The sequence below is a fragment of the Arthrobacter sp. 05T444 genome (assembly GCF_056395905.1).
In genome coordinates, this window is record NZ_JBFTKK010000002.1 from 112,663 (window position 1) to 168,686 (window position 56,024).

Below are 56,024 nucleotides of genomic sequence, written 5' to 3' on the forward strand. Positions count from 1 at the left end.
GGCCGCCTTGGTGCACGGAGTTCCCTGCGGCCGTGACAACATGGTCTGTTGTGAAAGACGACACCAGGGAAAGAAGCCGGCCGGCCAGCTATTTCCGGTTCGCCCTGGCCGCCTTCACCGCGTTCCTGGTCCTCAGCCTCGGATTTGCCCTGATTCCACGGGAAGCCCAGCGCCCGGCCGCACCCCCTTTTTCCGAGCAGGCACGGGCCTCCGCCCTGGCTGAAACCATGCGGTTGCGGGCAGTCAGCTTGCAGCTCGCGGTGGACGCTTCCGGCGCCCAGCGCCAGATTTATTCGCGGACTGTGACTTTGCTGACTACCCAGGCCCGCGCACTGATTCTGCCCTCCGACGAGGCCACCGCCGCCGCTTCCGCCGCGCCTTCGGCGTCTGGATCCGGAACTGCAGCTGCGGCTGCCGCGGCGCCCGCGACAGTCCCCGCACTGGTGGCCGGGCTCTCTGCCAGTGGGCGGAAGCGCCTCACCCATGCGGAAACGGCCGACGGCGGGATGGCCCGCCTTTTGTCCGCGGTCGGCACCGCACAGCTGCTCCAGGCGGCGGCTCTTGCCCAAGCCTCCGGAACGCCAGCGCCTGCACTTCCTGCCGCGCCCGCTCGGTTGGCCAATTCCACGGTCACGTGCCCGGGCCCAGGCCCAGGTGACAGTGCGCCGGGTTCGCCAGGTACGGCCTCTGCGGAATTGGGGACGGCCTCCGGGGCGCCGGCCGCCACCTCGGCGCCGGCCCCAGGCGCCGCACCAGTGTCCGGCCCCGCGACGGCGTCCGGCGCAGCGAGCCTGACGGCTGCGCTGCAAAGGACTGTCCGCACCGAGGTAGAGACCGTCTACGGCTACCAGGTTGCGCTCACTCGACTCGCTGGCCAGGCGACACAACGGGCCAAGGTCCTGTTGACCAGCCACGAGGCACGCGCGGACGAAGCAGAGACGCACAGCCGCCTGCACTGTGCCCAGATCCCGCCCCGGGAGCCGGGCTACACGCTCGATGCCTCCTTCCTGAAAAACCCCGCCGCCGGACTGGCCAGCCTGGAAGCGGGAACGCTCCCTGTCTACGGCGATCTCGTCGCACTGAGTGAAGGCCCCACCAGAAAATGGGCCATTGCCTCGCTCCTTGCGGCCACGCAGAGTTCCATCGGCTGGGGGTCCGATCCCGGCCCCGTACCCGGCCTCGTGCTGGACACCTCCCAGCTCCCCGTGCTGCCGGAAGCTGCGCCCTCGCCGCATGCGGACCTGTCCTCACCTCCTTAATATCCGGCTGGACTCTGGCAGCGGGGACGCCCTGGTGGTTTGCTGGAGAGATGGAGTCAGCGGACGTTGCAGGATTGCCCCACGACGGACACCACCAAAGCGAGCCCCACAACAACGACATTGTCCACCGGCTGAACTGGCTTCGCGCCGGTGTCCTCGGCGCGAACGACGGCATCGTGTCGGTCGCCGCGATTGTGGTGGGCGTAGCCGGTGCGACCAGCGAGCACGGCCCCATTCTTGCGGCCGGTGCCGCGGGGCTGGTGGGCGGCGCGGTGTCCATGGCGCTTGGCGAATACGTATCTGTCAGCAGCCAAAGCGACAGCCAGAAGGCGCTGATCGAAAAGGAGCGCCGGGAGCTTGCCGAAGAGCCCGAGGAAGAGCTGCTCGAACTGGCGGCCATCTACCGGAGCAAGGGCCTCAGTGAGGAAACGGCGCAGAACGTCGCCCGGGAGCTCACCGCACATGATGCGCTGGCAGCGCACCTGTCCGCGGAACTGAATATCGATGAACAGGACATTGTGAGCCCGTGGCACGCAGCGTTTGCCTCGGCCATAGCATTCACCCTGGGCGCGATCCTGCCGATGCTCGCCATCCTGCTGCCGCCCGAAAACATCCGCGTTGCCGTGACCTTCGGCGCCGTACTGGTGGCTCTGGCCCTGACCGGCGCCCTCGGAGCCTGGATCGGCGGCGGATCCAGGATGCGCGCCGCTGTGCGCGTGGTGGTGGGCGGCGGACTTGCCCTGGCGGCGACATTCGCCCTGGGCAACCTGCTCGGAGCCAGCGGGATCGTCTAGCGCAATTCCAGGGCTGCGACAGCCCGGTCAACTACGCTGGAACCGATGAGCCAGCCACCAGCCGTTCCCGTTCCGCCCGATTTGGCGCGCCGCTACTCCAGCAGCAGTGCCGGCCGGGCATGGCTTGCTTCCCTCCCCGACCTGATCCGCAGCCGCATGGAGCAGTGGGAGCTCGACCTTGACCTTATGCCGGGAACGTTCCCATGGAGCGGCCACGGCGGGATTGTGGTGCCGGTGCTTGCGGGCGGAACACGTGCAGCCCTGAAGGTTGCCTTCCCCCACGACGAGGCGGTCGTGGAACGGCATGCCCTGGCCCTGTGGAACGGGCGGGGGGCCGTCCGCCTGCTCGCTTCCGATGCAGGAACCTGCTCCATGCTGCTGGAGCGCCTGGACTCCGGCCGGTCGCTCCAGACCCAGCCCATGGACGTCGCCGCCGAGGTGTGGGGCGGGCTCATGCGGGAACTGAGCCTCGTTCCGGACGGTCAGCCGCAATGGCGGGAGTTTCTGCACGTGGCCGCCCGGGCCGAGCAATGGAGCGACGATCTGCCGGCCGAGTGGGAGCAGCTGGGAAAGCCTTTTCCCCGTTGGCTCCTTGAGGCTGCGCTGGAGGTGTGCCAGACCAGGGGTGCCGTGGGCCGCCGCTCAGGAGCCGACGTGCTGGTCAACACCGACTTCCACTTCCTCAACATCCTGGCCCGCCCCGGCGCCACGGAGAAGCCTGGACACCGTAATTTCGCGGCCATCGATCCGCAGCCGATGGTGGGCGAGGCTGAGTTCGCGGTGGCCCCCGTGCTGTGGAACCGGATGGCTGACCTGCCCGCCGCGGATCCCGCGGCAGGCCTGCGGGCACGATGCCGCGATTTCAGCAGGGCGGCCGGGCTTGACGACGAAGCAGCCCGGCAGTGGAGCCTCGCGCGGGAGGTCGACAACGCCCTCCACTACGCCTCGAAGCGGGACCACGGCGGAGATCTGGCCCGGTCGCTGTGGGTTGCCAGCACGCTGGCGGGACGCACCCTGGACGGGCTCCCGGACCCGCGAACGCTGCCTGAACCCGGGCGGGCAGCCGGGCGGACGACTCCGGCATAAGGGCCTTCGGCCTGGCGGTCAGCGGGCGCCGGTCCGGACGCCTTCGAGGGCAGTCCGGACCGCCTCGGCTGCCGTGGTAACGTCGGCGGCGTCGGTGGTCCAGTTACTGACGGAGATCCGCAGCACGTCCCTGCCGTGCCAGCGCGAACCGGACATCCACACCGTGCCGTCGGCTATGAGCCTCGCCGCCACCTCACGGGTGGTGGCGTCGTCACCGAAAGCGACGGAAATCTGCGTATAGCCGACGTCGTTCAGCACTTCCACGCCGTCAAGCACCGCAAGCTTTTCCGCGAGCCGGGCCGCGGAGGCCGCGAGGCGGCGGATCTGTTCGGCCACGCCATCCCGGCCGAGTGACTTCAGCGCGGCCCACACCGGCACACCCCTGGCCCTGCGCGAAAGCTCCGGAACCTTCTGGCTGGGATCACCCGCACCATCCGCATCCCGGATGAGGTAGCTCGCGTTCAGCCCCATGGCGCTGCGCAGGGCCTGCGCGTCCTTGACGACGGCGACGCCGCAGTCATAGGGGACATTGAGGCTCTTGTGGGCATCTGTGGCCCACGAGTCGGCCCGTCCGAGCCCTGCCGTCAGCCCGGCGAACTCGGGGACGGCTGCCGCCCAAAGTCCGAATGCCCCGTCCACGTGCACCCACGCGCGGTGTGCCTTGGACACTGCGATCGCCGCGGCGAAGGGGTCGAAGGCGCCCGAGTGCAGGTTGCCGGCCTGCAGGCACACCAGCACCGGAGCCGGGCCCGAGCTCAGCGCACGGTCAAGGGCACAGTCCAGCTCCGCGGCATCGATGCGCCCCTGGTCGTCGGACGCCACCACGGTGGGACTGCCCAGGCCCAGGTAGCGCAGGGCGAGGTCGATCGTCTCGTGCCGTTCCTCCCCCACGATGCAGTGGATCCGCGGCGCGCCGAAGAGCCCATCGCGGTCCAGGTTCCAGCCGGCGTCTTTGAGCAGCCGCCAGCGTGCGGCCGCCAGACCCGTGAAGTTGGCCATGGTGGCTCCGGTGACGAAGCCGACGTCGGAGTCCTCCGGCAGGCCCAGCAACTGCAGCAGCCAGCCGCCTGCTGCTTCCTCGATGGCCGCCATGGCGGGGGTGGCATAGCGGAGGACCGCGTTTTGGTCCCATGAGCTGACAAGCCAGTCCGCCGCCATGGCGGCCGGCAGGGTGCCACCGATGACCCAGCCGAAGAAGCGGCCCGACGGCATGGCCATGAGCCCGGGTTCCGCATGGCTGGCGAGGTAGTCCACGACGTCTGCCGGAGGCATGCCGGACTGCGGCAGCTCGCCGCCGAATGCTGCGGCCAACTCCCGGGCCGCCCGCCGCGGACCCACGGGGCGGGTCGGCTGGCTTGCGAGCCACTGGGTGGCATGGCGCACGGCCGCCGCAAGGGCTTCCTGGTAGGGCTCCGCACCCGCTGACATAGATGCATGCTACGCCGACCCCGGGGGTTGTTACGAGGGGGATCCCACCAGATTCTGTCGGGCCGGGAACTCCCGCTCAAGCGAAGGGTCAGGCAAAGTTTTCCTGCCACACGTCGAAGCCGAGTTTGATGATCAGGGCGCCCACCACCGCGAGGAAGACGAGGCGCACGAACCGGCTCCCTTGTTTCACCGCCGTGCGCGCCCCCAAATAGCCGCCGGCCATGTTTGCCAGACCCAGCACCAGGCCGACCCCCCAGAGCAGGGAGCCGTGCGGCAGGAAGAACAACAGCGCACCGGCGTTCGTGGCCATGTTGACGATCTTCGCCTTGGCGCTTGCCTCAAGGAACGCGTATCCCATCGCCGAGACCAGTGCGATCACCAGGAACGAGCCCGTGCCCGGGCCGATCAATCCGTCATAGAAGCCGATCACGGCACCGATGGTGCAGGCCACCACATAGTGGGTGCCGCCGTCGTGCCTGAGGACCGTCAGGTGCCCGGCGTCGGGTTTGAGGGCAGTGAAAAGCGCGACGGCAACCAGCGCCACCACGATGATCGGCTTGAACACCTCGGCCGGCAGCCGGGCAGCCAGCAAGGCCCCGCCGAAGCTGCCGGCCAGCGCAATGGCCGCCATGGGCAGCGCAGTCCTCAGGTCAGGCCGGACCCGGCCGTAGTAGGTGACGGCGCTGGTGCTGGTGCCGAAGATGGAACCCATCTTGTTGGTGGCGAGGGCCTGCACCGGGGTGATCCCCGGAACGAGCAGCAGCGCAGGAAGCTGCAGCAGCCCGCCGCCGCCCACCACCGCGTCCACCCAGCCGGCAGCGAAGCCGGCCACCACTATCAGGATCACAGTGGCGAGCTGGATCGATTCGAAACCCGAGACCACCTTGGCGGCTGCGGGCAGTCAGTTGTTGCGGACGGCGTTGACCACGAAGTCAACAGCCTTGTCCACTGCAACGTTTTCGGCCTCACCGCTGCGGCGGTCCTTGATCTCTACGACGCCGTCCACAAGTCCCTTGCCGACGGCGAGGATGGTGGGCACGCCAATGAGCTCAGCGTCGCCGAACTTGACGCCCGGGGAGACCTTGGGGCGGTCATCGTAAATAACCTCGAGGCCGGCGGCCTCGAGTTCCGAGGCGAGCTGCTCCGCCGCGGCGAAGATCTCCTCGCCGCGACCCACGGCCACGACATGGACGTCGGCCGGAGCCACTGCCCGCGGCCAGACCAGGCCCCGGGCATCATGGTTGGATTCCGCGAGGGCAGCCACGGCACGGGTCACGCCCACGCCGTAGGAACCCATGGTCACCACCACCTGCTTGCCATTCTGATCCAGGACCTTCAGCTCAAGCGCTTCCGCGTACTTGCGGCCGAGCTGGAAAATGTGCCCCATCTCGATGCCACGGGCGGTCTCAAGCGGGCCCGAGCCGTCCGGGGCTTCGTCGCCTGCGCGAACTTCGGTGCACTCAATCACACCGTCCCAGCCGAAGTCCCTGCCAGCCACGAGGCCGAACACGTGCTTGCCGGCCATGTTGGCACCGGTCACCCATGACGTGCCGCTGACGATGCGCGGGTCCACGAGGTAGAGGAGCCTGGATGCGCCCTCCGTGCCGAGCAGCGGCGTGTCCAGGGACATCCCCGGGCCAAGGTAGCCCCTGACGATGAGCGGGTTCTTGGCGAGGTCTTCTTCGCCCGCGGCCTCCACCGTAATTTCGCCGGCCACTGGCAGGAAAGCGCCGATGTTCGCCTCAACGCGCTTCAGGTCGACGCCACGGTCGCCGGGGACGCCGATGACCACGATCTGGCGCTCACCCGTCGGCAGCGTCACGGCGAGGACCACGTTCTTCAACGTGTCAGCGGCCGTCCAATCGCCGCCGTCGGCCTCGCTCCGGGGAGCGAGCTCGTTGGCAGCGGCCACGAGGGTGTCGATGGTCGGGGTATTCGGCGTGTCCCTTATGTCGGCCGCCGGAGCGTTGGTGAAGTCGATCTCGGCGGGAACCACGGTGGTCACGGCCTCCACGTTCGCCGCATAGCCGCCGGCGGAGCGCACGAACGTGTCTTCGCCGATCTCGGTGGGGTGCAGGAACTCCTCGCTCCGGGAACCGCCCATGGCACCTGCCGTGGCTGCCACCGGAACAACCTCGAGGCCAAGGCGCTCGAAGATCTTCAGGTAGGCGCCGCGGTGCGCGTTGTAGCTCGCGTCCAGGCCGGCGTCGTCGACGTCGAAGGAGTACGAATCCTTCATGATGAACTCGCGGCCGCGCAGCAGGCCGGCACGGGGACGTGCTTCGTCGCGGTACTTGTTCTGGATCTGGTAGATGCTCAGCGGAAGGTCCTTGTACGAGGAGTACAAATCCTTGACCAGCAGGGTGAACATCTCCTCATGGGTGGGAGCCAGCAGGTAGTCCCCGCCCTTGCGGTCCTTGAGCCGGAAGATGCCCTCGCCGTACTCGGTCCAGCGGTTCGTGGCCTCGTAGGGTTCCTTGGGGAGCAGGGCCGGGAAGTGGACTTCCTGGGCGCCGATGGCGGTCATCTCCTCGCGGATTACCTGTTCCACCCTGCGCAGCACGCTCAGCCCCAGGGGCAGCCACGTGTAGATACCCGGCGCGGCACGGCGGATGTATCCGGCGCGCACGAGCAGCCTGTGGCTGGCCACCTCGGCGTCGGCGGGATCTTCACGCAGCGTGCGCAGGAATAGCTTGGAGAGTCTAAGGACCACGGGTCAGTATCCGTTTCTGGGGGAAAGTGCTGATTGTCTGGGTACTAATCTACCGGCAAGGCGGCGCCGGGGCTTCCGCGCGCTCCGGCAACAGACGCTTCCCGGCGGGGGCTGCCGCAGAAGAGCCACGCCCCACAGCGGAAGCCCCTGGCCGTCTCCGGCTGGTCATCCCTGTGGCGGCGTGGCTCCGCGGCCGGTCATGCCGCCAATTCTCTGAGACCATCCGCGCCCGAAGGCACGGTCAGTTAGAACCTATGTGATGGCAGTCACCCATTTCAAGCCCGGTCTCAGAAAAAGCACCGGCCTCGGAAAAGCACCGGGCTCAGAAATGCACCGGCCTTAGAAAAGCACCGTGGCAAAAGTCCCGACCTGGCGGAAGCCTACTCGCTCGTAGGTGGCGCGGGCGCGGGAGTTGTAGTCGTTGACATAGAGGCTGGTGACCGGCGCCATTTTCTGGGCGAGCAGCACCACGGCAGCCATGTAGCCGGCGCTCAGGCCCAGTCCGCGGTAGCTGGGGTTCATCCACACGCCCTGCACCTGCGTCACTTCGGTGGTCACGGCGCCAAGCTCGGCTTTGAACACCACTTCGCCGTCGCTGAGGTGAACCAGGGAGTGCCCCTGTCGGATCAGTCCCGCGACCCGGCGGCTATAGAAGTCCCGGCCGCCCAGATACGGCGAATAGCCCACTTCCTCCTCGAACATCGCCGCGCAGGCCGGGAGAATGGTGTCGAAGTCAGCGTATTGGCCGAACCCCAGCTGCCAGTTGGGTTCTACGGCTGGCGGACCGGCAATGGTCATGAGGGGCTGGTCCGGGCGCACTTCGTGCGCCACATGTCCCAATTGCTCCAGGTGATTGTGCAAGGCAAGCACTGTGTGCGCCGGACCGAAGATGGACGCAAACCTCCGGCCGGAGCGGTGCGCCGCGGCAGCCACCGCCCCGGTGAGCGCGGGCGCGAGCTGGACCGGCACCAGGTTGGCGCCCGCCCAGCAGGCACCAACCAGCAAACCGTCGTCGAAAACGCCCAGAACACTGGCGCCCCCTGGAGTCGGGGCGGCCGTGCCCGTAGATTCCAGGTGCGCCAGGATGAAGACATTCGCCACGGGATCAGCAGCGGCCAACTCGCGCAGCCCGGCCGTATCCGCAGCACCCAGTGCCCGCACGGTCACACGGTCCGGAGCGGCTCCGTCTTTATGAGACGCTAACCACGGGGCCACCCTTGACAGCATCTTCGCCATCGGCCTCCCCCATCTCTTCCGCGATACGCATGGCCTCTTCGATCAGTGTCTCAACAATCTGGCTCTCAGGGACAGTCTTGATGACCTCACCCTTCACAAAAATCTGGCCCTTGCCGTTGCCGGACGCAACTCCCAGGTCAGCTTCGCGTGCTTCGCCCGGTCCGTTGACCACGCAGCCCATGACAGCTACGCGCAGCGGGATTTCCATGCCTTCAAGTCCGGCGGTCACCTGTTCGGCCAGGGTGTAGACGTCCACCTGGGCACGGCCGCAGGACGGGCATGACACAATTTCCAGCTTGCGCGGACGCAGGTTCAAGGACTGCAGAATCTGGTTGCCCACCTTGATCTCCTCGACCGGCGGGGCGGACAGGGAGACACGGATGGTGTCGCCGATGCCGCGCGAGAGCAGGGCCCCGAAGGCCGTGGCCGACTTGATGGTGCCCTGGAACGCGGGGCCCGCCTCGGTCACGCCAAGGTGCAGCGGCCAGTCCCCCTTCTCGGCGAGCATCTCGTACGCCGCCACCATGATGACCGGGTCGTTGTGCTTGACCGAGATCTTGAAGTCGTGGAAACCGTGCTCCTCGAACAGGGACGCTTCCCAGACCGCGGACTCAACCAGGGCTTCCGGGGTGGCTTTGCCGTACTTCTTCAGGATGCCCGGCTCCAGGGATCCGGCGTTGACACCGATGCGGATGGAAGTGCCGTGATCCTTGGCTGCCTTGGCGATTTCCTTGATCTGGTCATCGAACTTCCGGATGTTGCCGGGGTTGACGCGCACGGCGGCGCAGCCGGCTTCGATGGCCGCAAAGACGTACTTCGGCTGGAAGTGGATGTCGGCGATGACCGGTATCTGGGACTTCCTGGCGATGATCGGGAGGGCCTCGGCGTCATCCGCGGAGGGACAGGCGACCCGGACGATGTCGCAGCCGGACGCCGTCAGCTCGGCGATCTGCTGCAGGGTGGCGTTGATGTCCGTGGTGGGCGTGGTGGTCATCGACTGCACACTGACGGGCGAATCGGACCCGACGCCCACCGAGCCGACTTTGATCTGCCGTGTCTTGCGGCGGGGAGCAAGGACGGGGGGCGGTGCGGATGGCATTCCCAGGCTGACCGAGGTCACGTGGACTCCTTGTATCGAAGAAAATTAGCGGGAAGGGCTAGGCGTGGTCGGCCAGGAGGCCGGTCACCGGAGCCCATTCCGTGGTGCGTGTGCCGGAGATGACGCCGGCGGCGGCGAAGGGGTCCTGCTTGAGGATGTCGTTCAGCGCGTTCTCGTCGGCGGCTTTGAAGATGAGCAGGGCACCGGCGCCGTCACCGTAAGGGCCGCTCGCGAGGAGCACGCCCTCCTCGGCCAGCCCTGCGGTCCATTCGCGGTGCGACGGGCGGGTGGCGGCACGGACATCCGCGGACTCGGCATCGTATACGTACTCAACAGCGAAAACAGTCATACAGATACCCTATCCCGCGGCCGCCCTACCCGAGGAGCACCACCTTCGTAAAGGCCGCGACACCCGCTGCCCAGAGCATGGAGGTGAGGGTCCCGATGATGAAGCGCTCCGCGGCCACGGGGGTCTCCTTGAGTTCAGCGAAGCGCCCCAGGCCCTTGATGGCCACCACGTAGGCAATGGCCACGGGCTGACCCGTCAGGATGGCCAGGCAGACGGCCAGCCGCTCAAGCACTCCGATGATGGCTCCGCCGCGCAGGATCCGCGTTGCGGGCGGCTCCGGCGATGTTTCCCGGGTGACCGTAATGTCGCCGTCCACCGTGTTGCCGGCGCCCGTGCCTTTGGAATCTGCCGTGCTTTTGGAATCCGCCGTGCTTTTGGACTCCGCGGCGTCCTGGGGATCCCCGGTGGTCCCGGAGTCCACGGTGACATCGGCCGAAGGATCGTCGGCGTTCTCTGCCGTGCCGGCGGTGGCATCCGCCTTGTCGTCGATAGTCCGGGCGAGCCTGAACACCAGTGCCGTCACAGGCCAGCCCACGAACCCTGCCGCCACCAGGGCCAGTGTGATCCAGAGTGCGTTCACCGTTCTCCTCGGTTGGGTGCTTCCGGGCCGGACGCGTCAAGGATCAGCCCATGGGCGGTGGCCAGCAGCATTTCCACCGCCGGTCTCGCCGCCCATTCTTCCTGCCATCCGGACCTGATGATGGCCCGGCTCACCGACTGTTCGCTGATTCCCAGTTCCTGGGCAACCTGCTTTTGCTGTCCGTGGCGACCGGGATCGCGTCCGTTTCTGGCCCGGAGCGCGTCTACCACCCGCCACTGGGCCTCAGTCCGTTCCCTGATGAGCCTCCCCACGAGGCGCAAAACAGCTTCTGCATTGGCGCACGCCCTAACTCCGTCTTCCGCATCGCCCGCGGCCGCCGTACCGCGCCGGACACCGCCCGACACCACCGCCACCGGAACGTGGCTGGCGGCAGCCTTGGCACGGTCCACGGCCTGTCGTGCCGCCACGAAGGCGGCCCCCGATCCCTCCCGGGGACTGACCGGCTGCGGCTCATTCACTGGGCCGATGCCGATCCCCACATACCAGCGGCCGCTGCGGAGCGCGTGGATGGCCACCTCCACCACGTCGGCCGGCATGTCGAGGACGCCCTGGATCTCATCCCCCACTGAACGTTCAAAGCGGCCCCGGGAAAGCCGCCGCAGTCCGTCCAGCAGCTCGGGCACCCGGTCAATATCGGTGCGGCTGCCCCGCTGGTCGATTGTCATGACGTACATTGCTCAACCGTAAGCGGCATATCGCTCAATATCAATCACTTCAGACTGATTATGATAAATCATCCAAAATCGGCTGATTACTCGATATCAGCTGTTTGGGGTTATCCGAAGAGATTTACCGGTTTCACGATGTCCGCATAAATCAGCAGCGCACCCATCCCCATCAGCAGGGCTGCCACGACGTAGGTCACGGGAAGCAGCTTGGCAATGTCGAAGGCACCCGGGTCGGGCTTGCCGAAGAGCTTTGCAACGCGCCGCCGGGCCGCTTCATACAGAGCCCCAGCCACATGGCCGCCGTCGAGCGGCAGCAACGGCACCAAGTTGAACACCGCAAGCGCGAAGTTCAGGCCCGCCAGCAGGCCCACCAGGGCGGCGAGCCTGGACTGCACCGGCACGTCTTCCATTGCGGCAACTTCGCCGGCCACCCGGCCCACACCAACCACACTGATGGGACCGTTCGGGTCCCGCGGCTCTTCGCTGAAGGCGGCTTTCGCCACTCCGGCAACACGGGCAGGAAGATTGAGGATGACGCCGGCAACCTGCCGGATGTTCTCCCCCGCCATGGGCAGGACGGACGACGCCGGTTGGGCAACGAGCGCTGTCTGCGCACCAATGCCGAGGAAGCCGACGTCCTGGTACCGGAGTTTGCCCTGGGAGTCCTTCGCCTGCCGGCCGTCTTCGCCGATGACCGGCCGCGCCGACAGCACGGGCGTGACGGTCGTGGTCACCGGTGCGCCGTTCCGCTCCACGGTGATGCTGACTTTGCGTCCCGCGGACGCGCGGATCCAGCCGGTGAGCTCATCCCAGCCGGTGACGGCTTTGCCGTCAAAGGACGTGATGACGTCGTTCGGCTTGATACCGGCGGAGGCGGCAGGCGTCAGCTTGCAGGCGGCGGAGTTCGGATCGACGGTCTCCCCCGCCTTGACCTGGCACTTCGAGACGTCGGCGATGGTCGTCGTCGGCGTGGCGACACCAAACCCCATGAGCAGCACGGCGGTGAGCACGACGCCGATCAGCAGGTTCATCGCGGGTCCGCCCAGCATCACGATGATCTTTTTCCACACCGGAAGCCGGTAGAACACGCGGTTTTCGTCCCCGGGCCCCACCTCTTCGTGGGCCATGGACCGGGCTTCGGTGGCGAGCGTCTGGAACATCCCGGTGCTGGAGGGACGCACCGAGCCGTCGACCTTGTTGGGCGGGTACATGCCGATCATCGACACATAGCCGCCCAGCGGAAGGGCCTTGAAACCGTATTCCGTCTCGCCCTTTTTGGTGGACCAGACAGTGGGGCCAAAGCCGATCATGTACTTGGTGACGCGCACCTTGAACAGCTTGGCGGGAAGCAGGTGCCCCACCTCGTGCAGGGCAATGGACACCGCGATGCCGACGGCAACGAAGACGACACCGAGGATGAAGAGGATAACGGGACTCATGCTTTCGATCTGCTGCTTCCTAGAGACTGCTCACTGCTAAACGTTCGTGGGCGCGGGCTCGTGCCCACTTTTCAGCATCCAGCACGGACTCGACCGTTAACCGGGAGGAACCCGGGTGTTCGCTGAGGACCGCTTCGATGGTATCCACAATGTCCGTGAACCGGATGCGGCCCTCATGGAAGGCCACCACAGCCTCCTCGTTGGCTGCGTTGAATACAGCCGGATAAGTGCTCCCCTGCTTGGCGGCGTCCTTGGCAAGCCCGACGGCCGGGAAGGCGCTCACATCGAGCGGCTCGAAGGTCCAGCTGGTGGCCTGCGTCCAGTCGCAGGGCGTGGCCGCCTGCGGAACACGGTCAGGCCAACCCAGACCGAGCGCGATGGGCAGGCGCATGTCCGGCGGCGAGGCCTGGGCGATGATGGAGCCGTCCACGAACTGCACCATGGAATGGACCACTGACTGCGGGTGGACCACGACGTCGATCCGGTCCAGCGGGATGTCGAACAGCAGGTGCGCCTCGATCACTTCCAATCCCTTGTTGACCAGGCTGGCGGAGTTGGTGGTGACCATCAGGCCCATGTCCCAGGTGGGGTGGGCCAAAGCTTCTTCCGGGGTGACGTCCGCCAGCTGCTCACGGGTGCGGCCGCGGAACGGGCCGCCGGACGCCGTCAGGATGAGCTTGTCCACCTCGGCGGCAGAGCCGGAGCGCAGGCACTGGGCAATGGCGGAGTGTTCGGAGTCCACCGGCACGATCTGGCCCTCCCCGGCGGCGGCTTTGACGAGGGAGCCGCCCACAATCAGCGACTCCTTGTTGGCCAGCGCGAGTGTTGCTCCGGCCTCGAGGGCGGCAAGCGTGGGCGCCAGGCCGATGGAGCCGGTGATGCCGTTGAGCACCACATCCGCTTCCACGGCGGCGATCCTTGTGGAGGCGTCCGGGCCGGCGATGATCTCCGGACGGTACCGCGCGAGCCCGGCCGCCCGGGCGGCGTCATCGATCAGGTCCTGCAGGCGGCGGGGATCGCCGGAGGCGACGCCCACCGCGCGCGCCCTCGTATGCACGGCCTGCCGTGCGAGGAGTTCCAGGTTGCCGCCGCCGGCGCTGAGCGCCACGACCTCGAAAAGGTGCGGGGCGCCGTCGACGACGTCAATTGCCTGGGTGCCGATCGAACCGGTGGATCCGAGAAGGACGATTCTGCGCGGCTGGCCCGTTGCTGGTCGGCTGGCTGAACGGCTGGCGCCCGAAGTCTGCATGACTTAAGTATCCCGCACAGCGGACGCCTGCCGCATGCCGCGACGTGGCAGGAGGCTAGCCCAATGCCATCTCCACCACGCCCTTGGCCATCGTGGACACAGCTCCGGCGTAGGCGATCGCCACAACAATCCTGCGGACGACCCCGGGCCGGACTCTGCCGGAGAGGAGGTCGCCGGCCACGATCCCCAAGACCATTGCGGCCAGGATGCCCAGCCAGTGCCAGCCTTCCAGGGCCGGAAGGTGGCCCCCGGAAAACAGGTATTTGCTCAGCAGCGAGGACAGCCCGGTCGTCACAAAGTACGGCTGCAGGGTGGCTCCGAAGCTCTTCTGCTCCCAGCGCGTCACGATGGCGTAGGCCGTAATGGCCGGGCCTCCCACTCCCGCCGCCGCGTTCATGAGTCCGCTGGTAAATCCCAGCGAGACCATCGGAACCGGGCCCGAGACCCGCCAGTCGCTGCGGTTCAGCCGCTGAGAAGCCAACAGCCCCAGGATCAACAGGGCTCCGATGCAGACCTCCAGCGGCGCCTCCGGGGCGTGGCTGGCCAGCCAGGCGCCGGGCACTACGCCGGTCAGCGCCGAAGCCGCGAGGCCAAGGTAGCGCCGCCAGCTGACGTGCCGCCACACCCTGGACAGGATCAGCAGTGACGAGGCCGCGCCGCAGAGGTTGATGATCATCACGCCGTCGAACGGACCCAGGAGCACCACGAGGACCGGCGAGACCAGGAGCCCGAAGCCCAGGCCGGCAAGCCGTTGCGCCAAGGCCCCCGCAACGACCGCGATGAGCACCAGTGCAAACATGTTCCGATCCTAATGCCGCGACTGGTTGTCCCCGTCGGGCACTCCTCAACGATCGAGAGTGCCGCCGCCCGGAAGTGCCTTGACGCCCTCCGCGGCGGGCGTAACGTGGAAGGGTGGACTGGGCCTCCTGGTTCGACGCGCGGGACTTCGAATTCGCCCGGCAGGTGCTGCAGCGTGGCATCGCCGCGCTCTACTTCGTTGCGTTCCTTTCGTCCCTAAACCAGTTCCCTGCGTTGCTCGGCGAGCGCGGACTCCTGCCCGTACCCGACTATCTGGAGGGGTTCAGCAGGCTGCGGAGGCCCACGCTGTTCCGCTGGCGCTACTCCGACCGGCTGCTGCGTTCGGTGTGCTGCACGGGACTGGCCGTTGCAGCCACCCTGGTTGCCGGGCTTCCGCAGCTGGGGCCGCCGTGGCTGCCGCTGATCACCTTCCTTGCGCTGTGGCTGCTGTACATGTCGATCGTCAACGTGGGACAAACGTTTTACGGCTTCGGCTGGGAGATGCTGCTCCTTGAGGCCGGGTTCACGGTGGCCTTTCTCGGCTCCGACCAGACGGATCCGCCCCGGACCATCCTGATCCTCGTGGCCTGGCTGGTGTTCCGGCTGGAATTCGGCGCGGGCATGATCAAGATCCGCGGCGGCCGGGAGTGGCGCGACCTCACGGCGCTGTACTACCACCATGAGACGCAGCCCATGCCGGGACCGCTTAGCCGGCAGGCGCATCTCCTGCCCCGGCCGTTCCACCGGCTGGAGGTGGTGGGCAACCACTTCGCCCAGCTTGTGGTGCCTTTCTTCCTCTTCGCCCCGCAGCCGGTCGCGAGTATCGCGGCCGGCATCATCATCTTTACGCAGCTGTGGCTCGTGGCCAGCGGCAACTTCGCGTGGCTGAACTGGATCGCCATAGTGCTGGCCTTCGCGGCAGTCAGCGATCCCGTGGCGCATGCGGTGCTGCCGGTGATTCCGCTGGACCGGCACACGGCTGGTGACGGCCGGCAAACGCCGCTGTGGTGGCTCGTCATCACCCTCGCAGTGACACTATTGCTCGCGGCCCTCAGCTACTGGCCCGTCCGCAACCTGTTTTCGCGCCACCAGCTGATGAACGCCAGTTTCAACCGCTGGCAGCTGGTGAACACCTACGGCGCGTTCGGCACGGTGACGAAGCAACGGATTGAGGTGGCTGTCGAGGGCACCATGGAGGAGGAGCCCGACTCGGAGGACTGGCGGGAGTACGGCTTCAAGGGCAAACCCGGCGATGTCCGCAGGTTGCCGCGCCAGTGGGCCCCTTACCACCTGCGGCTCGACTGGCTCATGTGGTTCCTTCCCCTGCGCACCGTGCACGAGGAATGGTTCTACACCTTCCTGGCCAAGCTGCTGGAGGCCGACCATGCGGTGCTGCGCCTGCTGCGCAATGATCCGTTCGACGGCGAACGCCCGCGCTGGGTGCGCGCCCGCACCTACCTGTACCGCTTCTCCAACCGGGCCGAGTTCCGCGAGACCGGCCAGCGCTGGATCCGGACTCCGCTGTATGAAGCCATCCCGCCGCTCTCCCTAAGGCACGCTCCGGGACGGCGGCAGTAAGGAACGGCTCCTGCTGGGGCTCCCGCTAGGCAGAGACCCCGGCCCGCCGAATCGTGGACTGGGCGTGCTTGAGGATGGGCCCGTCGATCATCTTGCCCTTGAACTGGAACACCCCGGTTCCTGCCGTACGTGCAGCCTCCAGCAGCTCCCGGGCGGCGGCGACGTCCTCGTCGGCCGGTGCGTAGGCCGCGCGGACCGCAGCGACCTGGTTCGGATGGATGCAGGCCTTTGAGCTGAAGCCGGACGCCGCGGCGTCCCGGGCCTCCTCGGTCAGCCCCTCGAGATCCGGGATGTTGACGTAGACCGCGTCCACTGTTTCCTTGCCGAAGGCCCCTGCCGCGAGCAGCACCGATGACCGGGCATGCAGCGCAACGGCGCGGTAGCCGCCGTCGTCCTTCCTGCTGGACGTCCCGCCGAGGGACGCGAGGAGGTCCTCTGCCCCCCACATCAGCGCCACCACGTTGGGTGCGGCGGCAATGGCCGGCGCGTTCACGATCCCGGCGGCCGTTTCGCACAGCGCGATTACGTGGAAGCCCTCGAGGGCCCGCAGCTGCTCCGCGCTTTCGGTCTTGGCCAGCATCACCGTCCGGTATGGCGTGTGCGCCAGGCAATGGAGGTCCTTCTCGAAGTCCTCCGTGCCGGCCGGGTTGATCCGGATGATGGTCCGGCTGGGGTCGAGCTCCGGCCCTTCGCCGGAACTGCCGAGCTGGGCCAGGATCGCCCCCCGGGCCCGTTGCTTGTCCGGCGCCGCCACCGCGTCCTCGAGGTCAATGATGACGGCATCGGAGCGCTCGGCGGCCTTCTGGAAGCGTTCGGGGCGGTCAGCAGGGCAGAACAGCAGGGCGGGGCCCATCACGAAAGTCATACAGTCATTGTCCGATTATTTTTCCTTCTGCGCTTCCGTCTCCGCCTTCAGGTGTGCCTCCCGGGTCCACATCAGGCAGCTGCGTGTCGCCAAGGCAACCACCGCGCCGTCCTGGTTGCGGCCGGTGTGCTTCATGGTGACGATCCCCTGGCCCGGGCGCGATCCGGAGAGCCGCTTTCCGGTGATGACGGTCTCGGTGTACAAAGTGTCGCCGTGGTAGAGCGGGCCGGGGAAGGACACATCGGTCAGGCCAAGCTGCGCGATGATGGTCCCCTGCGTGAGTTGGGTGACGGACTGCCCAACGACGGTAGCCAGGGTGAACATCGAGTTCACCAGCCGCTGGCCGAACGGCTGCCCCGCGCTCCACGCCGCGTCAAGGTGCAGTCCCTGCGTGTTCATGGTCATGGTGGTGAACAGGACGTTGTCGGTCTCGGTGACCGTCCGGCCCGGCCGGTGGGCGTAGACCACTCCTTCTTCCAATTCGTCGAAGTAGAGGCCCCGCTGTTCAACAACGCGGGGGCTGACGCTGGTGGAGCCGGTCGAATCCCCGTCGGCCTTCTGTTCCTGGCGGCCCGCCGTCATACAGTCAGTTCCTGGTCTTCTTCGAACAGCTCGGCGCCGGTGGCCGCAGCCACATCGTCCACAGACACGTTGGGAGCCAGCTCGCGCAGGACCAGCCTGGATGACCTGCCGTCGGCGACCACGTCAATCACGGCGAGGTCCGTGATGATCCGGTCCACGCAGGCCTGGCCCGTGAGCGGCAGCGTGCACCGCTCCACGATCTTGGGTTTGCCGTTGCGGTCCAGGTGCTCCATCATCACGATCACCTTTTTGGCGCCGAAGACCAGGTCCATGGCGCCGCCCATGCCCTTGACCATCTTGCCCGGGATCATCCAGTTGGCCAGATCGCCGTTGGCGGCGACCTCCATGGCGCCGAGCACTGCCACGTCCACGTGCCCACCGCGGATCATGCCGAACGACAGCGAGGAGTCAAAGAAGGCTGCCCCCTTGTTGACGGTGACGGTTTCCTTGCCGGCATTGATCAGGTCGGGGTCGACCTCGTCCTCGCCTGGATAGGGGCCGACGCCCAGGATGCCGTTCTCCGAATGCAGGACCACCTCCACACCGGCGGGGATGTAGTTGGGGATCAGCGTGGGCATCCCGATGCCAAGGTTGACGTACTGCCCATTCGTGAGCTCCTGCGCCACCCGCGCAGCGAGCTCGTTCCGTGTCCAGCCCTTGCCTTCCGGGTGCGACGTTGCGGCACGCCGGTATTCGTGGCGGACGGCCTCGGGACGGGGCGGCGCCCCCTGTGAGCTGATCGACTCCATGGCTACGCTCCTGCCTGGTCGGTGGTACCGGCTGCGGAAGGTGCCGAGAGTGCCACCGTCCGCTTTTCGATGCGCTTTTCGCCCTGCGACGCCACGACGACCCGTTGGACGAAGATGCCGGGGAGGTGGACGTGTTCGGGGTCCAGCTCCCCCGGTTCCACCAGCTCTTCAACCTCGGCAATGGTGGTCCGGCCGGCCATGGCGCACAGCGGGTTGAAGTTCATGGCCGTGGCGTGGAAGACGAGATTCCCGTGCCGGTCGCCCTTCCAGGCGTGGACCAGGCCGAAGTCAGGGGCGAGGGACTCTTCCAGGACGTAGTCCACGCCGTTGAAGGTCCGCACCTCCTTCGGTTCGGAGGCGATCGCGATGCCGCCGTCGGCGTCGTACTTTTGTGGCAGCCCGCCTTCGGACACTTGGGTGCCCACGCCTGCTTTCGTGTAGAACGCGGGGATGCCGGCACCGCCGGCGCGCAGCTTCTCGGCGAGCGTGCCCTGCGGTGTCAGCACAACCTCAAGTTCCCCGGAAAGGTACTGCCGGGCGAACTCCTTGTTCTCCCCGACGTACGAGCTGATGGTCCGGCGGATGCGCCCGTCCCTGAGCAGGATCCCGAGACCCCAGTCGTCGACGCCGCAGTTGTTGCTCACCGTCTCCAGATCCTTGGTGCCGTGCTCATGCAGGGCATCTATCAGGGCCACCGGGATCCCGCAGAGACCGAACCCCCCGACGGCGAGCGACGCGCCGTCGGGAATATCCGCAACGGCCTCCGCAGCGCTGGCAACAACCTTGTCAATCATCGTTGATCCTTTCAGGTGTCTCGTCAGGCTCGGCCCCCGGGCCGTTCAGAGCCCGAGTTCGCGGGCGATCAGCATCAGCTGGACCTCCGTGGTGCCTTCCCCGACCTCAAGGATCTTGGAGTCGCGGTAGTGGCGTGCCACGGTGAATTCGTTGATGAAGCCATAGCCGCCGAACACCTGGGTGGCATCCCGCGCGTTGTCCATGGCCGCCTCGCCTGCGACCATCTTAGCGATGGCCGCCTGGGTCTTGAACGGCTTGCCGGCGAGCATCCTGGCGGCCGCGTCGTAGTACGCCAGCCGGGCTGTGTGGGCGCGTGCCTGCATGCGGGCAATCTTGAAGGAGATGGCCTGGTACTTGCCGATGTTGTTGCCGAACGCCCTGCGGTCCTTGGCATACCTGACCGAGAGATCCACGCACCCCTGGGCCGCCCCGGTGGCCAGTGCCGCGATGGCGATGCGGCCTTCGTCGAGGATGGACAGGAAGTTCGCGTAGCCACGGCCCCGTTCGCCGAGCAGGTTGGCCTCCGGAACACGGACGTCCTTCAGCGTCAGCGGATGGGTGTCCGAGGCATTCCAGCCCACTTTGTTGTAGGCCTTCTCCGCCTTGAACCCCGGCGTGTTGGTGGGCACCAGGATGGTGGAGATCTCCTTCTTGATGCTGCCGTCCTTGCGCTCATGCTGCCCGGTCACGGCGGTGACGGTCACCAGCCTGGTGATGTCCGTGCCGGAGTTGGTGATGAATTCCTTGTTGCCGTTGATGACCCACTGCCCGTCCTCCAGCCTCGCGGAGGTCTTCGTGCCGCCGGCGTCGGAGCCGGCCTCCGGTTCGGTCAGCCCGAACCCTGCGAGCGCCTTTCCGGAGGCGAGCAGCGGCAGCCACTCCTGCTTCTGGGCTTCGGTCCCGAAGCGGTGGACGGGCATTGCGCCGAGTGAAACGCCTGCTTCAAGGGTGATGGCCACGGACTGGTCCACGCGGCCCAGCTGTTCCAGCGCGAGGGCCAGCGCGAAGTAGTCTCCGCCCATGCCCCCGGACTCTTCCGGAAACGGCAAACCGAACAGCCCCATGTCCGCCATTTGCGAGACAATCTCGTACGGGAAGCTGTGTTCTTCGTCGTGCTTGGCCGAGACCGGCGCCACTACCTCATCGGCAAACTCGCGGACGGTGTTGCTGAGGTCCTGGTATTCCTCGCTGAGCTCAAAATCGGCCATAGCTAGGCTCCCTTACGTTCATGTGTTGGATCTTGAATTGTTGGTTCTGATTTGTCGGCGGCAGGGTCCTGGGCATTGTCGGCCGCCGGGTCCGCGTGGATCGTGGCGAGCACCTGGTCGGCCTTCACCAGGTCCCCGGTCCTGACCGTGATGTGCACCGTCCCGGCGACTTCTGCCACGAGCTGGTGTTCCATCTTCATGGCCTCCACCGAGAGCAGCACCTCACCGGCTTCCACCGTGTCGCCGTCGTGCACGGACACCGAAACGACGGTCCCGGGCATGGGAGAGCGGACTTCCGGGTCCGCCGCGCCCACTTCACGCTCGATGGCGGCCAGCACCCTCGCAAGCCGAGACTCGCGGTTGAGCACTTCGAGTCCGCAGGACCAGCCGCCGCTGCCCACGTAGACGTTCTGCGGGCGCCCTTCCCGGGGGTAGTCCTCCCAGAACGATCCCAGCGCGAACGTGAACTCCTGCCCGTCAACGTCCAAGTCGATGGAACTGCTGGCCAGCCCCAGGACCATGACCTTGTACTCAGGGCCGTCATTGACCCGGACCAGGGCGTGTCCCAGGTCCAGGTTGCTCTGCCAGGTGACGGCCACCGTGGCAAGGTCACCGCCGGGAAGGCCAAAGCTCATCCTCCAGGGCGCGGGGCGGCCCAGCCGCCAGCCGCGGACGGTGTCCCACGGGGATGCGACGCCGTCAGGACCTTCGTCCATGACCCAGAACTGCAAGGCTGCTGCCATGAGCTCCGCGTCCCCTGCGCTCCGGAACGTCAGGCTCGGCATCTTGCGGTCAATCAGCGTGGTGTCCAGGCGGCCGGCGCGGACGTCGTCATCGTTGATCAGGAGCCGCAGGTATTCCACATTGGTCCCGACACCGAGAACGGTGTACCGCCCCAAGGCCGTGTCCAGCTTGTCCAGCGCCGACTGGCGGTCGGGGCCCCAGGCGATGACCTTGGCCAGCATGGGGTCGTAGTCGCTGGAAATCTCCAGCCCGGTCTGCAGGGAGGAGTCGATGCGGATGTGCGGGTCCGCTGACGCCGGGCTCGCGGAGTCAAGGTCTGCCAGGGCGGTAAAGATGATCCCGCGTTCATCGAGCAGCACCACTTCGCCGGAGGACGGCAGGAAGTTCCGCTCAGGAACCTCCGCGTACACGCGCCCCTCAACGGCGTGGCCTTCAAGCACGACGTCGTCCTGTGCCACCGTGAGCACCTCACCGGCGGCGATGCGCACCTGCCACTCCACGAGGTCCACGCCCGTGACCATTTCGGTGACCGGGTGCTCCACCTGCAGGCGGGTGTTCATCTCCATGAAGAAGAACTCGTCCGGGGCGTTGTCCGAGACGAGGAACTCCACGGTTCCTGCTCCGCTGTAGTGCACGCTGCGGGCCGCCTGGCAGGCGGCCTCCCCGATGCGCGCGCGGGTCACGCCGCCGTCGTTCATGGATTCCAGCAGCGGCGACGGCGCTTCCTCGATCACCTTCTGGTGCCGGCGCTGCAGGGAGCACTCGCGCTCCCCCAGATGGATCACGTTGCCGTGGCCGTCGGCCAGCACCTGCACTTCAATGTGCCGCGGAGCCATGACCAGCCGCTCCAGGAACAGGGTGTCGTCGCCGAATGCGCTCGCGGCAACGCGGCGGGCTGTGGCCAGGGTGGCAGGAAGGTCCTCCGGGCGTTCAACAACATGCATGCCCTTGCCGCCGCCGCCCGCGGACGGCTTGATGAGCAACGGATATCCCACGGCCGCGGCGGCGCTGATCAGATCCTCGTCCGTCAGGCCGGGCTCGGCGATGCCGGGAACCACCGGAACGCCATAACCGGCCACATGATTCTTGGAACGGATCTTGTCCCCCATGACCTCCAGGGATTCGATGCCGGGGCCAATAAAGGCGATGCCGGCCGCCGCGAGTGCCCGCGCAAACTCGACGTTCTCGCTGAGGAAGCCGTACCCCGGGTGCACCGCCTGCGCGCCGGTGTCCTTGCACGCCCGGATGATCGCCTCGATCTTGAGGTAACTTTCGGCCGTGGCAGCGGGCCCGATCCGCACGGCAGTGTCCGCTTCCCGCACGTGGCGGGCGCCGTCGTCGGCATCGCTGTAGACGGCCACCGACCGGATACCCATGGCATGCAGCGTCCGGATCACCCGGCAGGCGATCTCGCCGCGGTTGGCGACCAGGACAGTATGGAACATGGCCGGTTCGGTCCCCGCATCGGAGGCGGATACCGCCGGACGGGTCACTGCTGTCACTGCTGGATTAGTTACTGCTGGATTCGTCACTGCTGGATTCGTCACTGCTTGCTCACATCCGGAAGAGGCCGAAGGATGTCTCCGGCAGCGGGGCGCGGGAGACGACGTCAAGGGCAAGGCCCAGTACGGTGCGCGTTTCCGCGGGGTCGATCACGCCGTCGTCCCAGATGCGCGCGGTGGAGTAGTAGGGGCTGCCCTGGTCCTCGTACTGCTGCCTGATGGGGGCTTTGAAGGCTTCCTCGTCCTCGGCCGACCATTCGCGCCCGGCGGCCTCATACTGGTCGCGCTTGACGGTGGCCAGCACGCTCGAGGCCTGGTTGCCGCCCATCACGGAGATGCGGCTCGCAGGCCACATCCAGAGGAAACGCGGGGAATAGGCCCGGCCGCACATCGAGTAGTTGCCGGCGCCGAAGGATCCGCCGATCACCACTGTCAGCTTAGGCACGCGGGCGGTGGCCACGGCGGTGACCATTTTGGCGCCGTTCTTGGCGATGCCGCCCTGTTCATAGTCCTTGCCCACCATGAAGCCTGAGAGGTTCTGCAGGAAGACCAGCGGGATGCCGCGCTGGTCGCACAGCTCGATGAAGTGCGCGCCCTTGAGCGATGACTCGCTGAAGAGCACGCCGTTGTTGGCCACGATCCCGACGGGGTGGCCGTGCAGCTTCGCGAAGCCGGTCACGAGGGTGGTGCCGTAATTCTTCTTGAACTCATGGAACCTGCTGCCGTCCACCAGCCGGGCGATGACCTCGCGGACGTCATACTGCGCGTTGACGTCCGTGGGGACAGCGCCGTAGAGCTCGGCAGTGTCCGCTACAGGCTCGACGGCGGTGTCCACGTCCCAGGCGGGCGCGGCCGGCCGCGGCAGGGTGGAGACGATGTCCCGGACGATCTGCAGGGCGTGCTCATCGTTTTCGGCCAAGTGGTCCGTGACGCCGGAGATCCTGGAGTGGACGTCTCCGCCGCCGAGTTCCTCGGCCGTGACGATCTCGCCGATGGCGGCCTTTACCAGGGGCGGGCCGCCCAGGAAGATCGTTCCCTGGTTGCGGACGATGACCGTTTCGTCGCTCATGGCAGGAACGTAGGCGCCCCCGGCGGTGCAGGAGCCCATCACGCTGGCAATCTGCGGGATCTTGGCCGCGGACATCCGGGCCTGGTTGTAGAAGATCCGCCCGAAGTGCTCCTTGTCCGGGAAGACCTCGTCCTGCTTCGGCAGGAAGGCGCCGCCGGAGTCCACGAGGTAGATGCAGGGCAGCTTGTTTTCCAGCGCGATTTCCTGGGCCCGGAGGTGCTTTTTGACCGTCATCGGGTAGTACGTGCCGCCCTTGACGGTGGCGTCGTTGGAGATGACCAGGACCTGGCGGCCATGGACCAGCCCGATGCCGGCGATCACCCCGGCACCCGGCGAATCGTCGTTGTACATGCCGTTTGCTGCGAGCGGGGCAATCTCCAGGAAGGGGCTGCCGTCGTCGAGGAGCTGGTCGATCCGTTCGCGCGGAAGGAGTTTTCCGCGGGCCATGTGGCGCTCGCGGGATTTCTCCGGACCGCCCATGGCTGCCGTGGCGAGCCGCTTGCGCAGCTCGCCTGCGAGCGCCTGCTGCGCAAGGCTGTTGGCCGCGAAGGCCTCGCTGGTGGGATCCAGCCGGCTGGCGAGTGTCTCCATTGACTACTTCCATTCCTTGACCGGCCCGACTGCCCGGCCTGGCTGCTTTCGGTTAGTGCCGTGTAACTGAGATTTAGGTTAGTCTCTATTAACTGTGATGTCCAACACGGCCGCGGGTTGCTAGTGTTTGCAGTTGCGAGGAGGAAATGTGCCGATCACGGAGCAGGGCCGGCTTGCCGGCAGCGGGCACGGCTCACAGCCGGACGCCCTGGCCGAGGGTGCCCAGCCGACCCGTGCCACCCAGCGCAGCCGAGCCAAGGAAACCCGCCGGCAGGCTCTGCTGTCCGCCGCCGCGTCGCTCTTCGCCGTCAACGGCTTCAACCGCGTCTCCCTGGAGGACCTCGGGGCCGCCGCCGGCGTCAGCGGGCCGGCCGTCTACCGCCACTTTCCGGGGAAACAGGCCGTGCTGGGTGCCCTGCTGCTGAGCGTCAGCCAGGACCTGCTCGACGGCGGACAGCGCGTGGTGGCCGATGCCGGGGACCCTGCAGCGGCCCTGGGCAGGCTAGTGCAGTTCCATGTGGACTTCGCGCTGAGCAACCCCGATGTGATCCGTGTCCAGGACCGGGACTTCAGCAACCTTTCCGACGAGGACCAGGCGGAGGTCCGGGCACTGCAGCGCAGCTACGTGGAGCTCTGGGTTGACGTGCTGGCGGGAATCCACACCGAGACGGAAACGGCAGACCTCCGGATGCGTGCCCATGCGACCTTCGGGCTGATCAACTCCACTCCCCACTCGGTGAGGAACCATGGCCGGCGAATGGCCATCAAGTCGGCCAGGCCTCTGCTGGAGAACATGGCACTCGCGGCACTGACTGCCCCCGCCGTTCCCCCGGCCCCCGTTCCCCCGGCTCAGCGCGCATGAGCGGCCCTTGCCCGCATAACCGTTGCTGCCAGTCAACGGTTATGCGGGCCAGGGCAGCTTCTGCGTTCTAGCCCATCGCGAGCGCCATGCCGGGATCGGCGAGGAGGGCACCGAGGTCCGCCAGGAACCTTGAACCCTGCTCGCCGTCCACCAGCCGGTGGTCGAAGGAGAGGCTCAGGGTCATGACCTGCCGGAGGGCGATCTGGTCCTGGTATTCCCACGGCATCTTCCGCACCGCGCCCATGGCCAGGATCGCGGCCTCGCCCGGGTTCAGGATGGGCGTGCCGGCGTCGATGCCGAAGACCCCGATGTTGGTGATGGAGATGGTGCCGCCGGAAAGGTCCGACGGGCTGGTCTTGCCGGCCCTGGCCGTCTCGGTCAGTTCGGTGAGTGCCGTGGACAGCCCGGCCAGCGTCATCCGGTCCGCGTCCTTGATGTTGGGAACGGTGAGGCCGCGGGGTGTGGCCGCCGCAATCCCGAGGTTCACATAGTTGAACTGCACGATCTCCTGGTTGGCTTCGTCCCACCGGGAATTCAGGGTGGGATTGCGCCGCAGGGCAATCAGCGCTGCCTTGGCCACGAGCGTCAGCGGCGTCAGCTTGAGCCCCGCAAAGGCCTTGCCGGACTTGAGCCGGGCCAGCAGCTCCATCGCAGGCGTGACGTCAACGGTGAGGAACTCCGTGACGTGCGGCGCTGTGAAAGCACTGGACACCATGGCTGCCGCCGTGAACTTGCGGACTCCCTTGATAGGCGTGCGCGCTTCGCGCTCGCCCTGGCCGTACCCACCGCGCCCCTGGGGCTGCCCGGCCCCTGCCGCCGCGAGCTCCTGGGCCGCGGCCGGGAGGTCCCCGCCGCCCACGAAATTCCGGACGTCATCCCGGGTTATGAGACCGCCCGGGCCGCTGCCCAGAACTTCCCCCAAAGCCACCCCGAGGTCCTTGGCCAGCTTACGAACCGGCGGCGTGGACCGGGGACGTTCGGCAGGCGTGGATTCGACAGGCGGGGTTTGCACAGGTCTAGTTTCGACGGGCGGGGTTTGCACAGGCTCAACCAGCGGCATCGACGCTGCCGCGAAGTTGCGCTGCCTGCGCACCGGGCGGCCGGAGCTTTCGACGACGGCACCATACCCCACGAGGTTCGGTTCCCTCTTGGCGGGGACCGCCTCGGTCTCCCCGCCATCGGCGGGCTGGCCGCCGGCGTCGCCCTCCACCTCGAAGGAGACGATCGGCTTGCCGACTTCCACCACGGTGCCGGGCTGCTCATGCAGGGCAGTAATCACTCCCGCGAAGGGCGACGGAAGCTCCACCACAGCCTTGGCGGTTTCCACCTCGGCGATGATCTGGTTCAGGGTGACGGTGTCTCCGACGTTCACCTTCCAGCTGACGATTTCGGATTCGGTCAGGCCTTCGCCGAGATCGGGGAGCCGGAATTCCTTGATCATGGTGGCGGTCATCCTTCCAGCCCGCTCAGCGAATTCGGGCGGCCGAGCGCGCGGTCCACGCCGTCGAGAATCCTGTCGAGGCTGGGAAGATGGTGCATCTCGAGCTTGGAGTAGGGGTACGGCACGTCGAAGCCTGTGATGCGGACGGGTGCCGCCTCGAGATGGTAAAAACAGCGTTCGGTGATGCTGGCGGCAAGCTCGGCGCCCAGGCCGCCTGACTGTCCGGCCTCATGGGTGATCACCATCCTGCCGGTCTTACGCACGGACGCCTCCACGGTGGCAAAATCCACCGGAGCCAGCGAGCGGAGATCGATGACTTCCACGGACACGCCTTCATCAGCGGCTGCCATGGCGGCGTCGCGGGCGGTCTTCACGAGCGGCCCGTAGGCCACGAGCGTGACGTCGTGGCCCTCCGTGATCACCCGGGCCTTTTCCATTGACAGAGAACCGGCAGCGTCAAGGGACTCATCCACTTCGCCTTTGTCGTGGTAGCGGCGCTTGGGCTCGAAGTAGAGCACCGGGTCATCGCAGGAGATGGCCTGCTGGATCATGGTGTGCGCATCCTGCGGGCTGGACGGGCTGACCACGCGGAGGCCCGAGGTGTGCGTGAAGTAGGCCTCGGGAGATTCGGAGTGGTGCTCGGGCGAACCGATTCCTCCGCCGAACGGAACGCGGATCGTGATGGGCATTTTCACCGCGCCTTGCGTGCGGTAGTGAAGCTTGGCCACCTGGCACACAATTTGATCGAAGGCAGGGTAAATGAACCCGTCGAACTGAATCTCCACCACCGGACGGTAGCCGCGGTAGGCAAGCCCAACCGCGGTGCCCATGATTCCGGACTCGGCCAGGGGGGTGTCCACCACGCGGTGTTTGCCGAAGTCCTTCTGCAGCCCGTCCGTCACACGGAAGACGCCGCCAAGGGTTCCGATGTCCTCGCCCATGAGGATGACCTTGGGATCGTTTTCAAGGGACTTGCGGAGCCCGGAGTTTATTGCCCGGGCAAAGGTCATCTGGGTCATCAGCGTGCACCTTCTTCTGAATGGGCTCCTGCGGGATCACCGAAGGATGCCAGGTAACGGGAATAATGGTCCTGCTGGCGGTCCAGCCACGAGTTCGGCGTGCTGTAGACGTGTTTGAAAATGTCCAGCGGCTCCGGTTCGGGCATATTGATGCAGCCTGCACGCATCTCGCGGGCCACGGCATCGGCCTTCTGCTGCACGGCGGCTTCAAATTCCTCGGTCAGCAGGCCCTTTCGGTCCAGCAGCGCCTTGACGCGGCGGATCGGATCCTTCGCGGCCCAGTCCTCCAGTTCGTTGGCGTCGCGGTACCGGGTGGGGTCGTCCGCCGTCGTGTGCGGGCCCATCCGGTAGGTGACGGCCTCAATGAAGGTCGGGCCGCCGCCGCGCCGGGCGCGGTCCAGGGCAACCCGGGTGGCTGCCATGACGGCCAGGACGTCGTTGCCGTCCACGCGCATGCTGGGGATGCCAAAGCCTGCCGCGCGGTCCGCGATCTGGATGTGGGACTGGAGCCGCACCGGTTCGGAGATGGCCCAGTGGTTGTTCTGGCAGAAGAACACAACCGGCGCCTGGAAGCTGGCTGCAAAGACCAAGGCCTCGTTGACGTCGCCCTCGCTCGTGGCGCCGTCGCCGAAATAGGTGATGGCCACGGAATCTACGCCGTCGTTCTGGATGCCCATGGCGTAGCCGGTGGCGTGCAGGGTCTGGGCGCCAATGATTATTTGGGGCGTCGCCATGTTGACCGTGTAGGGGTCCCAGCCCGAGGACGCGTTGCCCCGCCAGACACGCACAATGTCGGTCAGATCCACTCCGCGGCAGTAGGCAACTCCGTTGTCGCGGTAACTGGAAAAAACAAAATCGTCGGCCCGGAGCGCCCTGGCAGAACCGATCTGCGACGCTTCCTGGCCCAACAGCGGCGGCCAGAGGGCAAGCTCGCCCTGCCTCTGCAGCGCCGTGGCTTCCGTATCGATCCGCCGGATGGCCACCAGGTCCTCGTACAGGGTGCCCAGCTGCTCGTCTGAAATGTCCTGGACCCAGGGGTCGAACTCCGGGTGGCTGACGCGTTCCCCTGTGGGGGTGATCAGCTGGACCAGGTTCTGGCCGGCCCCGCCTTGATGTCCTGCCCTGTTGCCCGGGCCCCCGGCGGCTGTACCGCCCTGGCCCAACTCGTCTGTCAACACAGTTGTGCAACCTTCTGACGTCGTGTCACCGTCCCGCGGAAGGACTCGTGATCCCGCCGCATTCCGGCCTTCCGGGCGCCGTTGCTCCGGATAATTGTGACCATACTCACAATGCTCAGGCGGTACAACCACCGCCGCAAAAACTGAGCACAATGCATCATATGAACGGCCCAGACCGTGCTAGCCTTGCGCATTATGCAAGCTTTGGATGGCACTGACACCCGGCTCCTTTCGGCCTTGGCGCGCGATCCCCGGCGGACTGTTGTGGCACTGGCCCAGAAGCTCGGCCTGTCGCGGAACACGGTCCAGGCCAGGATGGCCCAGCTCGAAAAGAAACACGTCTTCCTTTCGTTTGAACGGCGCATCAACCCGGTCTCCCTCGGCTACCCCCTAATGGCCTTCATCTCGGTGCACGTCCAGCAGCAGAAGCTCGGAAGCCTGGCAGAGGAACTGGCCAGCGTGCCGGAAATCCTGGAAGGCTACGGGCTCACAGGCTCGGCAGACCTCCTGTTGCGCGTTGTGGCCCTCGACGCCGAAGACCTCTTCCGGATCAACGGAAAAATCCTCGCCTGCGACGGCGTGGACAGGACGGATACGGCGCTGGCCATGGGCGAGCTGATCCCTTTCCGGATCCAGCCGCTCCTGGACCGTGGCTCAGCGACCGACCAGAGCTAAACCCGTTGTCCCGTTCCCGTGCTGCCGGGACCGGGCTATAGGCTAATCCCACGTGAAGTGACCGGGCGCCGGCAGCGGGCCCAGCAACCAGGCGCGCCGGTGCAGCGGCTGCCGGAAAGGCCCACCTTGAGCAACACCCCGGACCCGCATGAGCCAGGGCCGACGCCGCCCAACGGGCCGGGCGGCCAGCAGCCGACCAGCCAGCAGCCGTATACCCGGCAGCGGTTCGGCAGGAACACCCTGCCCCCTACTCCTTTCAGCCTGCCGGGCCAGCCTCCGGCAAAGAGCCGGAAAGGCCTCTGGATCGTTTTGGGGATCGTGGGCGGCGTCCTGCTCCTGGTTGCCGTGGGAGTCACCCTTCTGGTGAATCTCGTGGGCGGGGCAACACGCCATGCCTCGGATCTCGCCGATGATTTCACCAGGCTCGTCATTTCAGGCGAAACCAACAAGGCCTACAACGACTTTATGGACCCTGCCCTGAAGCAGCGGTTGTCCCTGGAAGACTTCGCCTCGGGGGTCCGCAGCCTGAACCTGGACCCGTCGTGCACCACGTCCTACGACGACCTAAAAGTCAGTGCCCAGAACGGCACCAACATCGCCGACGTGGCGGGCCTCATTCAGTGCAACGGGCGGGACATCGAACTCGTCTACCGCTTCGCCGGGACGGACGAGCTCAAGATGGTCACCATCCGGCTCAAGCCCAAGACCTGACCGTCACCCATCCACCGGCCGGTGTGGTCCGAATTGCTTCCGAGAGTCCCGTCCGGGGCTCCGCAACCCGGCCGGGACGCGTGTCCCGGCCCTACCGGAAGGATTCGGGCCATGCGCAATTCACCGAACCGCCTCATTGCCACCGCCTTCGGAGCCGTCTACCTCCTCGTGGGGCTTGTCGGATTCGCCGTGACCTCGGGAATCGGTTTCTTCTCCACCGAAGGCGCCAACCTCATCATTTTCGAAGTCAATCCCCTGCACAACGTCATTCACCTCGCCATCGGCGCGGCACTGCTGTATGCGGGCCTTAAAAACGTCCCGGCAGCCCGGACCATCAACGCAGGCGTAGGCGCCGTGTACCTCCTGGTGGGCATCCTTGGCCTGTTCCTGCTCAGCTCGCCGCTGAACATCATCGCCCTCAACGGTGCCGACAACGTGCTGCACCTGGCAAGCGCCGTTCTGCTGCTGGGCGTCGGCCTGTCCGTCGAGAAAACCCCCGCCGCAGTCCGCGTCTAATGAACGGCGGCCAGGCAGTCCTGCCTCTGGAGAACCCACGGGAAACGGCCGTCCGGCTGCTCGCCGGCTTTGCAGGCTTCGGCACGGCGGCGGTCAACCTCGCGATTTCCTCCAGCCTGTTCGCGGCCGGAGGCCTGCCCGGCCACCCATGGCCAATGCCCCTTGCCACAGCTGCGGCCATATGGGGAGTCGCCCTGTTGGGCTGGACTGTGGCGGCCCTTAGAAACAGCAGCTTTCCGCTGCCAGGCTGGTCCGCCGTCCTGCTGCCGGCCGCCGCTGCCGTCCACTTGCTGGCAATTGTCACCGGCGGCAGCGGCAACATGGCTGGCCTCAACGTCAGCCACCTCGCCGCCCTGCTGCTGACCCTCACTATCATCGCCGCCCAAGGCTGGCTGCGCCGCCAGGCCCTTGGGAGGACGGACGACGGCGGACTCCCCGGCACTGACAGCCCGGCCGGCGCTTCCGGTGCAGGACGGATGCTCGCAGCGGCCTTCGCGGGAGCTGTCGCCGTGGCTGCCATAGCGACGCCGGGACTCGCGGCCTCCGCCGCCGGACAGTTCGCCGTCCCGCACGGAAGCCATTTCGACAGCGGCGCGGGAGGACACCACGGTCCCTGACCGCCGCGGTCAGAGCACTGCGACAAAGCAGCCCTGAAGACGGGAGGCCCCCGCGCGGCTCCAACTTTCGGAGGTGCAGTTCAGCCGCGCGGGAGCTTCCGTCATGCCGCCATGTCAGCGGCCCGGATCATCGCTCACGGGGCTAGTGGTCAACGGCCTTCTCGGCGCCCACGCCGGTCAGTGAACGGACCTCCATCTCGGCCTGCTTGGTGGTGTCCTCCCTCTTCTTGTCCAGGACCGTGCCAAGCCAGCCCAAAAAGAATGCCAGCGGGATGGACACGATGCCCGGGTTGCTCAACGGGAAGACGGCGAAGTTGGCGCCCGGAAGCATGGACGTCTTCGCTCCGGAGACCACCGGCGACAACGCGATCAGGATGATCGCCGAGGCGAGGCCGCCGTACATGCTCCAGACGGCGCCCTGGGTGGTGAATCTGCGCCAGAACAGCGAGTAGATGATGGTCGGCAAGTTGGCGGAGGCCGCGACGGCAAACGCGAGCGCCACCAGGAAGGCCACGTTCTGCCCGTTGGCGAAGATGCCGCCGAGAATCGCCATGATGCCGATGACCACCACAGTGCGTCGCGCCACCTTGACCTCTGTGTCGGCGTCGGCCTTTCCCTTGGCGATGACGCTGGCATAGATGTCATGGGCGAAGGACGCCGCAGCTGTGATGGTGAGCCCGGCCACCACGGCGAGGATGGTGGCGAAGGCCACCGCCGAGATGAATCCCAGGAGCAGCGGTCCGCCCAGGTAGAAGGCAAGCAGCGGAGCTGCGGAGTTGACCCCGCCCGGGGCTGCCTTGATGGTGTCGGCACCGACCAGCGCGGCAGCGCCATAGCCCAGGACCAGGGTGAAGAGGTAGAACAGGCCGATCAGCCCGATGGACCACACAACGGACTTCCGGGCTTCCTTGGCCGTGGGCACGGTGTAGAAGCGCATCAGCACGTGCGGCAGGGCTGCCGTGCCGAGGACCAGGGCAAGGCCCAGGGACATGAAGTCCAGCTTGGAGGTTTCGGTCTTGCCGTACTGCAGTCCGGGGTTCAGCACTGCCGGGTTCTTCGCGGTTTCCACCGCGCCGCCCAGCAGGTCGGAGAGGTTGAAGCCGTAGATCGCCAGGACCCAGAAGGTCATGACGGCGGCACCCGCGATGAGCAGCATCGCCTTGATGATCTGCACCCACGTGGTTCCCTTCATGCCGCCGATGAGGACGTACATGATCATGAGGGCGCCCACGACGATGATCACCAGGGCCTGGCCGCCCCAGTCGCTGATGCCCAGCAGCAGGGAGATCAGGCTGCCCGCGCCGGCCATCTGGGCGAGGAGGTAGAAGAAGCAGACGGCCAGCGTGGAGATGGCTGCCGCGATGCGGACCGGGCGCTGTTTGAGGCGGAAGGAGAGGACATCGGCCATGGTGAACTTACCGGTGTTGCGGAGCAGTTCCGCCACCAGTAGGAGCGCCACGAGCCACGCGACCAGGAAACCGATGGAGTACATGAAGCCGTCATAGCCGTTGACGGCGATGGCGCCCGTGATGCCCAGGAACGAGGCCGCGGACAGGTAGTCGCCCGCGATGGCCGTTCCGTTCTGCGATCCGGTGAAGGACCGGCCGGCGGCGTAGTAATCAGCCGCGGTCTTGTTGTTCCGGCTCGCCCGCAGGACGATCACCATGGTGACCGCGACAAACAGGCCGAAGATCCCCATGTTCAGGAGGGTTGTGTCCTTGAGCGCGGCGACGTCGACCGCCGCTGGAATGCTGATCATGGAGTTTCCCCGCCCACGCGGTTGCCCGCTTTGTCGAATTCGTGTCCTTCAATACCGTGGCGGATCTCCGCTGCGATGGGGTCCAGCCTCCTGTTGCAGTAGCTGACGTACCAGCCGGTGATGGCAAATGTGGTGACGAACTGCAGCAGGCCCATGATCAGCCCGACGTTGATGTTCCCCCACACCTTGGTGGACATGAAGTCCGCGGCGTAGTCGGCCAGCAGCACATAGGCGAAGTACCACAGCAGGAATGCAATGGCCATGGGAAACACAAAGCTGCGGTGGCGCTTACGCAGTTCCCTGAACTGCTCGGTGGCTTGGACTTCCTTGAAGTCCGCGGACGCCGCTACGTCCGGAGTTCGGGCGTCATTACCCATCATTCCTCCTCATTGAGACTGCCTCCCACACCGCCGGCCGCACAATCCTCCGCCGATGTGACTCCCATCACTGTGCTCCCTTCCTGTGCGGCGTGACCAGTGGTCGCGGAAAACCGGTCGCCTAGCGGTCGCGATGCTGCGGCAAACGGCACGCGCTACGCTGGCTGCATGCCCGACTCTCCCCTCTATTCCGCGGCGGCCGTTGCGGTCATCGCCTTGGCGATCGCCGTCGTCGTCGGCGTTGGACTCAAGGTGCTCCGTTCCTTCCGCGAGCTGGGCACCGATGCCGAGCGGGCCACCTACAACACGCTGCACGCGGCGTCGAAAGCCGGCCAGCACTTGCGGACGGGACTGAATCCCGCGGGGGCCTCAAAAGCCAGCAAACAGTTGCGGGCCCTGCTGGGCTGCGACGCACTGGCCATCACGGACGTGTCCGGGGTGCTGGCATGGGACGGTGCCGCCGATGAGCTCAGGCCGCGGCTGATGGGCCTCGCCGCGGATGTGCTCACGGGCGGACGGACCCAAGTGATCAATGCCGGGGAATATCCCGTCCTGTCCGTCGGGCGCATTGCGTCCGCCGTCATTGCGCCGATCAGGGCCGGGTCCCGCGTGGTGGGCGTAGTTGCGGCCTTTGCCCCGTCCGCCGGCGCCGGCCTGGTGCGCGCCACGAGCGAAGTGGCGGACTGGGTGGCAGCGCAGGTGGAGCTGGCCGAACTTGATGCTTCGCGGACGCTGCTGATGGAGGCGGAGGTGCGGGCCCTGCGGGCGCAGATCAGTCCGCACTTCATCTACAACTCCCTGAACGCGATCGCATCCTTCATCAATACCGACCCCGCGCGGGCGCGCGAGCTTGTGGTGGAGTTCGCGGACTTCACCCGGTACTCGTTCCGCCGGCACGGCGATTTCACCACCCTGGCCGAGGAACTGCGGTGCATCGACCGGTACCTCTTGCTGGAACGGGCACGGTTCGGCGATCGGGTCCAGGTGAGCCTGCGGATCGCCCCCGAAGTGCTGAGCACGGTCATTCCCTTCCTGAGCCTGCAGCCACTGGTGGAAAACGCCGTCCGGCACGGCCTGGAAGCGAAGGAGGGGCCCGGACACATCACCATCGCGGCGAACGATTCCGGCGCATTCGCGGAAGTCACCATCGAGGACGACGGCGTGGGGATGGATCCGGTGCAGCTCCAGTCCATGCTCGCGGGGCATACGGACGGCGAACACGTTGGCCTGCGGAACGTGGACGCACGCCTTCGCCAGGTCTACGGTGACGACCACGGACTGGTGATCGAGACGGCTCCAGGGGAAGGGACGCTGATCACCATGCGGGTTCCGAAGTCCCAGCCTGGCCATGACGCCTGAACCCTCCCGGACCGGAAGATAACCTAGAACCATGATTAACGTCCTCGTCGCCGACGACGAGCTGCCCGCCGTTGAAGAACTCGCCTTCCTGCTGGGCAAGGATGACCGTATCGGCACAATCCACCGCGCATCATCCGGGGCCGAGGCGCTGCGGGCTCTGGAAGCGGAGTCCGTGGATGCTGTCTTCCTCGATATCCACATGCCGGCGGTGTCCGGCCTGGACATCGCACGGGTGATTTCCCGCAGCGCCCGGCCGCCGGCCGTCGTATTTGTCACCGCCGACGAGGACTGCGCGCTCGAGGCGTTCGAGCTGGCGGCGGTGGACTACCTGCTGAAGCCGGTGCGTGCCGAGCGGCTCGCCCGTTCTGTGGGGCGGATCAGCGAACTGATCCGCGACGGCGGCGCGGTGCCGGAGATGATCACGGTTGACCAGGGCGGCACCACCAGGATGATCCGGCGCGACGACGTCATGTATGTCCAGGCGCAGGGCGACTACGCCAGGCTCCACACCGCCGATGCCAGCTATCTGATCCGGGTCCCACTGGCGGACCTTGAGCAGCAGTGGGCGGACGCCGGCTTCATCAGGACGCACCGTTCCTACCTCATTGCACTGTCCCACGTCACGCACCTGAAGCTGACCGCAGCCCGCCCCAGTGTCACCGTGGAGGCCGCCGAACTGCCGATCAGCCGGCGGCTTCTGCCGGCTGTCAGGGAGAAGCTCGAAGCGACCCGCATCCGGCCGCAGGCATGACGCGGATCAGGGTGACGGCGCCGCGCTCCGCGGCCAGGCCTGTCCTCCAGTCGCGGGAAGCGGCAGAGGAATCAGCGGTGGGGCAGGTCTTCGTCCGGTCCCTGATCCGTTCGCAGCTGCGGCTTGCCCTCGTGGTGGCGGGCGGCTTCCTCCTGATCCTTGGCGCCTTTCCGCTCCTGCTGGCAGCCATCCCCGGACTGGCGGAGTCACGGGTTGCCGGCATCCCCTTCGACTGGCTGCTTTTGGGCGCAGGCATCTACCCTGTGACGGGGCTCAGCGCCTGGCTGTACATCCGCAGCGCCGCGCGGAACGAGGCCCGTTACCGCGACCTCGCCGAGGACAGGTGATGGCCCGGTGAACCCCGCCGTGGGGATCCTTGCCATCGCAGCCGTCTCCGTCGCCACGGCCGTCATCGGCTTCTACGGGCTCCGGATTTCCCGGACCACCGGCGACTTCTACGTCGCGTCCCGCACCGTCCGGCCTTGGTGGAATGCATCCGCGATCGGCGGCGAGTATCTGTCCGCCGCGAGCTTCCTGGGCGTGGCCGGACTGATTCTGCTGTCCGGCACCGATGCCCTGTGGTTCCCCGTGGGCTACACGGCCGGGTACCTGATGCTCCTGCTGTTCGTGGCCGCCCCGCTCCGCCGCTCGGGGGCCTACACGATTCCCGATTTCACCGAGGCCCGGCTGGATTCCCGGGCCGTGCGGCGGGTGACAAGCCTCGCCGTGGTTATCGTGGGCTGGCTGTACATCGTCCCCCAGCTCCATGGCGCTGCCCTCACGATCCGGACCACGACGGGCCTGCCGGCATGGGTGGGGTCCACGGCCGTCGTGGTGGTCGTGTGCCTGACGGTCGTGGCCGGAGGGATGCGCTCCATCACCTTCGTGCAGGCCTTCCAATACTGGCTCAAGCTCACCGCGCTGGCCGTACCGTTTGTTTTCATCGTCCTGGCCCTGACAGACAACGGCACCCCCGCGGTGGCCGCTGCTGCCACGAACCCCACGGGGCTGGCCCCCGCCGGTCCGTACCAGAACATCTCGCTGCTGGTCGCCCTGCTGTTCGGAACGCTGGGACTGCCGCATGTGCTGGTTCGCTTCTACACCAACCCGGACGGGCATTCAGCCCGGCGGACCACCCTGATCGTGCTGGGGCTGCTGTCCGTGTTCTATCTGTTCCCCACGGCCTACGGGCTCGCCGGCCGGGTGTTCGCGCCGGGACTTGCCCAGGCGGGGCAGGCCGACGCACTCGTCCTGCTGCTGCCCGGGCGCCTCATCGGCGGACCGGCCGGCGAACTGCTGTCCGCGCTGGTCGTGGCGGGCGCCTTTGCCGCTTTCCTCTCCACAACGTCGGGACTCGTGGTTTCCCTCGCCGGCGTGATCAGCCAGGATGTGCTCGGCGGCAGCGTCCGCGGATTCAGGCTGGCCGCGCTCATTTCCGCGACGGTTCCGCTGGGCTTGGCGTTCATGACGGATTCCCTGGCTTTGGCCGGCAGCGTGGGACTGGTGTTCGCCTTCACGGCCTCGACCATCTGCCCGGTGCTGTTGCTGGGCATCTGGTGGCGGGGCCTTACCGACGCCGGCGCCATCGCAGGCATGGCGACAGGCGGCCTGCTCTGCGGCGGAGCCATGGTGGCCGGCGGTGCACTCGGCGCTGGCGGCACACCCTTCTGGCTGGCGCAACCCGCGGCGTGGACAGTGCCCGCCGCCTTCGCCGTCATGATCCTGACGTCCAGGGCCACGAAAAAACGGGTCCCGCGAACGATCACCAAGGTGATGACCAGGCTCCATACGCCCGAACGGCCCCTCGCCACAGAGCGTTAAATCACACGCGTTCCACGGCGGTCGGAGTGCTGCGTCATGTTGGGGTCAGTCGATGGCAGCCATGAGTTCGACCACCCGGTCCAGGAAGGCGTCCACCTGGGTTTCCTCGTAGCCGGCCTGGCCCACGGCCGGGCGGAACACGGCGCGGCGGACGTTATCGACGCTGAGCGGCTTGTCCTCTTCGAGGTAGCCGATCAGGTCCATGCACAGCCGGTCCACGTCCTTGGTGCTGTAGCTGCGCGCCTTCTTCTTGGCCGGGCGGCGGAACCGCTCGCCGTCGGGCCGGTGGAGCCGGCCCCTCAGAGTTCCGGAAAGCTGCCCGATCTGCCGCAGCCAGGCCTCTTCTCCCTGCTCGGCTATGAGTTCGTCGCGTTCACGCCGGGCGAAGGCATCCTCCAGCCGGTCCAGCGCCGCGTCCACGTTGGTGGCCGCGTATCCGCCCTTGACGGGGTCGAAGGACACGGCCCGGACGTCGGCGCTTCGGATGGGGTGGACGGCCGTCTCGGGTGTCTCGAGTGAAACGCGGGCCCGCTGCAGGAACTGGTCCACCTGCTTGGCGTTATAACCGTATACGGTGCGGGCCACGCGTTCGAAAGACGCGGGAATCTGCCGTTTGCTGTCCACTCTTACCATGTTTCCTTCAATGCTTTTCAGCTAAGTCGTAACCGCACCATTTTAGGGCGTTGCGGTGTGCCGCCCCGTGCCGGGTAGCTGTCAGGCCCCGGAGACGAGGACGAACAGCAGGAAGGCCACCGGGGACGCGAAGACGATGGAATCCAGCCGGTCCATGACCCCGCCGTGGCCGGGAAGGATGCTGCTCATGTCCTTAATGCCGAGTTCGCGCTTGACCATGGATTCCGCAAGATCGCCGGCGGTAGAGGATGCCACCATTCCCACGGCGAGAATCACTCCCACCCACCACGGTTTCCCGAGTACGAAGACACAGGCCAGGATGCCAATCACCATCGCCCCCGCAATGGATCCGGCAAAGCCTTCCCACGATTTCTTGGGACTGATCTTGGGAGCCATCGGGTGCTTGCCCAGTGAAGCGCCCACCAAGTAGCCGAAGGTGTCGTTGGAGACCACCAGCAGAAGCAGAATGACCACCTGCCAGGCACCCTCAGGCACCGCTCCGCCGGGCCACAGTCCTATGGGGGTCACGCCCACCGCAACGTGGAGCGGCAGTGCGGCGAAACTGATCAGGAAGGGAACCCACGCCAAGGTAAAGACACCGGCGAAAATGCTGCGTGATGAGCCGACGGCGCTTTCGACCGAGCGCCACAGGAGAACAGCCACGCTGCTGGCCAGCAAGGCGAACAACAGGCTTTCCAGCCCACCGAAGTAGGCCGAAAACGGCATGGCCACGGTGCCTACCATCACCGGGACAATGGGCAGCCGCGTGCCGTTGGCCTCCAGTGCGCGGAAGATTTCCCACACTCCAAAGACGGCGAACGTGGTGGTCACTGCGACGAAACCCAGCGGCAGGAACAGCAGCCCGCCCAGCACTGCGAAGAGCATGGCCAGTCCGACGGCGGTTGCCGCCGGCAGGTTGCGCCCGGCTCCGGGAGTCGGATTAGGCCTCGGCTGCCGGGTCCGCGATCGCGCCCGCGCTCCGGGGGCCTGCTGTGCTTGGCCCATCAGACTTCGAGCAGCTCTGCTTCCTTGCGCTTCAGCAGCTCATCGATACCGTCGACATGCTGCTTGGTGATGGCGTCGAGCTCCTTTTCCCCTCGGCTGCCCTCGTCCTCGCCGGCCTCGCCGTCCTTGACCAGGCGGTCCAGGGTTTCCTTGGCCTTGCGGCGGATGTTGCGGATGGAGACCTTGGCGTCTTCGCCCTTGGACTTGACGATCTTCACGTATTCTTTGCGGCGTTCCTGAGTGAGGTCAGGAATGGTGATGCGGATAACGTTGCCGTCGTTGGACGGGTTGGCTCCGACTTCAGAGTCACTAAGGGCACGTTCAATGTCGCGCAGGGCGGTCTTGTCGTACGGGGTGATCAGGATGGTGCGCGCATCGGGAACCGCGAAGGACGCCAGCTGCTGAAGGGGCGTGGGGGTTCCGTAGTACTCCACCATCACCTTGTTGTAGAGGCCCGGGGTTGCCCGGCCCGTCCGGATCGAGGCGAAGTCTTCCTTGGCTACCTCGACTGCCTTGTCCATCTTGTCCCCGGCTTCGAGCAAGGTTTCTTCGATCACGGTCTCTCCTCAGAAATCGGTTCCCGGCGGACCGGGGCATTTCACAATCCTGGTTCCGCCCGATGGACGGAACCTTCCTAGAAATATCCTAGCTGTAACTAGGGGGTGACCAGCGTTCCCAGCTCTTCACCGCGGATGGCACGCGTGACGTTGCCTTCGCCTTCCATGCCAAACACCACCATGGAGAGGTTGTTGTCCTTGCACATGGTCATGGCCGTCTGGTCCATGACCCGGATGTCGCGGCGAAGCGCGTCGTCGTAGCTGAGCTTTTCCAGCTTCTCGGCGGTCGGATCCTTCTTGGGGTCGGCGGTGTAGACGCCGTCCACACCGCTCTTCGCCATGAGCACCACGTCCGCGTGGACCTCGAGGGCGCGTTGTGCGGCCACCGTGTCCGTGGAAAAGTACGGCAGGCCGGCACCGGCACCGAAGATGACCACCCTGCCCTTCTCCATGTGGCGGATGGCGCGGCGTGGAATGTACGCCTCGGCGACCTGTCCCATGGTGATGGCGCTCTGGACACGGGTCCCGACGCCGGCCTGCTCAAGGAAGTCCTGGAGTGCCAGGCAGTTCATGACTGTTCCCAGCATGCCCATGTAGTCGGCACGTGAGCGGTCCATTCCGCTTTGGGACAGTTCGGCTCCGCGGAAGAAGTTGCCGCCGCCCACCACAATGGCAACCTCGACGTCGGGAACGGCTGCGGCGATCTGTTTGGCGACTCCGCGGACGGTGTCCGGGTCGACGCCGAGCTTGCCGCCTCCGAAGACCTCACCGGACAGCTTCAGGAGGACCCGGCGCCTGCTCTTCTCTGACTGGACTGAAGTATTGACGGCTTCCATGGTGCCTTCCCGTTGGTGAGTTCTGAGCTAGGTTATCGTGCTGTGCGGCCAAAGCTCATATCCCGCTGTGGCCGGTGCATGCAAAAGGGGCGGCCACCGAAGTGACCACCCCCCTTGCGTGTCTGACTAGGAACCGACGCGGAAACGCGTGAAGGCTGTTCCCTTGACGCCGGCCTCTTCGAGGATCTGCGCAACAGACTTCTTGGCATCCTTGGCGAAGGCCTGGTCGACCAGGACTTCACCCTTGTAGAAGCCCGTCACGCGGCCTTCCACAATCTTGGTCATGGCGGCTTCGGGCTTGCCCTCGGCCTTGGCAGTCTCCTCGGCGATGCGGCGCTCGGACGCGACCAGGTCAGCCGGAACATCCTCGCGGGAGAGGTAGTTCGGGGCCATGGCTGCGATGTGGACCGCGACGTCGTGGGCTGCGGTGGCAGCAGCTTCACCTTCACCATCAACGGCGAACAGAACGCCGACCTGGGCCGGAAGGTCCTTGGAGGTCTTGTGCAGGTAAGCGTCGACCGTGGCACCCTCGATGCGGGAGATGCGGCGGACTACTACCTTCTCGCCGAGGATGGCGCCCTCTTCGACAACAACCTCGGACAGCGGCTTGCCGTCCACGTCGGTGGCGAGCAGGGTCTCGAGGTCGGCTGCGCCGGACTCGACGGCGATGGCCAGGACCCTGTCGGCGAGCTGGATGAACTTGTCAGCCTTGGCCACGAAGTCGGTCTCGCAGTTGACTTCAATCATCACGCCGACCTTGCCGTCGACCTTGGCAGCAACCAGGCCTTCAGCGGTGGAACGACCTTCACGCTTGGTAGCGCCCTTCAGGCCCTTGATGCGGATGATCTCGATAGCCTTCTCGGCGTCGCCGTTGGCTTCGTCGAGAGCCTTCTTGACATCCATCATGCCGGCGCCGGTGCGCTCGCGCAGAGCCTTGATATCAGCGGCAGTGTAGTTCGCCATGTGAACCCCTCTGTCTAGAAAATTTATGTGGTGTACGGACCGACAGGACGGCAGCTCACCTGGTGAGCCGCCATCCTGTCAGTTACCCCGGCGCTGGGAACAGCGCCGGGAAATCCCGGTGGAGTTGTTTACTTCTCGGCGTCGGTGGCCTCGGCAGCAGCCGGGGCTTCCTCTGCAGCGGGGGCAGCTTCAGCAGCCGGCGCCTCAGCAGCCGGGGCTTCCTCTGCAACCGGTGCCTCAGCAGCAGGTGCCTCAGCAGCGGCGGCTTCGGCCTTGCTGCCCTCGAGGAGTTCGCGCTCCCACTCGGCCAGCGGCTCTTCCGGGGTCTCGGCAGTGCCGGTTGCACGCTGGTTGCGGGCGATCAGGCCCTCTGCAACAGCGTCAGCAACAACGCGGGTCAGGAGGTTCACGGAGCGGATGGCGTCGTCGTTGCCCGGGATCGGGAAGTCGACTTCGTCGGGATCGCAGTTGGTGTCCAGGATGGCCACAACCGGGATGTTGAGCTTCTTGGCTTCGTCAACAGCCAGGTGTTCCTTCTTGGTGTCCACGATCCAGAGCACTGAAGGTGCCTTGGTGAGGTTGCGGATACCACCGAGGTTGGACTCAAGCTTCGTGAGTTCGCGACGGAGGAGCAGCAGTTCCTTCTTGGTGTAAGCGGAACCGGCGACGTCGTCGAAGTCGATCTCTTCGAGTTCCTTCATGCGCTGGATACGCTTGGCAACCGTCTGGAAGTTGGTCAGCATGCCGCCGAGCCAACGCTGGTTGACGTACGGCTGGCCAACGCGGGTGGCCTGCTCGGCAATTGCTTCCTGGGCCTGCTTCTTGGTGCCGACGAAGAGCACGGTGCCGCCGTGTGCAACGGTGGCCTTGACGAACTCGTACGCGCGGTCGATGTAGGACAGCGACTGCTGGAGGTCAATGATGTAGATGCCGTTGCGCTCCGTGAAGATGAATCGCTTCATCTTCGGGTTCCAACGACGTGTCTGGTGTCCAAAGTGGACGCCGCTGTCAAGCAGCTGGCGCATGGTTACGACGGGCATGCCGACGCTCCTTCCGGCAGGTCATTCATGAGAGAGCCCGTAGGCCGCTCTTACCCTGCCAATAGTTGACGGTTAATTAGCTTCGCCCAAGGCAGGCGTTGCTCCTGGCATCCATTGCGCTTCTCATCAGGACCGTTGCCGGACCTGACCGCAAGAGGCACAATCCTCCGCCGGGAACCTGTGGCTTCCGGTGCTGGAGGGCTGGATACGCGTAGTCAGCTGCTGCTCCCCCGCACTCCTGAATGGGGCGTGCTGACGCTACCCAAGAGAATTGGAATACGTTGAGGGCACAGCAAACTGCTCCGTCAAGTGTACTACAGCGGTCCGCCGCCGATGCACCAACTTCCACGACTCCGCGGGCGTTTTCCACATACGGCGCGACGCCTGTTTTCACCATCCGGCATAGGCGCAAAGCTGGACAGATGAAAGCCTCCGTCCTCCTGACAGCTCTCCTGATCGCCGCTGCGGCCGCGGCGCCCTCGGCTGTTCCAGGAAACGGTCCGCCGGGCACCGGGCTCAGTCCGGCGGTTGTGCCGCCCGCTGCGCCGTCGTGGATCTGGCCGCTCACTCCCCGGCCCGCAGTGCTGCGGGCCTTCGATCCGCCGGACAAGCCGTGGCTTAGCGGGCACCGCGGCGTGGACCTCAGGTCGGCGTCCGACGGCGCCCCCGTCACCTCCCCGGAGAACGGCACCGTCAGCTTCGTGGGAGTTGTGGTGGACCGGCCCGTCATCACCGTTGACCACGGCAACGGCCTGCGCAGCAGCTTCGAACCCGTGCGCAGCACACTTTCGAAGGGCGACGCCGTGGGCAAGGGAGACCCCCTGGGCACGCTGCTCCCCGGGCACTGCGGGGCGACGCCATGCGTTCACTGGGGTGTGCGCCGGGGAGACGACTATGTGAATCCACTGCAATTCGTCCTGGATCTGAGGCCATCGATCCTTCTGCCACTGGAGCGGGATCCTCCCGGCTGACCGCACGCGTCAGGAGGGGGCAGCCGGCTGGTACCGGCGCTGACTAGACGATGGCCGGACCACTAGACGATGGCCGAAACGCCGGTGATGGCGCGCCCCGTGACCAGGGTGTTCACTTCGTGCGTCCCTTCGTAGGAGTAGACGGCCTCGGCGTCGGCGAAGATCTTGGCCATCTCGAAGTCGGTGACGATGCCGTTTCCGCCCAGCAGGCTGCGGCCCATGGCCACGCTTTCCCGCATGCGGGCGGTCGTAAAGGCCTTTGCAAGCGCTGATTGTTCGTCCTTGGCCTGCCCGGCGTCTTCCAGCTGTGACAGGCGGACCATCATGCCCATGGAGCTGACGGCATTCCCCAGGATCTGCACAAGCTGGCTTTGCACCAGCTGGAAGGAGGCCAGCGGGCGTCCGAACTGATGGCGTTCCACAGCGTAGCGGCGGGCGACGTCGAAGGCGGCCAGCTGCTGGCCCACAGCCTGCCAGGCCACGGCGAGGCGTGTGACCTTGAGGACCTTGTTGGTGTCGCGGAAACTGTCGGCGTTGGCCAGCTTGAAGAACTCCGGGACTGCCACGTTCTCGAGTGTGATGTCCGCGTTCTGGACCGTCCGGAGGGAGATCTTGTTCTCGATCTTGGTGGCGCTGAACCCGGGGAGGGTGGTGTCCACCAGAAAGCCCTTCACCTGGTTGTCGGTCACATCCCGGGCATAGATGACCACCCAGTCCGAGAATGTGGCATTGCCGATCCAGCGCTTGGCGCCATTGAGGATCCAGTGGTCGCCGTCGCGCCGTGCCGTGGTGCGGGTTCCGCCCGCAACGTCGGAGCCGCCCAGCGGTTCCGTCAGGCCGAAGGCGCCGATCTTCTTGAGGGAGTAAACGTCCGGCAGCCAGGCATCCTGCTGTTCCCGGGAGGCCAGCGCTTCTATGGATCCGGTGAAAAGGCCGTCGTGGACGCCCATGAACGTGGCGATGGACGTATCCGCCCGGGTGACTTCCGCGTGCACAATGCCGGCAAAAAGATTGGAGTAGCCCTGGCGCCGCACTGGGCTGACGAGGTCGATCTCGGCCAGCTTGGGAATCAGTTCCATGGGGAACTCGCCACGGTTCCAGCAGTCCACCGCAATGGGCTTCACCTCGCGGGCCAGGAAAGCGCGGATCTCGGCCAGCCGGTCCTGCTCCTTGCTGTTGAGCAACTGCTCGAAGGCGAAAAAGTCTCCGTCGGCATAGGGAAGGTTGTTGATGTCAATTGCGGCTTCGGACATGGTGTTCCTTCGCGGTGATCAGCAGTGACCTGAGAGACTCCGGGCATTGCACCTAAGATATGTTACTGACCAGTAACTTACCGCAGTTGCCGCGGGAAACAAAGCCCCCGGAAACGACATCCTTCCCGGGGAACGAGGCAGGCCCGGAGACCGGGCCCCCCGGAAAGCAGAAAGAGCCGTGACCGACGTTGAAACGTCGGTCACGGCTCTGTGCAGAACGGGTAGGGCTACTCGGACTTGAACCGAGGACCTTAGGATTATGAGTCCCGCGCTCTAACCAGCTGAGCTATAGCCCCCCGCCCCCGATTCCGGGGCCCCTGACCGGGGCCCGTCATCTGAGGGGCAGAAACACTCTAGCAAACTGGCGAACGGCTTTAGACCACGCACCCCTCGACGGCCTGCTTCCAGAAGACCTTCTTCCAGACGACGTCCTTCTAGACCACTTTGTCGTCGTAGCTCGCGCCGCGGTACAGATCCTCAAAGGTCTGCAGGGTCCCCTGGATGCTGTGGGGCTCCACCATGCAGCGGCTGGCGTGCCCCATGGCCTTCCGCTCCTCGGCCGGCAGGCGCAGGATCCGCGTCAGCTTCTCTGACAGGTCCGCACTGTCATTCGGAGTGAACAGGTAGCCGTTCTCGCCGTCCCGCACCAGGTGCGGTAGCGCCATGGCGTCGGCCAGCAGCACGGGAGTAGAGGCGGACATCGCCTCAAGGGTAACGAGGGACTGCAACTCGGCGGTTCCCGGCATGCAGAAGATGTCCGCCCGGATGTAGGCCTCGCGGAGCTCTTCGTCGCTGGCAAGGCCCAGGAACTTCACCCGGCCCTGCAGTCCAAGCCGGTGGACGAGGGACTCCAGGGCAGGGCGGACCTCGCCGCCGCCAACGATCTCCAGGTGCACATTCAAGTCCGCGGGAGCGGCCGCCACGGCCTTGATCAGCACATCGACGTGCTTCTCCTCCGCCAGGCGGCCGGCAAACAGCACTGTCGGATGGGCGTGCGGCTTGATGACCTCGTCCGGCTTCAGTTCGTAAGCGGCCGAGTCGATGCCGTTGGACAGCGGCAGGACCTTGCGGAGGAAGGCATGCTGGTGCATCGCCTTCGCCGCCAGCGGTGTGGGCGTCGTGACGACGTCAGCCTGGCCCATCACCTTGCCCATGTCCCGCCAGGAAATCTTCCCGATGATGTCCTTGAACCACTGCGGGAACGGCAGGAACGGATTGAGGTTTTCCGGCATGAAGTGGTTCGTGGCAACTATCCGGATGCCACGCTTCACCGCCTCGTAGAGCACGTGCTCACCAATCATGTAGTGGCTTTGGATGTGCACCACGTCCGGCTGGACCTTGTCGAACAGGAGGCTGATCTCCTTCTTGATCTCCCAGGGAAGGCAGATCCGGAAATACTCATGCGTGAAGACGCCGTGCGAGCGAAGGCGGTGAACGGTTGCTTCCGTGCGGAACTCCGTGAAGCTCCTGCCCTTGTCTGGCCGGCAAGCAAGGACATGGACGTTGTGTCCGCGGCCGGTCAGGCCCTTCGCCAGCCGGTAGCCGAACTGGGCGGCTCCGTTGACGTGGGGCGGATAGGTGTCGGCCGCAATGAGGATGGTCAGGGGACGCTGGGCATCGGGCATGGTCACGTGGAGAGCTCCTGGTGGTCACGGCGTGTTCAGCTGCGGCTGTCCACGCCGGGTGGCCGCTGGCACGTTTTGCGCCTGGCCCGCTGTGAAAAGTCGGCTAGTGGGACGCCCTGCCAGCGGCCTTCCGAGCGTCTTTCTTCCGCTTGGTGACCTCGGGATGGTGCCGGGAGAGGGCGATTACTCCCACGATAGCAAGGGTTGCCGCCGTACCCATGGCAATCGCCATCACGGCGTGGACATCGGGCCGCAGCTCACCCAGGATGGCGATGCCGATCGCGATGCCCACAATGGGGTCGATGACGGTCAGGCCGGCGATCACGAGATCAGGCGGCCCGGTGGAGTAGGCACTCTGGACAAACCAGGATCCGAGCCCGCCTGCTGCGGCAATGGCGAGCACGGTATACCACTGCACGTTCAGCAGGCCCAGGCCGTTGGGGTCGAGCAAGTGCTTGCCGATAATCCTGGTCAGCACCGCCACGAATCCGAACAGCACGCCGGCGCCAAGAATGTAGACAAAGGCACTCATGCGGTGCTTGAACATGGCCGCGAGGGTGCCGAAAATACCCACGGCAAGGGCGAGCAGCAGCACAATGGTGAGTTCGTCGTCGGAACTCACATGGTGGTTTTCCTGCGTGACGTTCACGGCAAGCAGGACAAACAGCGCGGAGCCGGTGACGCATGCGGTGATGGCCACTACGGTGGCCCGGTTGATGCTCAGCCCTTGGTCCTTGGAATTGACCACTGTGGTGACCACCAACGCGATGGCACCGATCGGCTGCACCACAGTCAACGGGGCTGTGACCAGTGCGGTCGCATTCATCACCATGCCGGTGCACAGGAGCAGCAAGCCGAAGACCCACCGCCGGTTGCGCAGGAGGCGAAGGAACCCGTTGGAGCTGAGGGCCAGGCCGCCGGTATCGGCCTTGACCGCGCTGCCCTGGCGCTGGGCGCCAAAGGCAAGGAAAAACGCGCCCATCACCGCAAGGAAAACGGCAAGCCACACCATCAGCTGTCCCCGCCATCGGCAGTAAGCATCGTGCCCTTCCGGCGGATGGCCCAGAAATAGTTGTAGGCCGCAATCCAGTGGCCGATCAGCCCCAGGCCGAGCACGATCCAGGCGGCCACAAAGAAGGCAGCGGCAGAAGGAATGTCCAGCTTCGACAGCACCAGGAGCGGAGTGCCCAGCAGCAGCAGGCCGGTGCGGGCCTTGCCGATCCGGCTGACCGGCAGATCCGGATGGCTGTGGAAATAGAAGAGCGACATGGTCAGCAACACGGCGTCGGGGATCACGAGCGCAGCCAGGTACCACCACTGCACCACACCGGCGATCACCAGCGTCACCGCCACGGAGAGCAGCGCCAGCCTGTCAGCGATAGGGTCCATGACCCTGCCCAGCTTGGAGGCCTGGTTGAACCGGCGGGCAACGTAACCGTCCACCCAGTCGGTGCTGCCCATGATGGCGAGCACCAGCACGGCGAACCCGTATTCCTTCTGTGCCAGCACGAGCCAGATGAAAAGCGGCACGCCCATGAAGCGCAGCACCGTGATGAGATTGGGGACAGTGAAGACCAGATCGTGATCGACGTGCGGCTGGCCGGGCCGGGAACCAGCGCCGATAAACCTCATCCGGTCCCCCTCTCCATGGCCGGCGGTGTCTTCCTGTCAGAGTTCAGGGCAACACTCAGCTCTTGAACAGTTTGCGCAGCAGGGCAAGCAGAACGGCGGTGGACGCGGCGAAGGCGAGCAGCGGCTTCCACCGTGCCTCCAGCTGTTCCGGCAAGGAACCTGCGGCCGTGCCTCCGGAGGAAGACGCTGAAGCGGACAAGGCCGCAAACTTTTCGCCTACGCGCTCCTTGCCGTCCTTGAGCTTGTCCTTGCCCTGGTCCAGGCGGTGCCTGGCTGTGCCGAGCAGGGCCTGGGCCTGGGTCTTGACGTCGATTTCCTCGCTGAGTTCGTCGCGGACCCCCGTCAGGTGTTCGCGGCGCTGCGCCAGGCGGCGGTGAAGTTCGGGCTCAGTAACGGCCGGCACGTCAACGGCCTCTGCGGCAGCCTTCGCTTCTTTGTCCGCCTTGGCTTTGGCTTTGGCCGCAGCCTTGGCTTCCTTGGCTGCCTTGGCCTGGGGCGAGTTGGGATCCAGCAAGGCAGCGTCGAAGTCCGAGCCCTCCTTGGCGATCCCAAGGTCATGCTTCAGGCCGCGGATGGTTTCCTCGGGGACCAGCGGCATGGCCTTCTTGAACTTCCGGAGGCCGATAAGCCCGCCAATCAGCGCGATGAGGAGGAATACCGCGCACACCAGAAGCGCCGCGAGCCAGGCCGGCATCACGGTGGCGAGCCCCATGATGGCTGCGACGATCAGCCCGGTCACCAGGAACGCCAGGAAGACGGCGGCCACACCAAAGAAGGCTCCGGCAACGCCGAGCTGTTTGCCCTTGCGCTTGACCTCGAACTTGGCCAGGGCAATCTCGTCGTTGAGCTGGCGCGGCGCCAGTTTAAAGATGAGTTTCAACGTTTTTGGCAGCGCAGTTATACGCAATCCCTGGTTGGCCCGCCCGCTGTGACGCCCGCTCATAGGTTCCGCCTAACTGGTTCCCTAGTCGATTCTTCTTCGGCTGTTGCGGGGCCCGCGTGTGGCTCAGCGCGCCCCCGCTGACAAAACTATCATTCAGGGTCAGCCGCAACTTCTGGAATTTCTTCCCGGCGAGCCCTCCAACGCTGTAAAAGTATGATCTTTGCGCCCTAGGATTGATCTCTGTGACCACCACCAACCCGGGCGACGCCCTGAGCCGCCGCCAGAAATTCCGGTACATCCTTCTTCTTGGTGCCCTCACCGCCCTGGGACCCTTCACGGTGGACCTCTATCTGCCCGCCTTCCCCGCGCTGGAGGCAAGCCTGAACGTTTCGGAGGCCGCCGTCCAGCTGACCCTGACAGGCACCACCGTCGGCTTCGCGCTGGGGCAACTGGTGGTGGGCCCGTTCAGCGACAAGTTCGGCCGGCGGCTGCCGCTCATCCTGGCCACCGCCGTGCACATTGCCGCCTCCGTGGGGGCTTCGCTGTCCACAGACATCGGAACCCTCGGCCTGTTCCGCGTCCTGATGGGCATCGGTGCCGCCGGCGGAGGCGTGGTGGCCATGGCCATGGTGCGCGACCTGTTCAGCGGCTACGCCATGGTGCGGATGTTCTCCCGCATGGCCCTGGTCAATGGCCTGGCACCCATCCTTGCTCCCGTGATCGGATCCCAGCTGCTGCTGGCCATGCCGTGGCCGGGCATCTTCGTTTTCCTGGCCTGCTACGGCACTTTGGTGATCATCGCCGCGACGTTGCTGGTCCGCGAGACGCTGCCGCGTGAGAAACGCGGCCAGTCCGGGATGACGGCCCGCGAGCGGTACCGCACGCTCTTCTCCGACCGGATCTTCGTCGGCCTCCTTTTGGTCGGCGGCATGAACTTCGGCGGCCTGTTTACATACCTGTCCGCGTCGCCATTCCTCTTCCAGGACATCTACGGTTTCACGCCGCAGCAATATGGCCTGCTGTTCGGCATCAATTCACTGGGTATCGTGGCCGGGGTCCAGACCAGTTCGAGGCTCATCCGGCGGGTCCCGCCCCAATGGATTCTGGCCGGCTCCACCGCCTGGATGTTCCTGATGGCCCTGCTGATCGTCGTCTTCGACCAGCTGGGATTCGGGCTCTGGGGCGTGATGGTCCCGCTCTGGTTCTACATCCTCGGGACAGGCTTCACCTTCCCGAGCGTCCAGGTCCTCGCCCTGGCCAGCCACGGCGCGCAGGCGGGCACGGCTGCGTCCCTGCTGGGTGCCTCCACCTTCCTCATGGCCGGCATCATCTCACCGGTGGTGGGTTGGCTGGGCGGCAGTTCGGCCACGCCCATGGGTGCAGTCCAGGCCTGCTGCATCTTCCTCGCAGCCGCAGCCCTGTGGATCGTGGTTCGCCCCAGGACCGTGCCGTCGATCCACTGATTCGCGGAACCAGCAAGCCAAGGTCCAGCCATGCGAAGGTCCAGCAAGGCGAGGTCCAGCAAGCCAAGGTCCAGCAATACACGGAGCCACCGACGCACACTGTCCGCGGGTACGCTGGCCGCATGACTCGAAAACCGCACCGCAACCGCCGCGGGCTGTTCCTCGGAGCGATCCTTGGCGGCGTCGCAGGCTACTTTGCCGGCAGGGCCGTTGGCAACGCTGCGATGGGCATCATCCTCGGTGCCGTGGCGGGCTCCGCGCTGCTGTACCGGGTCAATCCGGGGCCCTGGAACCGGCCCTGAGGACAGGCACCCCCGGTGCCCCGGAGGCTCCGCACGGGTCTGTTCCGCGCGGCCCGCTGCGAGATAAAGTTGATACGTGCCCCACTGGCAGGATCATCACCCACTCCCGGCCACGTGGCAGCGGTGCGACGCCGGCATACTGCCGTTGTGGTGGGACCGGCTGTGCACCCAGACCAGTGCGCAGTCGGCAGCTCTCTATGCGGCGGGACTTTTCACCGAGGACCGCCGCCGCCCCATTGCCCAATGGTTCAATCCGGCCTTCAACGCGGCATTGCTCGTGGCCCCGGAGACCTCCCCGGAGTGGCCTGTGCAGCGCTTCGGTATCTTCTATGCCCCGCCCGACGGCGGCTTCACCCGCGTGCACTCCTCGCCGCACGAGTGGCATCCGCGGCAGCCCCGCACCCCGCCCACCGAGAGTGAGGCCTTCGCAGCCGCCGTGGCCGAGGCCGAACGGTTCCTCCAGGTCGAGATGGATTTCGTCTGAAAGCAGGCCCACACCAGAACATGAAAAAAAGTCCCGCAGCCGGCGGTGAGCCGGCTGCGGGACTTTGTGCGCTCCTCCTGCTGGACTTGAACCAGCAACCCTTCGATTAACAGTCGAATGCTCTGCCAATTGAGCTAAGGAGGAATGAAGCAGGTACGACATTAGCAAAGGTTCCGGCGCTATGGGAAATCGGCCCGGCCGAGCGGAGAAATACCCCGCCCGGGTATAAAAAAGTCCCCGTTCCGGAGGCCGGAACGGGGACTGTGCGCTCCTCCTGCTGGACTTGAACCAGCAACCCTTCGATTAACAGTCGAATGCTCTGCCAATTGAGCTAAGGAGGAATGAAGCGGGTACTAGCCTAGCAAACACCCCGCCGGGAAACGAAATCGAGCTCCCCCGTGCCGGCCGGTGGCGCCTCAGGCGTCCGAGCGAAGGGCCCTGCGCTCCATCTCCAGCTGCATCAGCTCCCGGTTCAGCCGCTGGAATTCCTCAGGATCGGCCGACGCGTCGAGGCGCTGCAGCTGCCCCATCTTCTCTGCCTTGACCCTGGTGATCTGGAGTTCGAACAGCCGGGCCAGGATGTCGCGGCAGTACTTCAGGACGCCCTCGGCGTTGCTGGCGGGCAGCGGGACGACGGCAAGCTCCGAGACCAGCGGCCGCAGCGGTTCCGGGACCTCGTGCATCACCTGCTCCACCCAGCGCACGGGGTCACCGGTCAGCCCGGGCCCTGAGGCGCGCATGGCGTCGTGGACGGCCTGGTAGGCCGGGGTCCGGAACCCGGCGGCGCTGAACCGGTCCCAGGTCCCGCCCTCAAGCATGCCGGGCTCCTGCAGGGCCACTTCCAGCGCCTGCCGCTCCATGGACGCCACGGGGTCCCGGGGGTCGGGACGGTTGAAGGACGGCACCACGCCCGACGGCGGCAGCGCACCGACGCCGGGCCCCGCACCATGGGAGGGGGCCCCGCCCTGGGCGGCGCGCTTCGCGGCGACGGCCACCGCTCCGCTGACCTCCTCGACGGACATGCCGAGCCAGCCGGCCAGCTCCCGGGCGTAGCCGGGGCGTATGCCGGCATCGCGGATCTGCGCCACGACGGGCGCGGCTTCACGCAGGGCAGCGATACGGCCCTCCACCGTGTCCAGGTTGTGCCGCTTCAGGGAGGCCCTGATGGCAAATTCAAACAGCGGACGCCGGGTCCCGATGAGGTCGCGGACGGCCGCGTCGCCTTTGGCCTGGCGCAGCTCGCAGGGGTCGGCTCCCGTGGGTTCGACGGCCACGTAGGTCTGTGCGACGAACCTCTGGTCCTCTTCAAACGCCCGGAGGGCGGCCTTCTGGCCGGCCGCGTCGCCGTCGAAGGTGAAGATGACCTCTCCCCCGGTGCCGTCGTCGGACAGCAGCCGCCGGGCGATCTTGATGTGGTCGGCGCCGAACGCCGTCCCGCAGGTGGCCACCGCCGTCGGGATCCCCGCCAGGTGGCAGGCCATGACGTCGGTGTACCCCTCCACCACCACCAGCTGGCGGTCCTTGGCGATGTTCCGTTTGGCGAGGTCGATGCCATAGAGCACCTGGGATTTCTTGTACAGCGTGGTCTCGGGCGTGTTCAGGTATTTGGGGCCCTGGTCGTCCTCGTAGAGTTTGCGGGCACCGAAGCCGATGGTGTCGCCGGCAATGTCACGGATGGGCCAGATCAGGCGCCCGCGGAACCGGTCGTAGATCCCCCGGTTGCCTTCGGAGAACATGCCCGTCAGCCTCAGTTCAGCGTCTGTGTAGCCGCGGCCGCGGAGGTGCTTGAGCAGCGCGTCCCAGCCCTGCGGGGCGAAGCCGACGCCGAACTGTTCCGCCGCGGCGCGGTCAAAACCCCTGCCGTGGAGGAAGTTGCGGCCTTCGGTGGCGCCGGGTGTCAGCAGTTGGGCGCGGAAGAATTCGTCGGCCAGTTTGTGGGCGTCCAGGAGCCTCTGCCGCTTGCCCACGTCCTCCCGGCTGGGGCCGGTGCCGCCGTCTTCGTAGCGGAGTTCGAAACCGATCCGGGCGGCAAGTTTTTCGACGGCCTCCTGGAAGGAGGAGTGGTCAAGTTTCTGGACGAAGGAAATGGCGTCGCCGTCTTCGCCGCAGCCAAAGCAGTGGTAGCGGCCCACCTGGGGTCGGACGGTGAACGACGGGGACCGCTCGTCGTGGAACGGGCACAGGCCCTTGAAACTGCCCAGCCCGGCGCCCTTGAGGGTCACATAGCCGTCAATGACTTCCTTGATGTCGGTACGCTGGCGGACTTCGTCGATATCTTCACGTTTGATCAGTCCAGCCACAAAGACATCCTAGTCCTGGGGTATGACAACTTTGGATAAGCCGGCGACGGCGGGACGCACGGCGTGGAGCTGACTGTTGCCGCCGTCACCACAGCGAGGGCAGGCTGCCCACGAGCCGTTCGTACATGGCCAGCGCGGAGCCGTCAGTCAGTGAGGCCACCTGGTCGATGACCACGCGGAGCCGGGCGCCGTCGTCGGCCGCGTCCCGCCAGTCGGCCGCGAACATCGGCTCGAGGTGCCGGTCACCCGAGGCGTTCAAAGAGGTCACCAGGGCATGGAGAACTTCACGCTGCCGCTCGTAAATGGGCTGGCGGTGGTCGGTGGTCATCACGAACGTGGTGGCGAGGCCCTTCATCACGGCGATTTCCATGACTGTTTCGTCCGGCACCATGAGCTCGGCGTTGTAGCGGGTCAGGTGTTCCGGCCCGTAAACGGCGCGGGTGGTCTCCAGCGCGCTCTGGCAGAACCGTCCGATGAGCTGGCTGGTCATATCCTTCAGGGCCGCCATGGACTTGCGGCTGCCGTCGGCCTCGCGCACCCAGACGTCCGTGGCCTCGAGCCTGGCGAGGGCGGCGTCGATCGCCGCGGGATCGTTGTGCGGCAGGTACCACTGCTTGGCGTAGCCCACCACGCGGGCCCGGTGGTCCGGGTTGTCCATCCAGCGCAGCTGGAAGTGGCCCGCCACGATGGCGTCCTCGACGTCGTGCACCGAGTAGGAAATATCGTCCGCAAGGTCCATGACCTGGGCTTCCAGGCAGGACCGCCGCCCGGGCGCACCTTGCCGGATCCAGTTGAAGATGGGCAGGTCGTCCTCGTAGGCGCCGAACTTGCTGGTCCGCTGCCCATGGATCACGGGCGCGTCCAGGGCAGACCACGGGTACTTTGCCGCAGCGTCCAGGCTTGCCCGGGTAAGGTTCAAGCCTGCCGGCCTGCCCTGCAGGTCCAGGACCTTGGGCTCCAGCCTAGTCAGCAGCCGGAGGGTCTGGGCGTTGCCTTCGAAGCCGCCGATCGCGTGGGCCATCTCGTTGAGTGCTGACTCCCCGTTGTGGCCGAACGGCGGGTGTCCGAGGTCATGGCTGAGGCACGCGGTGTCCACCACGTCGGGATCGCAGCCCAGGGCACGTCCCAGTTCACGGCCCACCTGCGCCACCTCGAGACTGTGGGTCAGGCGCGTGCGGACAAAGTCATCCGTGTCCGGCGCCACCACCTGGGTCTTTGCACCGAGCCGGCGCAGCGCCGAGGAGTGCAGCACCCGGGCACGGTCCCGCTCGAAGTCCGAACGGTAGGTGCTCTTGGGCGGTTCCTCCACCCAGCGGGCGGAATCGAAGGCTTCGTAGCCGGGCAGGAACTGGGGCGGCCGGCGGGCCTGGGTCATCGGGCTCCCGGCAATCTGGCTTTCGGCCACCTGGCTTTCACCCACCGGACACATCCAGTTCCGCGGCGGCAATGTCGCGGGTCTGGTCCGCGTCCATCTGCCGGCTCAGCAGCCAGTCCTTGGGCAGGGCCGGCTGTTTGGGCGAGCCGGCGCGGCCGCGCGGGCCCTCGGCGTCGATGCCCGGGTACGGGGAATCCATGTCCAGCTCATCCAGAGTGGCGCGGAGCACTTCGAGGGTGGTCACCATGGCCAGCCGGGTGCGCAGTTCGCTGCCCACCACATAGCCCTTGAAATACCAGGCCATGTGCTTGCGGATTTCGCGCAGGGCCTTGTATTCGTCGTTGCCGAAGGTTTCGACCATGAGCTCGGCATGGCGGTAGACGCCTTCCGCCACCTGCCGCAGGCCGGGGCGGTGGCGCTGGTCGCTGCCTTCGAAGGCCGCCTGCAGGTCCCCGAAGAGCCAGGGGCGGCCCTGGCAGCCGCGGCCGACCACCACGCCGTCCACGCCTGTTTCGCGGACCATGCGCACCGCGTCCTCGGCGGACCAGATGTCGCCGTTGCCCAGGACGGGGATGTCCGGGAGGGCCTCGCGCAGGCGGGCGATGGCGGACCAGTCGGCCTGGCCGGAATAGAACTGCGCGGCAGTGCGGCCGTGGAGGGCGACGGCGGCCACTCCGGAATCGCGGGCGATGCGGCCGGCGTCGAGGTACGTCAGGTGGTCCTCGTCAATGCCCTTGCGCATCTTGATGGTCAGCGGGATGCCGCCCTTGGACGCTTCCCTGACCGCCGTCTGCACGATGGAGGTGAAGAGATCGATCTTCCACGGCAGGGCCGAGCCGCCGCCGCGCCGGGTGACCTTGGGGACCGGGCAGCCGAAGTTGAGGTCGATGTGGTCCGCACGGTCCTCGTCAACCAGCATGCGCACGGCCTGGCCCACGGTGACGGGGTCCACGCCGTAGAGCTGGACGGAGCGGACCTTCTCGTCGTCGTCGTGGGAAATGATGCGCAGCGATTCCGGCGTGCGCTCCACGAGGGCGCGGGAGGTGACCATCTCCGCCACGTACAGTCCGCCGCCGTATTCACGGCAGAGCCTGCGGAAGGCAGAGTTGGTGATGCCGGCCATCGGGGCCAGGATCACGGGGGTGTCCACCGTGATCGGCCCGAGCTCCAGGGGCGGGAGTTCCAGCTTGGGGGCGGGAGGCGTTGCTACTACA

General features: G+C 66.2%; 54 protein-coding genes and 3 tRNA genes (1 of these 57 running past the window's edge). 17 read left to right on the top strand and 40 right to left on the bottom strand.

The annotated features are described in order from the left end of the window. Positions 1–32 precede the first annotated feature (32 nt). Genes AC1DD3_RS02740 through AC1DD3_RS02750 form a run of 3 tightly spaced genes read left to right on the top strand, consistent with a single transcriptional unit; the run spans position 33 to position 3,139 of the window. Positions 33–1,259 carry a ferritin-like domain-containing protein gene (locus tag AC1DD3_RS02740; protein ID WP_230120578.1) on the top strand — a complete coding sequence of 409 codons (1,227 nt, stop codon included), beginning with the start codon at positions 33–35 and terminating at the stop codon, positions 1,257–1,259. Positions 1,260–1,309: 50 nt separating this feature from the next. After that, entirely contained in the window at positions 1,310–2,053 is a 744-nt protein-coding gene (locus AC1DD3_RS02745) for a VIT1/CCC1 transporter family protein (RefSeq protein ID WP_230120580.1), read from the top strand. Positions 2,054–2,098: 45 nt separating this feature from the next. Next, on the top strand, positions 2,099–3,139 hold the full coding sequence (locus AC1DD3_RS02750) for an aminoglycoside phosphotransferase family protein (RefSeq protein WP_230120582.1): 1,041 nt from the start codon (positions 2,099–2,101) through the stop codon (positions 3,137–3,139). 18 nt (positions 3,140–3,157) lie between these two features. Here AC1DD3_RS02750 and AC1DD3_RS02755 read toward each other — a convergent pair whose 3' ends face one another. The 11 genes from AC1DD3_RS02755 to AC1DD3_RS02805 all read right to left on the bottom strand — a co-directional run bounded on the left by AC1DD3_RS02755 (position 3,158) and on the right by AC1DD3_RS02805 (position 14,720). Next, complete coding sequence (locus tag AC1DD3_RS02755) at positions 3,158–4,567, bottom strand: pyridoxal phosphate-dependent decarboxylase family protein (protein WP_476880892.1); 1,410 nt, start codon at positions 4,565–4,567, stop codon at positions 3,158–3,160. An 88-nt stretch (positions 4,568–4,655) separates the two neighbouring features. After that, a complete protein-coding gene (locus tag AC1DD3_RS02760) occupies positions 4,656–5,450 on the bottom strand; it encodes a sulfite exporter TauE/SafE family protein (protein ID WP_476880893.1) in 795 nt (264 codons plus the stop codon). An 18-nt stretch (positions 5,451–5,468) separates the two neighbouring features. Next, positions 5,469–7,280, bottom strand: a complete 1,812-nt coding sequence (locus AC1DD3_RS02765; RefSeq protein WP_476880894.1) for a proline--tRNA ligase — start codon at positions 7,278–7,280, stop codon at positions 5,469–5,471. Between the two features lie 339 nt (positions 7,281–7,619). Continuing rightward, a complete protein-coding gene (locus tag AC1DD3_RS02770; RefSeq protein ID WP_230120618.1) occupies positions 7,620–8,507 on the bottom strand; it encodes a GNAT family N-acetyltransferase in 888 nt (295 codons plus the stop codon). Continuing rightward, complete coding sequence (ispG, locus tag AC1DD3_RS02775; protein WP_230120589.1) at positions 8,470–9,636, bottom strand: flavodoxin-dependent (E)-4-hydroxy-3-methylbut-2-enyl-diphosphate synthase; 1,167 nt, start codon at positions 9,634–9,636, stop codon at positions 8,470–8,472. The genes AC1DD3_RS02770 and ispG overlap by 38 nt, the downstream gene beginning before the upstream one ends. Positions 9,637–9,673: 37 nt before the next feature. Beyond that, positions 9,674–9,964 carry a YciI family protein gene (locus AC1DD3_RS02780; RefSeq protein ID WP_230120591.1) on the bottom strand — a complete coding sequence of 97 codons (291 nt, stop codon included), beginning with the start codon at positions 9,962–9,964 and terminating at the stop codon, positions 9,674–9,676. A 25-nt stretch (positions 9,965–9,989) separates the two neighbouring features. Beyond that, a complete protein-coding gene (locus AC1DD3_RS02785; RefSeq protein WP_476880895.1) occupies positions 9,990–10,544 on the bottom strand; it encodes a hypothetical protein in 555 nt (184 codons plus the stop codon). Beyond that, entirely contained in the window at positions 10,541–11,239 is a 699-nt protein-coding gene (locus AC1DD3_RS02790; protein ID WP_230120595.1) for a MarR family transcriptional regulator, read from the bottom strand. Before AC1DD3_RS02790 ends, AC1DD3_RS02785 begins: the two co-directional genes overlap by 4 nt. 101 nt (positions 11,240–11,340) lie before the next feature. After that, entirely contained in the window at positions 11,341–12,672 is a 1,332-nt protein-coding gene (locus AC1DD3_RS02795) for a M50 family metallopeptidase (protein WP_230120597.1), read from the bottom strand. Between the two features lie 19 nt (positions 12,673–12,691). After that, positions 12,692–13,921 (bottom strand): 1-deoxy-D-xylulose-5-phosphate reductoisomerase, encoded by a 1,230-nt coding sequence (dxr, locus tag AC1DD3_RS02800; protein WP_230120599.1) that lies wholly within the window; start codon positions 13,919–13,921, stop codon positions 12,692–12,694. A 55-nt stretch (positions 13,922–13,976) separates the two neighbouring features. After that, complete coding sequence (locus tag AC1DD3_RS02805; protein WP_230120600.1) at positions 13,977–14,720, bottom strand: sulfite exporter TauE/SafE family protein; 744 nt, start codon at positions 14,718–14,720, stop codon at positions 13,977–13,979. A gap of 113 nt (positions 14,721–14,833) precedes the next feature. On the opposite strand from AC1DD3_RS02805, the gene AC1DD3_RS02810 reads away from it, so the two are divergent. Next, the gene (locus tag AC1DD3_RS02810; RefSeq protein WP_476880896.1) at positions 14,834–16,297 is read left to right on the top strand and encodes a lipase maturation factor family protein; all 1,464 of its coding nucleotides are present in this window, start codon (positions 14,834–14,836) and stop codon (positions 16,295–16,297) included. Between the two features lie 25 nt (positions 16,298–16,322). Here the strand turns inward: AC1DD3_RS02810 and AC1DD3_RS02815 are convergent, their stop codons facing one another. The 7 genes from AC1DD3_RS02815 to AC1DD3_RS02845 form a co-directional block, all read right to left on the bottom strand. Then, positions 16,323–17,162 carry an HpcH/HpaI aldolase/citrate lyase family protein gene (locus AC1DD3_RS02815; RefSeq protein WP_476880897.1) on the bottom strand — a complete coding sequence of 280 codons (840 nt, stop codon included), beginning with the start codon at positions 17,160–17,162 and terminating at the stop codon, positions 16,323–16,325. A gap of 15 nt (positions 17,163–17,177) precedes the next feature. Continuing rightward, a complete protein-coding gene (locus AC1DD3_RS02820) occupies positions 17,178–17,744 on the bottom strand; it encodes a MaoC family dehydratase (protein ID WP_230120606.1) in 567 nt (188 codons plus the stop codon). Then, entirely contained in the window at positions 17,741–18,493 is a 753-nt protein-coding gene (locus tag AC1DD3_RS02825) for a CoA transferase subunit B (RefSeq protein ID WP_230120608.1), read from the bottom strand. Before AC1DD3_RS02825 ends, AC1DD3_RS02820 begins: the two co-directional genes overlap by 4 nt. Positions 18,494–18,495: 2 nt before the next feature. Beyond that, positions 18,496–19,287 carry a CoA transferase subunit A gene (locus AC1DD3_RS02830; protein ID WP_230120610.1) on the bottom strand — a complete coding sequence of 264 codons (792 nt, stop codon included), beginning with the start codon at positions 19,285–19,287 and terminating at the stop codon, positions 18,496–18,498. A 45-nt stretch (positions 19,288–19,332) separates the two neighbouring features. Beyond that, positions 19,333–20,496 (bottom strand): acyl-CoA dehydrogenase family protein, encoded by a 1,164-nt coding sequence (locus tag AC1DD3_RS02835; protein ID WP_230120612.1) that lies wholly within the window; start codon positions 20,494–20,496, stop codon positions 19,333–19,335. A 2-nt stretch (positions 20,497–20,498) separates the two neighbouring features. Then, complete coding sequence (locus AC1DD3_RS02840) at positions 20,499–22,685, bottom strand: acetyl/propionyl/methylcrotonyl-CoA carboxylase subunit alpha (RefSeq protein WP_476880992.1); 2,187 nt, start codon at positions 22,683–22,685, stop codon at positions 20,499–20,501. A 109-nt stretch (positions 22,686–22,794) separates the two neighbouring features. Continuing rightward, the gene (locus tag AC1DD3_RS02845) at positions 22,795–24,402 is read right to left on the bottom strand and encodes a carboxyl transferase domain-containing protein (protein WP_230120614.1); all 1,608 of its coding nucleotides are present in this window, start codon (positions 24,400–24,402) and stop codon (positions 22,795–22,797) included. 208 nt (positions 24,403–24,610) lie between these two features. On the opposite strand from AC1DD3_RS02845, the gene AC1DD3_RS02850 reads away from it, so the two are divergent. Then, positions 24,611–25,264: an SACE_7040 family transcriptional regulator gene (locus AC1DD3_RS02850; RefSeq protein ID WP_476880993.1), complete on the top strand. Its 654-nt coding sequence runs from the start codon at positions 24,611–24,613 to the stop codon at positions 25,262–25,264. A gap of 67 nt (positions 25,265–25,331) precedes the next feature. Here AC1DD3_RS02850 and AC1DD3_RS02855 read toward each other — a convergent pair whose 3' ends face one another. From AC1DD3_RS02855 to pdhA, 3 genes are read right to left on the bottom strand one after another with little or no spacing between them, the layout of a single operon-like run. Then, positions 25,332–26,717: a dihydrolipoamide acetyltransferase family protein gene (locus tag AC1DD3_RS02855; protein WP_230119040.1), complete on the bottom strand. Its 1,386-nt coding sequence runs from the start codon at positions 26,715–26,717 to the stop codon at positions 25,332–25,334. Further along, positions 26,714–27,724: an alpha-ketoacid dehydrogenase subunit beta gene (locus AC1DD3_RS02860; protein WP_230119039.1), complete on the bottom strand. Its 1,011-nt coding sequence runs from the start codon at positions 27,722–27,724 to the stop codon at positions 26,714–26,716. The genes AC1DD3_RS02855 and AC1DD3_RS02860 overlap by 4 nt, the downstream gene beginning before the upstream one ends. Then, positions 27,724–28,902: a pyruvate dehydrogenase (acetyl-transferring) E1 component subunit alpha gene (pdhA, locus tag AC1DD3_RS02865; RefSeq protein WP_230119038.1), complete on the bottom strand. Its 1,179-nt coding sequence runs from the start codon at positions 28,900–28,902 to the stop codon at positions 27,724–27,726. Before pdhA ends, AC1DD3_RS02860 begins: the two co-directional genes overlap by 1 nt. A 195-nt stretch (positions 28,903–29,097) precedes the next feature. Between pdhA and AC1DD3_RS02870 the strand changes: the two genes are divergently transcribed. The 4 genes from AC1DD3_RS02870 (at position 29,098) to AC1DD3_RS02885 (ending at position 31,421) form a co-directional block, all read left to right on the top strand. Then, on the top strand, positions 29,098–29,577 hold the full coding sequence (locus AC1DD3_RS02870) for an Lrp/AsnC family transcriptional regulator (protein WP_230119037.1): 480 nt from the start codon (positions 29,098–29,100) through the stop codon (positions 29,575–29,577). A 126-nt stretch (positions 29,578–29,703) separates the two neighbouring features. Further along, positions 29,704–30,288, top strand: coding sequence for a hypothetical protein (locus AC1DD3_RS02875; RefSeq protein WP_230119036.1), 585 nt, complete (start codon positions 29,704–29,706; stop codon positions 30,286–30,288). Positions 30,289–30,399: 111 nt separating this feature from the next. Then, positions 30,400–30,804, top strand: a complete 405-nt coding sequence (locus tag AC1DD3_RS02880) for a DUF4383 domain-containing protein (RefSeq protein ID WP_230119035.1) — start codon at positions 30,400–30,402, stop codon at positions 30,802–30,804. Then, complete coding sequence (locus tag AC1DD3_RS02885) at positions 30,804–31,421, top strand: hypothetical protein (RefSeq protein WP_230119034.1); 618 nt, start codon at positions 30,804–30,806, stop codon at positions 31,419–31,421. The genes AC1DD3_RS02880 and AC1DD3_RS02885 overlap by 1 nt, the downstream gene beginning before the upstream one ends. Positions 31,422–31,563: 142 nt before the next feature. On the opposite strand, the gene AC1DD3_RS02890 is transcribed toward AC1DD3_RS02885, so the two are convergent. Both AC1DD3_RS02890 and AC1DD3_RS02895 read right to left on the bottom strand, forming a co-directional pair. Further along, entirely contained in the window at positions 31,564–33,180 is a 1,617-nt protein-coding gene (locus AC1DD3_RS02890) for a solute symporter family protein (RefSeq protein ID WP_230119033.1), read from the bottom strand. Then, on the bottom strand, positions 33,177–33,557 hold the full coding sequence (locus tag AC1DD3_RS02895; protein ID WP_230119032.1) for a DUF485 domain-containing protein: 381 nt from the start codon (positions 33,555–33,557) through the stop codon (positions 33,177–33,179). Before AC1DD3_RS02895 ends, AC1DD3_RS02890 begins: the two co-directional genes overlap by 4 nt. Before the next feature lie 168 nt (positions 33,558–33,725). Here AC1DD3_RS02895 and AC1DD3_RS02900 point away from each other — a divergent pair, with 168 nt between their 5' ends. From AC1DD3_RS02900 to AC1DD3_RS02915, 4 genes are read left to right on the top strand one after another with little or no spacing between them, the layout of a single operon-like run. Then, on the top strand, positions 33,726–34,916 hold the full coding sequence (locus AC1DD3_RS02900; RefSeq protein ID WP_476880898.1) for a sensor histidine kinase: 1,191 nt from the start codon (positions 33,726–33,728) through the stop codon (positions 34,914–34,916). Positions 34,917–34,947: 31 nt separating this feature from the next. Continuing rightward, positions 34,948–35,667 carry a LytR/AlgR family response regulator transcription factor gene (locus AC1DD3_RS02905; protein ID WP_230119030.1) on the top strand — a complete coding sequence of 240 codons (720 nt, stop codon included), beginning with the start codon at positions 34,948–34,950 and terminating at the stop codon, positions 35,665–35,667. After that, positions 35,664–36,014 carry a DUF485 domain-containing protein gene (locus AC1DD3_RS02910; RefSeq protein WP_230119029.1) on the top strand — a complete coding sequence of 117 codons (351 nt, stop codon included), beginning with the start codon at positions 35,664–35,666 and terminating at the stop codon, positions 36,012–36,014. The genes AC1DD3_RS02905 and AC1DD3_RS02910 overlap by 4 nt, the downstream gene beginning before the upstream one ends. Before the next feature lie 7 nt (positions 36,015–36,021). After that, positions 36,022–37,488 carry a sodium/solute symporter gene (locus AC1DD3_RS02915; RefSeq protein ID WP_476880899.1) on the top strand — a complete coding sequence of 489 codons (1,467 nt, stop codon included), beginning with the start codon at positions 36,022–36,024 and terminating at the stop codon, positions 37,486–37,488. Between the two features lie 45 nt (positions 37,489–37,533). On the opposite strand, the gene AC1DD3_RS02920 is transcribed toward AC1DD3_RS02915, so the two are convergent. From AC1DD3_RS02920 to rpsB, 6 genes are all read right to left on the bottom strand, one after another. Beyond that, positions 37,534–38,121 carry a DivIVA domain-containing protein gene (locus AC1DD3_RS02920; protein ID WP_230119027.1) on the bottom strand — a complete coding sequence of 196 codons (588 nt, stop codon included), beginning with the start codon at positions 38,119–38,121 and terminating at the stop codon, positions 37,534–37,536. Positions 38,122–38,202: 81 nt separating this feature from the next. Then, positions 38,203–39,126, bottom strand: a complete 924-nt coding sequence (locus tag AC1DD3_RS02925) for a phosphatidate cytidylyltransferase (RefSeq protein ID WP_230119026.1) — start codon at positions 39,124–39,126, stop codon at positions 38,203–38,205. Next, positions 39,126–39,683: a ribosome recycling factor gene (gene frr, locus AC1DD3_RS02930; protein ID WP_230119025.1), complete on the bottom strand. Its 558-nt coding sequence runs from the start codon at positions 39,681–39,683 to the stop codon at positions 39,126–39,128. The genes AC1DD3_RS02925 and frr overlap by 1 nt, the downstream gene beginning before the upstream one ends. A 98-nt stretch (positions 39,684–39,781) precedes the next feature. Beyond that, entirely contained in the window at positions 39,782–40,519 is a 738-nt protein-coding gene (gene pyrH, locus AC1DD3_RS02935) for a UMP kinase (RefSeq protein WP_230119024.1), read from the bottom strand. A 126-nt stretch (positions 40,520–40,645) separates the two neighbouring features. Further along, positions 40,646–41,482, bottom strand: coding sequence for a translation elongation factor Ts (gene tsf, locus AC1DD3_RS02940; RefSeq protein ID WP_230119023.1), 837 nt, complete (start codon positions 41,480–41,482; stop codon positions 40,646–40,648). 128 nt (positions 41,483–41,610) lie between these two features. Continuing rightward, on the bottom strand, positions 41,611–42,522 hold the full coding sequence (gene rpsB / locus AC1DD3_RS02945) for a 30S ribosomal protein S2 (protein WP_230119022.1): 912 nt from the start codon (positions 42,520–42,522) through the stop codon (positions 41,611–41,613). Positions 42,523–42,944: 422 nt separating this feature from the next. On the opposite strand from rpsB, the gene AC1DD3_RS02950 reads away from it, so the two are divergent. Continuing rightward, entirely contained in the window at positions 42,945–43,493 is a 549-nt protein-coding gene (locus AC1DD3_RS02950; RefSeq protein WP_230119021.1) for a M23 family metallopeptidase, read from the top strand. A 62-nt stretch (positions 43,494–43,555) separates the two neighbouring features. Here AC1DD3_RS02950 and AC1DD3_RS02955 read toward each other — a convergent pair whose 3' ends face one another. From AC1DD3_RS02955 to AC1DD3_RS02980, 6 genes are all read right to left on the bottom strand, one after another. Further along, entirely contained in the window at positions 43,556–44,746 is a 1,191-nt protein-coding gene (locus AC1DD3_RS02955) for an acyl-CoA dehydrogenase family protein (protein ID WP_476880900.1), read from the bottom strand. Between the two features lie 222 nt (positions 44,747–44,968). After that, positions 44,969–45,042 (bottom strand) — tRNA-Ile (locus AC1DD3_RS02960). Positions 45,043–45,180: 138 nt separating this feature from the next. After that, positions 45,181–46,377 carry a glycosyltransferase gene (locus AC1DD3_RS02965; protein WP_476880901.1) on the bottom strand — a complete coding sequence of 399 codons (1,197 nt, stop codon included), beginning with the start codon at positions 46,375–46,377 and terminating at the stop codon, positions 45,181–45,183. 97 nt (positions 46,378–46,474) lie between these two features. Then, on the bottom strand, positions 46,475–47,383 hold the full coding sequence (locus tag AC1DD3_RS02970) for a DMT family transporter (protein ID WP_230119018.1): 909 nt from the start codon (positions 47,381–47,383) through the stop codon (positions 46,475–46,477). Next, complete coding sequence (locus tag AC1DD3_RS02975; RefSeq protein WP_230119017.1) at positions 47,383–48,003, bottom strand: CDP-alcohol phosphatidyltransferase family protein; 621 nt, start codon at positions 48,001–48,003, stop codon at positions 47,383–47,385. Before AC1DD3_RS02975 ends, AC1DD3_RS02970 begins: the two co-directional genes overlap by 1 nt. 55 nt (positions 48,004–48,058) lie before the next feature. Further along, complete coding sequence (locus AC1DD3_RS02980; protein WP_230119016.1) at positions 48,059–48,946, bottom strand: phage holin family protein; 888 nt, start codon at positions 48,944–48,946, stop codon at positions 48,059–48,061. A 182-nt stretch (positions 48,947–49,128) separates the two neighbouring features. On the opposite strand from AC1DD3_RS02980, the gene AC1DD3_RS02985 reads away from it, so the two are divergent. The 3 genes from AC1DD3_RS02985 (at position 49,129) to AC1DD3_RS02995 (ending at position 51,135) form a co-directional block, all read left to right on the top strand. Continuing rightward, entirely contained in the window at positions 49,129–50,349 is a 1,221-nt protein-coding gene (locus tag AC1DD3_RS02985; protein WP_476880902.1) for a multidrug effflux MFS transporter, read from the top strand. A 122-nt stretch (positions 50,350–50,471) separates the two neighbouring features. Next, complete coding sequence (locus AC1DD3_RS02990) at positions 50,472–50,651, top strand: hypothetical protein (RefSeq protein WP_230119014.1); 180 nt, start codon at positions 50,472–50,474, stop codon at positions 50,649–50,651. A gap of 76 nt (positions 50,652–50,727) precedes the next feature. Then, positions 50,728–51,135 carry a hypothetical protein gene (locus tag AC1DD3_RS02995; RefSeq protein ID WP_230119013.1) on the top strand — a complete coding sequence of 136 codons (408 nt, stop codon included), beginning with the start codon at positions 50,728–50,730 and terminating at the stop codon, positions 51,133–51,135. A gap of 71 nt (positions 51,136–51,206) precedes the next feature. Here AC1DD3_RS02995 and AC1DD3_RS03000 read toward each other — a convergent pair. The 5 genes from AC1DD3_RS03000 to dusB all read right to left on the bottom strand — a co-directional run. Beyond that, positions 51,207–51,279, bottom strand: a tRNA-Asn gene (locus AC1DD3_RS03000). A 124-nt stretch (positions 51,280–51,403) separates the two neighbouring features. Further along, positions 51,404–51,476: transfer RNA gene (locus AC1DD3_RS03005), tRNA-Asn, on the bottom strand. A gap of 75 nt (positions 51,477–51,551) precedes the next feature. Beyond that, positions 51,552–53,435 carry a DNA primase gene (dnaG, locus tag AC1DD3_RS03010; RefSeq protein ID WP_476880903.1) on the bottom strand — a complete coding sequence of 628 codons (1,884 nt, stop codon included), beginning with the start codon at positions 53,433–53,435 and terminating at the stop codon, positions 51,552–51,554. An 85-nt stretch (positions 53,436–53,520) separates the two neighbouring features. Next, positions 53,521–54,810 carry a deoxyguanosinetriphosphate triphosphohydrolase gene (locus AC1DD3_RS03015; protein ID WP_230119045.1) on the bottom strand — a complete coding sequence of 430 codons (1,290 nt, stop codon included), beginning with the start codon at positions 54,808–54,810 and terminating at the stop codon, positions 53,521–53,523. Between the two features lie 37 nt (positions 54,811–54,847). Further along, positions 54,848–56,024, bottom strand: the 3' portion of a protein-coding gene (dusB, locus tag AC1DD3_RS03020) for a tRNA dihydrouridine synthase DusB (protein ID WP_230119011.1). 5 nt of this gene lie beyond the right edge of the window; 1,177 of the gene's 1,182 nt are visible here — the last part of the coding sequence; its start codon lies off the right edge, out of view; it ends in the stop codon at positions 54,848–54,850.

Coding starts and splice junctions, on each gene's coding strand:
- pyrH (WP_230119024.1), bottom strand. CDS start 40,519: ATGGAAGCCGTCAATACTTCAGTCCAGTCAGAGAAGAGCAGGCGCCGG.
- AC1DD3_RS02970 (WP_230119018.1), bottom strand. CDS start 47,383: ATGGTGTGGCTTGCCGTTTTCCTTGCGGTGATGGGCGCGTTTTTCCTT.
- AC1DD3_RS02755 (WP_476880892.1), bottom strand. CDS start 4,567: ATGTCAGCGGGTGCGGAGCCCTACCAGGAAGCCCTTGCGGCGGCCGTG.
- AC1DD3_RS02745 (WP_230120580.1), top strand. CDS start 1,310: ATGGAGTCAGCGGACGTTGCAGGATTGCCCCACGACGGACACCACCAA.
- AC1DD3_RS02845 (WP_230120614.1), bottom strand. CDS start 24,402: ATGGAGACACTCGCCAGCCGGCTGGATCCCACCAGCGAGGCCTTCGCG.
- AC1DD3_RS03015 (WP_230119045.1), bottom strand. CDS start 54,810: ATGACCCAGGCCCGCCGGCCGCCCCAGTTCCTGCCCGGCTACGAAGCC.
- AC1DD3_RS02790 (WP_230120595.1), bottom strand. CDS start 11,239: ATGTACGTCATGACAATCGACCAGCGGGGCAGCCGCACCGATATTGAC.
- AC1DD3_RS02820 (WP_230120606.1), bottom strand. CDS start 17,744: ATGACGGCGGGCCGCCAGGAACAGAAGGCCGACGGGGATTCGACCGGC.
- AC1DD3_RS02825 (WP_230120608.1), bottom strand. CDS start 18,493: ATGGAGTCGATCAGCTCACAGGGGGCGCCGCCCCGTCCCGAGGCCGTC.
- AC1DD3_RS02855 (WP_230119040.1), bottom strand. CDS start 26,717: ATGACCGCCACCATGATCAAGGAATTCCGGCTCCCCGATCTCGGCGAA.
- AC1DD3_RS02780 (WP_230120591.1), bottom strand. CDS start 9,964: ATGACTGTTTTCGCTGTTGAGTACGTATACGATGCCGAGTCCGCGGAT.
- AC1DD3_RS02890 (WP_230119033.1), bottom strand. CDS start 33,180: ATGATCAGCATTCCAGCGGCGGTCGACGTCGCCGCGCTCAAGGACACA.
- AC1DD3_RS02895 (WP_230119032.1), bottom strand. CDS start 33,557: ATGGGTAATGACGCCCGAACTCCGGACGTAGCGGCGTCCGCGGACTTC.
- AC1DD3_RS02830 (WP_230120610.1), bottom strand. CDS start 19,287: ATGATTGACAAGGTTGTTGCCAGCGCTGCGGAGGCCGTTGCGGATATT.
- AC1DD3_RS02920 (WP_230119027.1), bottom strand. CDS start 38,121: ATGGTAAGAGTGGACAGCAAACGGCAGATTCCCGCGTCTTTCGAACGC.
- AC1DD3_RS02980 (WP_230119016.1), bottom strand. CDS start 48,946: ATGAGCGGGCGTCACAGCGGGCGGGCCAACCAGGGATTGCGTATAACT.
- tsf (WP_230119023.1), bottom strand. CDS start 41,482: ATGGCGAACTACACTGCCGCTGATATCAAGGCTCTGCGCGAGCGCACC.
- rpsB (WP_230119022.1), bottom strand. CDS start 42,522: ATGCCCGTCGTAACCATGCGCCAGCTGCTTGACAGCGGCGTCCACTTT.
- AC1DD3_RS02770 (WP_230120618.1), bottom strand. CDS start 8,507: ATGCTGTCAAGGGTGGCCCCGTGGTTAGCGTCTCATAAAGACGGAGCC.
- AC1DD3_RS02975 (WP_230119017.1), bottom strand. CDS start 48,003: ATGAGGTTTATCGGCGCTGGTTCCCGGCCCGGCCAGCCGCACGTCGAT.
- AC1DD3_RS02795 (WP_230120597.1), bottom strand. CDS start 12,672: ATGAGTCCCGTTATCCTCTTCATCCTCGGTGTCGTCTTCGTTGCCGTC.
- AC1DD3_RS02955 (WP_476880900.1), bottom strand. CDS start 44,746: ATGTCCGAAGCCGCAATTGACATCAACAACCTTCCCTATGCCGACGGA.
- AC1DD3_RS02870 (WP_230119037.1), top strand. CDS start 29,098: ATGCAAGCTTTGGATGGCACTGACACCCGGCTCCTTTCGGCCTTGGCG.
- AC1DD3_RS02885 (WP_230119034.1), top strand. CDS start 30,804: ATGAACGGCGGCCAGGCAGTCCTGCCTCTGGAGAACCCACGGGAAACG.
- AC1DD3_RS02815 (WP_476880897.1), bottom strand. CDS start 17,162: ATGACTTTCGTGATGGGCCCCGCCCTGCTGTTCTGCCCTGCTGACCGC.
- AC1DD3_RS02880 (WP_230119035.1), top strand. CDS start 30,400: ATGCGCAATTCACCGAACCGCCTCATTGCCACCGCCTTCGGAGCCGTC.
- AC1DD3_RS02900 (WP_476880898.1), top strand. CDS start 33,726: ATGCCCGACTCTCCCCTCTATTCCGCGGCGGCCGTTGCGGTCATCGCC.
- AC1DD3_RS02990 (WP_230119014.1), top strand. CDS start 50,472: ATGACTCGAAAACCGCACCGCAACCGCCGCGGGCTGTTCCTCGGAGCG.
- AC1DD3_RS02860 (WP_230119039.1), bottom strand. CDS start 27,724: ATGACCCAGATGACCTTTGCCCGGGCAATAAACTCCGGGCTCCGCAAG.
- AC1DD3_RS02925 (WP_230119026.1), bottom strand. CDS start 39,126: ATGGGCCAAGCACAGCAGGCCCCCGGAGCGCGGGCGCGATCGCGGACC.
- AC1DD3_RS02950 (WP_230119021.1), top strand. CDS start 42,945: ATGAAAGCCTCCGTCCTCCTGACAGCTCTCCTGATCGCCGCTGCGGCC.
- AC1DD3_RS02805 (WP_230120600.1), bottom strand. CDS start 14,720: ATGTTTGCACTGGTGCTCATCGCGGTCGTTGCGGGGGCCTTGGCGCAA.
- AC1DD3_RS02835 (WP_230120612.1), bottom strand. CDS start 20,496: ATGGCCGATTTTGAGCTCAGCGAGGAATACCAGGACCTCAGCAACACC.
- AC1DD3_RS02750 (WP_230120582.1), top strand. CDS start 2,099: ATGAGCCAGCCACCAGCCGTTCCCGTTCCGCCCGATTTGGCGCGCCGC.
- AC1DD3_RS02910 (WP_230119029.1), top strand. CDS start 35,664: ATGACGCGGATCAGGGTGACGGCGCCGCGCTCCGCGGCCAGGCCTGTC.
- dxr (WP_230120599.1), bottom strand. CDS start 13,921: ATGCAGACTTCGGGCGCCAGCCGTTCAGCCAGCCGACCAGCAACGGGC.
- AC1DD3_RS02840 (WP_476880992.1), bottom strand. CDS start 22,685: ATGTTCCATACTGTCCTGGTCGCCAACCGCGGCGAGATCGCCTGCCGG.
- AC1DD3_RS02905 (WP_230119030.1), top strand. CDS start 34,948: ATGATTAACGTCCTCGTCGCCGACGACGAGCTGCCCGCCGTTGAAGAA.